The sequence below is a fragment of the Marinobacter albus genome, assembly GCF_030238305.1.
In the GTDB taxonomy this organism is placed as follows: domain Bacteria; phylum Pseudomonadota; class Gammaproteobacteria; order Pseudomonadales; family Oleiphilaceae; genus Marinobacter; species Marinobacter albus.
In genome coordinates, this window is sequence record NZ_JASSQD010000005.1 from 57,066 (window position 1) to 104,704 (window position 47,639).

44 protein-coding genes and 2 tRNA genes (1 of these 46 only partly in view) are annotated in these 47,639 nt (G+C 58.4%); 30 read left to right on the forward strand and 16 right to left on the reverse strand.

The features are described 5' to 3' along the window. The 4 genes in view from QQF73_RS18980 to QQF73_RS18995 are tightly spaced (at most 47 nt apart) and all read left to right on the forward strand, a layout consistent with a single transcriptional unit that may run on beyond the window. A protein-coding gene (locus QQF73_RS18980) for a CDP-alcohol phosphatidyltransferase family protein (RefSeq protein WP_219865277.1) crosses the window boundary here: on the forward strand, window positions 1–344 show its 3' portion. It extends 217 nt beyond the left edge of the window; the window shows 344 of its 561 coding nt (coding positions 218–561); the start codon falls outside the window, past its left edge; its stop codon occupies window positions 342–344. Continuing rightward, a complete protein-coding gene (hda, locus tag QQF73_RS18985; protein ID WP_285369105.1) occupies window positions 341–1,039 on the forward strand; it encodes a DnaA regulatory inactivator Hda in 699 nt (232 codons plus the stop codon). The genes QQF73_RS18980 and hda overlap by 4 nt, the downstream gene beginning before the upstream one ends. 47 nt (window positions 1,040–1,086) lie before the next feature. After that, window positions 1,087–1,884: a ParA family protein gene (locus tag QQF73_RS18990; RefSeq protein WP_219865279.1), complete on the forward strand. Its 798-nt coding sequence runs from the start codon at window positions 1,087–1,089 to the stop codon at window positions 1,882–1,884. 13 nt (window positions 1,885–1,897) lie between these two features. Next, window positions 1,898–2,233 carry a YqcC family protein gene (locus QQF73_RS18995; RefSeq protein WP_219865280.1) on the forward strand — a complete coding sequence of 112 codons (336 nt, stop codon included), beginning with the start codon at window positions 1,898–1,900 and terminating at the stop codon, window positions 2,231–2,233. Here QQF73_RS18995 and nadC read toward each other — a convergent pair whose 3' ends face one another. After that, window positions 2,234–3,073, reverse strand: a complete 840-nt coding sequence (nadC, locus tag QQF73_RS19000) for a carboxylating nicotinate-nucleotide diphosphorylase (RefSeq protein WP_285369106.1) — start codon at window positions 3,071–3,073, stop codon at window positions 2,234–2,236. It abuts the gene before it with no gap. 221 nt (window positions 3,074–3,294) lie between these two features. On the opposite strand from nadC, the gene QQF73_RS19005 reads away from it, so the two are divergent. From QQF73_RS19005 to QQF73_RS19020, 4 genes are all read left to right on the forward strand, one after another. Beyond that, entirely contained in the window at window positions 3,295–5,523 is a 2,229-nt protein-coding gene (locus QQF73_RS19005; RefSeq protein WP_285369107.1) for a DUF1631 domain-containing protein, read from the forward strand. 73 nt (window positions 5,524–5,596) lie between these two features. Then, on the forward strand, window positions 5,597–6,226 hold the full coding sequence (ampD, locus tag QQF73_RS19010; protein WP_219865283.1) for a 1,6-anhydro-N-acetylmuramyl-L-alanine amidase AmpD: 630 nt from the start codon (window positions 5,597–5,599) through the stop codon (window positions 6,224–6,226). Next, window positions 6,227–7,114, forward strand: a complete 888-nt coding sequence (locus QQF73_RS19015; RefSeq protein WP_285369108.1) for a regulatory signaling modulator protein AmpE — start codon at window positions 6,227–6,229, stop codon at window positions 7,112–7,114. Window positions 7,115–7,238: 124 nt separating this feature from the next. Continuing rightward, window positions 7,239–9,269 (forward strand): methyl-accepting chemotaxis protein, encoded by a 2,031-nt coding sequence (locus QQF73_RS19020; protein WP_285369109.1) that lies wholly within the window; start codon window positions 7,239–7,241, stop codon window positions 9,267–9,269. A 32-nt stretch (window positions 9,270–9,301) separates the two neighbouring features. Here QQF73_RS19020 and QQF73_RS19025 read toward each other — a convergent pair whose 3' ends face one another. From QQF73_RS19025 to QQF73_RS19045, 5 genes are all read right to left on the reverse strand, one after another. Continuing rightward, complete coding sequence (locus QQF73_RS19025) at window positions 9,302–9,859, reverse strand: cob(I)yrinic acid a,c-diamide adenosyltransferase (protein ID WP_219865286.1); 558 nt, start codon at window positions 9,857–9,859, stop codon at window positions 9,302–9,304. A 13-nt stretch (window positions 9,860–9,872) separates the two neighbouring features. Beyond that, window positions 9,873–10,766, reverse strand: coding sequence for a ketopantoate reductase family protein (locus QQF73_RS19030; RefSeq protein ID WP_219865287.1), 894 nt, complete (start codon window positions 10,764–10,766; stop codon window positions 9,873–9,875). A 4-nt stretch (window positions 10,767–10,770) separates the two neighbouring features. Further along, window positions 10,771–13,623, reverse strand: coding sequence for a valine--tRNA ligase (locus tag QQF73_RS19035; protein ID WP_285369110.1), 2,853 nt, complete (start codon window positions 13,621–13,623; stop codon window positions 10,771–10,773). Between the two features lie 85 nt (window positions 13,624–13,708). Continuing rightward, complete coding sequence (locus tag QQF73_RS19040) at window positions 13,709–14,221, reverse strand: DNA polymerase III subunit chi (RefSeq protein WP_285369111.1); 513 nt, start codon at window positions 14,219–14,221, stop codon at window positions 13,709–13,711. Next, the gene (locus QQF73_RS19045; RefSeq protein WP_285369112.1) at window positions 14,208–15,701 is read right to left on the reverse strand and encodes a leucyl aminopeptidase; all 1,494 of its coding nucleotides are present in this window, start codon (window positions 15,699–15,701) and stop codon (window positions 14,208–14,210) included. Before QQF73_RS19045 ends, QQF73_RS19040 begins: the two co-directional genes overlap by 14 nt. Before the next feature lie 227 nt (window positions 15,702–15,928). Between QQF73_RS19045 and lptF the strand changes: the two genes are divergently transcribed. Both lptF and lptG read left to right on the forward strand, forming a co-directional pair. Next, the gene (gene lptF, locus QQF73_RS19050) at window positions 15,929–17,032 is read left to right on the forward strand and encodes an LPS export ABC transporter permease LptF (protein WP_219865291.1); all 1,104 of its coding nucleotides are present in this window, start codon (window positions 15,929–15,931) and stop codon (window positions 17,030–17,032) included. Further along, window positions 17,025–18,086: an LPS export ABC transporter permease LptG gene (gene lptG, locus QQF73_RS19055; RefSeq protein ID WP_219865292.1), complete on the forward strand. Its 1,062-nt coding sequence runs from the start codon at window positions 17,025–17,027 to the stop codon at window positions 18,084–18,086. Before lptF ends, lptG begins: the two co-directional genes overlap by 8 nt. A 12-nt stretch (window positions 18,087–18,098) precedes the next feature. On the opposite strand, the gene QQF73_RS19060 is transcribed toward lptG, so the two are convergent. After that, on the reverse strand, window positions 18,099–18,632 hold the full coding sequence (locus tag QQF73_RS19060; RefSeq protein WP_219865293.1) for an RDD family protein: 534 nt from the start codon (window positions 18,630–18,632) through the stop codon (window positions 18,099–18,101). Window positions 18,633–18,772: 140 nt separating this feature from the next. Between QQF73_RS19060 and alaS the strand changes: the two genes are divergently transcribed. The 5 genes from alaS to QQF73_RS19085 all read left to right on the forward strand — a co-directional run bounded on the left by alaS (window position 18,773) and on the right by QQF73_RS19085 (window position 23,487). After that, window positions 18,773–21,403, forward strand: coding sequence for an alanine--tRNA ligase (gene alaS / locus QQF73_RS19065; protein ID WP_219865294.1), 2,631 nt, complete (start codon window positions 18,773–18,775; stop codon window positions 21,401–21,403). Window positions 21,404–21,509: 106 nt separating this feature from the next. Beyond that, a complete protein-coding gene (locus tag QQF73_RS19070) occupies window positions 21,510–22,748 on the forward strand; it encodes an aspartate kinase (protein ID WP_219865295.1) in 1,239 nt (412 codons plus the stop codon). Window positions 22,749–22,935: 187 nt separating this feature from the next. Next, the gene (gene csrA, locus QQF73_RS19075) at window positions 22,936–23,133 is read left to right on the forward strand and encodes a carbon storage regulator CsrA (protein ID WP_007155535.1); all 198 of its coding nucleotides are present in this window, start codon (window positions 22,936–22,938) and stop codon (window positions 23,131–23,133) included. 126 nt (window positions 23,134–23,259) lie between these two features. After that, a tRNA-Ser gene (locus QQF73_RS19080) sits at window positions 23,260–23,349 on the forward strand. Window positions 23,350–23,410: 61 nt separating this feature from the next. Continuing rightward, window positions 23,411–23,487, forward strand: a tRNA-Arg gene (locus QQF73_RS19085). Between the two features lie 56 nt (window positions 23,488–23,543). Here the strand turns inward: QQF73_RS19085 and QQF73_RS19090 are convergent. Continuing rightward, a complete protein-coding gene (locus tag QQF73_RS19090; protein WP_285369113.1) occupies window positions 23,544–24,050 on the reverse strand; it encodes a CHRD domain-containing protein in 507 nt (168 codons plus the stop codon). Between the two features lie 240 nt (window positions 24,051–24,290). On the opposite strand from QQF73_RS19090, the gene QQF73_RS19095 reads away from it, so the two are divergent. Beyond that, on the forward strand, window positions 24,291–24,482 hold the full coding sequence (locus tag QQF73_RS19095; protein WP_219865301.1) for a hypothetical protein: 192 nt from the start codon (window positions 24,291–24,293) through the stop codon (window positions 24,480–24,482). Window positions 24,483–24,560: 78 nt separating this feature from the next. Here QQF73_RS19095 and QQF73_RS19100 read toward each other — a convergent pair whose 3' ends face one another. Further along, window positions 24,561–25,097, reverse strand: a complete 537-nt coding sequence (locus tag QQF73_RS19100) for a DUF2058 domain-containing protein (RefSeq protein ID WP_219865302.1) — start codon at window positions 25,095–25,097, stop codon at window positions 24,561–24,563. 108 nt (window positions 25,098–25,205) lie between these two features. Here QQF73_RS19100 and dbpA point away from each other — a divergent pair, with 108 nt between their 5' ends. The 4 genes from dbpA (at window position 25,206) to QQF73_RS19120 (ending at window position 30,228) form a co-directional block, all read left to right on the forward strand. Continuing rightward, complete coding sequence (dbpA, locus tag QQF73_RS19105; RefSeq protein ID WP_285369114.1) at window positions 25,206–26,579, forward strand: ATP-dependent RNA helicase DbpA; 1,374 nt, start codon at window positions 25,206–25,208, stop codon at window positions 26,577–26,579. A gap of 225 nt (window positions 26,580–26,804) precedes the next feature. Then, entirely contained in the window at window positions 26,805–27,056 is a 252-nt protein-coding gene (locus QQF73_RS19110) for an OadG family protein (protein ID WP_285369115.1), read from the forward strand. A gap of 39 nt (window positions 27,057–27,095) precedes the next feature. Next, entirely contained in the window at window positions 27,096–28,892 is a 1,797-nt protein-coding gene (gene oadA, locus QQF73_RS19115; protein WP_285369116.1) for a sodium-extruding oxaloacetate decarboxylase subunit alpha, read from the forward strand. Window positions 28,893–28,905: 13 nt separating this feature from the next. Then, complete coding sequence (locus tag QQF73_RS19120) at window positions 28,906–30,228, forward strand: sodium ion-translocating decarboxylase subunit beta (protein ID WP_219865306.1); 1,323 nt, start codon at window positions 28,906–28,908, stop codon at window positions 30,226–30,228. A 51-nt stretch (window positions 30,229–30,279) separates the two neighbouring features. Here QQF73_RS19120 and QQF73_RS19125 read toward each other — a convergent pair whose 3' ends face one another. The 5 genes from QQF73_RS19125 to QQF73_RS19145 all read right to left on the reverse strand — a co-directional run bounded on the left by QQF73_RS19125 (window position 30,280) and on the right by QQF73_RS19145 (window position 38,706). Next, on the reverse strand, window positions 30,280–33,399 hold the full coding sequence (locus tag QQF73_RS19125) for an error-prone DNA polymerase (RefSeq protein WP_285369117.1): 3,120 nt from the start codon (window positions 33,397–33,399) through the stop codon (window positions 30,280–30,282). Next, window positions 33,399–34,817, reverse strand: coding sequence for a Y-family DNA polymerase (locus tag QQF73_RS19130; protein WP_219865308.1), 1,419 nt, complete (start codon window positions 34,815–34,817; stop codon window positions 33,399–33,401). The genes QQF73_RS19125 and QQF73_RS19130 overlap by 1 nt, the downstream gene beginning before the upstream one ends. Window positions 34,818–34,824: 7 nt before the next feature. Then, on the reverse strand, window positions 34,825–35,514 hold the full coding sequence (gene imuA, locus QQF73_RS19135) for a translesion DNA synthesis-associated protein ImuA (RefSeq protein ID WP_219865309.1): 690 nt from the start codon (window positions 35,512–35,514) through the stop codon (window positions 34,825–34,827). Between the two features lie 161 nt (window positions 35,515–35,675). Then, complete coding sequence (gene cysK / locus QQF73_RS19140; RefSeq protein WP_285369118.1) at window positions 35,676–37,163, reverse strand: cysteine synthase A; 1,488 nt, start codon at window positions 37,161–37,163, stop codon at window positions 35,676–35,678. Between the two features lie 79 nt (window positions 37,164–37,242). Further along, on the reverse strand, window positions 37,243–38,706 hold the full coding sequence (locus tag QQF73_RS19145; protein WP_219865311.1) for a pyridoxal phosphate-dependent decarboxylase family protein: 1,464 nt from the start codon (window positions 38,704–38,706) through the stop codon (window positions 37,243–37,245). Between the two features lie 171 nt (window positions 38,707–38,877). Here QQF73_RS19145 and QQF73_RS19150 point away from each other — a divergent pair, with 171 nt between their 5' ends. Both QQF73_RS19150 and QQF73_RS19155 read left to right on the forward strand, forming a co-directional pair. After that, window positions 38,878–40,503 (forward strand): winged helix-turn-helix domain-containing tetratricopeptide repeat protein, encoded by a 1,626-nt coding sequence (locus QQF73_RS19150; RefSeq protein ID WP_285369119.1) that lies wholly within the window; start codon window positions 38,878–38,880, stop codon window positions 40,501–40,503. Between the two features lie 105 nt (window positions 40,504–40,608). Beyond that, window positions 40,609–40,956 (forward strand): 4a-hydroxytetrahydrobiopterin dehydratase, encoded by a 348-nt coding sequence (locus QQF73_RS19155; protein ID WP_285369120.1) that lies wholly within the window; start codon window positions 40,609–40,611, stop codon window positions 40,954–40,956. 149 nt (window positions 40,957–41,105) lie between these two features. Here the strand turns inward: QQF73_RS19155 and QQF73_RS19300 are convergent, their stop codons facing one another. Together QQF73_RS19300 and QQF73_RS19160 are read right to left on the reverse strand one after the other, a co-directional pair. Continuing rightward, the gene (locus QQF73_RS19300; RefSeq protein ID WP_425607967.1) at window positions 41,106–41,222 is read right to left on the reverse strand and encodes a hypothetical protein; all 117 of its coding nucleotides are present in this window, start codon (window positions 41,220–41,222) and stop codon (window positions 41,106–41,108) included. 23 nt (window positions 41,223–41,245) lie between these two features. Next, the gene (locus QQF73_RS19160) at window positions 41,246–41,629 is read right to left on the reverse strand and encodes a site-specific integrase (RefSeq protein ID WP_285369121.1); all 384 of its coding nucleotides are present in this window, start codon (window positions 41,627–41,629) and stop codon (window positions 41,246–41,248) included. 198 nt (window positions 41,630–41,827) lie between these two features. On the opposite strand from QQF73_RS19160, the gene QQF73_RS19165 reads away from it, so the two are divergent. The 8 genes from QQF73_RS19165 to QQF73_RS19200 all read left to right on the forward strand — a co-directional run bounded on the left by QQF73_RS19165 (window position 41,828) and on the right by QQF73_RS19200 (window position 47,490). After that, entirely contained in the window at window positions 41,828–42,271 is a 444-nt protein-coding gene (locus tag QQF73_RS19165; RefSeq protein ID WP_285369122.1) for a hypothetical protein, read from the forward strand. Between the two features lie 6 nt (window positions 42,272–42,277). After that, complete coding sequence (locus tag QQF73_RS19170; RefSeq protein WP_285369123.1) at window positions 42,278–42,820, forward strand: FxLYD domain-containing protein; 543 nt, start codon at window positions 42,278–42,280, stop codon at window positions 42,818–42,820. A 103-nt stretch (window positions 42,821–42,923) separates the two neighbouring features. Continuing rightward, on the forward strand, window positions 42,924–43,238 hold the full coding sequence (locus QQF73_RS19175) for a hypothetical protein (RefSeq protein WP_285369124.1): 315 nt from the start codon (window positions 42,924–42,926) through the stop codon (window positions 43,236–43,238). Between the two features lie 911 nt (window positions 43,239–44,149). Then, a complete protein-coding gene (locus QQF73_RS19180; protein ID WP_285369125.1) occupies window positions 44,150–45,370 on the forward strand; it encodes a HEPN-associated N-terminal domain-containing protein in 1,221 nt (406 codons plus the stop codon). A gap of 82 nt (window positions 45,371–45,452) precedes the next feature. Further along, window positions 45,453–46,031 carry a hypothetical protein gene (locus tag QQF73_RS19185; protein WP_285369126.1) on the forward strand — a complete coding sequence of 193 codons (579 nt, stop codon included), beginning with the start codon at window positions 45,453–45,455 and terminating at the stop codon, window positions 46,029–46,031. 105 nt (window positions 46,032–46,136) lie between these two features. Then, window positions 46,137–46,574, forward strand: a complete 438-nt coding sequence (locus QQF73_RS19190; RefSeq protein WP_285369127.1) for a DUF4304 domain-containing protein — start codon at window positions 46,137–46,139, stop codon at window positions 46,572–46,574. Between the two features lie 75 nt (window positions 46,575–46,649). Then, the gene (locus QQF73_RS19195) at window positions 46,650–47,114 is read left to right on the forward strand and encodes a DUF6882 domain-containing protein (RefSeq protein ID WP_285369128.1); all 465 of its coding nucleotides are present in this window, start codon (window positions 46,650–46,652) and stop codon (window positions 47,112–47,114) included. 88 nt (window positions 47,115–47,202) lie between these two features. Further along, a complete protein-coding gene (locus QQF73_RS19200) occupies window positions 47,203–47,490 on the forward strand; it encodes a hypothetical protein (protein ID WP_285369129.1) in 288 nt (95 codons plus the stop codon). The last annotated feature ends 149 nt before the right edge of the window (window positions 47,491–47,639 follow it).

A 47,639-nucleotide genomic window follows, 5' to 3' on the forward strand; every position in this document is an offset into this window, starting at 1 on the left:
AGGCCCTGCTGCTGACGGCTTATCTGATGCTCACGCTGACCGGAGTGTTTCCGGTGTGGCTTTTTGTTCTCGTTCTCGGCCGCGATCTCCTGATTGTGGTGGGCGCCCTGGCTTATCACTACGGTATCGGACGCTTTGACATGCAGCCCAGCCTCCCGGGCAAGCTCAACACCTTTATCCAGATTCTTGTGGTTCTTGCGGTCATTGTTCTGCTGGCTGGCTTGCCCATGCAGCCCTGGGTGCTTGAAGCCGGCATCATGCTGGTCGCCGTGTCGGCCATCTTCAGCGGCTTGCACTACGTGCTGATCTGGGGTGTGCGGGCGTGGAGGGCCAAGCGGTCGTGAAAGCATCGCAACTTCCCCTGGGTATCAAGCTTCGTGACGATGCCCGTTTCGATAATTTCCACGGTGACCGCAACGCCAGCGCAGCATCGCGCCTGAAGGCCATCTGCGAGCAGCCGGAAGGCATCCCGGTTGTGGTGATTTGCGGGGATTCCGATACCGGCAAGAGTCATCTGCTTCAGGCCATCTGTCACGACGCGGAAAGCCGGAGCCGTGCCGCGGTTTGTATCAGCATCGCCGAACTGGAACCCTTTGGGCCGGAAGCGCTGACGGGGCTGGAGGGGGCGGATGTGATCTGCCTTGATGATGTGGACCGCATCACCGGGCAGGGCGCCTGGGAGGAGGCGGTGTTTCACCTTTATAACCGCGTCCAGGACCGGGGTGGTCTGCTGGTCGTGAGTCTGTCCGAAGTCCCCTCGGCAGCATCGTTCACACTGCCCGATCTGGTGTCACGGCTCACCCATGGTCTGACCGTTCAGCTGGGTATCTACCGCGACGACGACCGCCTCCGCATCCTGATGGCCCGTGCCGAACAGCGCGGCCTGGTAATTGGTGACGACGTTGCCGGATTCATCATGCGGCGCGCCCCGCGCCGATTGGGAGATTTATTGGCAATTCTCGACACTCTGGATGAAAATTCGCTTCAGGCTCAGCGACGGCTGACGATTCCGTTTGTGAAGACCGTGATGGGTTGGTAAACGGAAGATCGGCCCCAAAACTAGAAAGTGCGTAAGGGAGAGACGACATGAGACGGGTTGTATTCAATCAGAAAGGCGGCGTAGGCAAATCCAGTATTACCTGCAACCTGGCGGCAATCAGTGCGGCCCGTGGCAAGAGGACGCTGGTGGTGGACCTGGATCCACAGGGCAACTCGACCCACTACCTGCTGGGCAAGCCTGCGGGGGAGCTCCGGGATACGGTGGCGGACATGCTGGAGCAGACGGTCGCCTTCACCGTCTTCAATCGCCGCCCGGATGAATTTGTCCATGCCTCTCCCTTCGACAACCTCTTCGTGATGCCATCCAGTCCGGAACTGGACTTTCTGGAGCGCAAGCTGGAGGCCAAGCACAAGATTTACAAGTTGCGCGAGGCCCTGAAAAAACTCGGTGAGACCTTCGATGCGATCTACATTGATACGGCTCCGGCACTGAACTTTTATACCCGCTCCGCGCTGATTGCGGCCCAGCGGTGTCTGATTCCCTTTGATTGCGATGATTTCTCCCGCCAGGCTCTGTACAACATCCTGAATGAGATTCGTGATCTGCAGGAAGACCACAACGAGGATCTGGTGGTCGAGGGTATTGTTGCCAACCAGTTTCAGCCACGCGCCAGCCTGCCAAAGCAACTGGTCCGGGAACTGATGGAAGAGGGACTGCCAGTGCTGCCGGTGCGGCTGTCGAGTTCCGTCAAGATGAAAGAATCGCACCAGAGCCGGCAGCCGCTCATTCACATGGCACCCAAGCACACCCTGACTCGTCAGTACGAAGATCTGTTCCGCGTACTGCACGGTGAGACGGTGGAGCTGGAGCCCTTGGCGGATTAAAAAAAGGTTTGTTATGAGTGATTCCAGTGATCAGGTAGGCCAGGTTGCCGACAGTCTGCTCCGAATCGAGATGGAGCTGCGCCAGCTGGGGCTGTGGGACGAGGAGCCACCATCTCCGGAGGCGATGCAAAGCACCCAGCCCTTCTGCATCGACACGCTGGAATTTACCCAGTGGATCCAGTTCGTGTTTGTCGAGCGGATGAAAGTGATCATCCAAAATGACCATCCACTGCCGGCTGTATCGGGCATCGCCCCTATGGCCGAAGAGCATTTTCGGGGGCGGCCCGAATCGGGTGAGAGCCTGGTCCGGGAGCTGGAAGAGATTGACCGGTTGTTGTCCGGGAGCTGATCAGTCCAGTCGCATGGACAGATCAATGGCTTTGAGGTCCTTGGTCAGCGCGCCGATCGAGATGTAGTCGACGCCGGTTTCCGCTACCGGAACCAGTGTCTTTTCGTTGATGCCGCCGGAGGCTTCGAGGCGAGCCCGACCGCTGGTCAGGGCAACGGCGGCTCGCATGTCTTCCAGAGAAAACTCGTCCAGCATGATAATGTCGGCCCCGGCTGAGAGCGCCTGCTGCAGCTCATCCATGGACTCGGTTTCCACTTCCACCGGCCGGCCCGGGGCAATTCGCCGGGCTTCGCTGATGGCCTGACCGATGGAGCCGCAGGCCGAGATGTGGTTTTCCTTGATCAGAAACGCGTCCCAGAGGCCAATGCGGTGGTTGTGGCAGCCACCACAGGTAACTGCGTACTTCAGCGCCAGTCGCAGGCCCGGAAGAGTTTTTCGGGTGTCGAGCAGGTGCACGCCCGTGTGAGCAACTTTTTCCGCGTACCCGGCGCAGACGGTTGCGACGCCTGATAGCGTCTGCAGCCAGTTCAGTGCCGCCCGCTCCGCCGTCAGAAGGCTGCGTGCGGGTCCCTGCATGCGAAACAGGGTTTGGTCCGGAGACGCTGTGTCACCGTCGTTGACCTGCCAGTCGAGCACAACCGTCGGGTCGACCTGGCGGAAAACCTCGTTGACCCAGTCGCGACCGGCAATGATTGCGTGTTCACGGGTGATAACCCGGCCAGAAGCGAGCTTGTCTGCGGGAATCAGCTGCGCTGTGATGTCGCCGTCGCCAATATCCTCACGCAGGCTCAGGGCAACATTTTCAACTCGGGCTTGGCGTAGGAGTTCTGCAGGGATCATGGCTTCGGGTCCGGTCAAATCAGGATGTAACGTGAATAACGGGGAATTCTATAGGCCCGGCATGGATTCGCCAAACGGTATGCACCGAACCGTTAAACTGTGATTGGCGTCCTATCTACACAAAAGGTGACAAAATCTGACACAAGCTGACGTAAACAGCTCGTATTATTAGAGAATCAGGGAAGTCCCCGGCATTCCGCGATCACACCCGGAGCAGCTTAATGGCGCGCGATAACAACATTGTCAGTTTTTCTGGCCAGAAGCCGCTGCAGAGGTTTTCCCTGCCTCAGGCATTGGTGCGTTTGCGTGACGCATCGGGTCAGTCCATGAAAACGGTACTGGCAAATTTCTTTGATCGTTCGGACGATGCTCTCTTTGAACTGGCCGATCGCGCCAGTAACACACTGGACCAGGCTGCCTATTTCGATGCCATGCGGGAGCTCCGGTTGCGACGCAAGGCCATGGTCGTTTCCATGCTCCAATATATGAGCCAGGCATTCAACGATATTGGCAAATTCCGGCCCCGTGAATCGGCCGGCATTCTTGACGAGGTGGAGGGAGATTCCCTCAGCCTTGTGGATCACTCCCAGCTCGAACAGCAGGTTGCGATCGAAAACCTGATCAACAAGCTGAGGAACCGGTATTCCGATCAGATCCGATTGTTGACTGTGAGGGTCAGCCACGTAGTCCCGTCCATCGAACTGGCAGGCAGCCAAATGCCCCTCAGCCCCGAAGTCCTGTGTGGTGGGGTAGCGGAAGCCTGTGCGGATCTTGATATCGATATTCGTGCCAAACTGGTTGTTCTCAAGCTGTTCGATCGTCTGCTGGCCGACACACTGGGAGATTTCTACCAGCAAGCCAACCAGACGTTGGTCGCCGAGGGCGTTCTGCCCGATATGAAGCGACCACCGGCGGAGCGCTCAGGTGGAGCGAAAGCCCCCTCACGCACAGGGCCAAAGAACGGTGGCGCAAAATCGTCAGGCTCTGACTCAGGAGGCGAAGGCCAGGGATCACAGGCGACCTTTTCCGAGCTGAGCGCCCTGCTGCATCAGAGTAACGAAGAGTCGGTTTCTGGCCGGGCGGTTTCCGCTGAAGGCCATCTGGATACTGACAGGCTGATGGCGCGGTTGAGCGAAATCCAGGCGGCATCCGGGAAATGGGGTGCGGACGAGATCATCACGCTGAATGATCAGCTCAAACCGGTGCTCAAGATAGAGCAGGGCAAGTTCGCCAACGTCGGCCAGGTTGATAACGACGTGATTAACCTGGTTGGCATGCTGTTCGACTTCATACTCGAGGACCGGCAGCTGCACCCTGTGATGAAGTCGTTGATCAGTCGCCTTCAGATCCCGGTGCTCAAGGTCGCCCTGAGCGACAAGAACTTTTTCAATCGGGGCGGCCATCCGGTCCGCAAACTGCTTAATGAGCTTGCACTCTCCGCGATCGGCTGGACCGAGAAGCGCGCCGATCAGAGGGACCCGCTGCGAGACAAGATCGAGTCGGTGGTTGAACGGGTTCTGAATGAGTTCACCGACAACGTCGGGTTGTTCGATGAACTGCTGAATGACTTCAGCCACTTCATGGATCTTGATCGTCGCCGTCGGGAGCTGGTCGAGCAACGCTTGCGCGATGCAGAAGAAGGTCGGGCGAGGCAGGAGCGGGCGTCCGAGGCGGTCGACGGCATGATTCGCGATCTGGTCATCAATCGGGAGATTCCGGCGCCAGTCGCGCAACTCTTGCAGGAAGCCTGGCGAAAGTACCTGCAATGGGTGGTGATCCGGGAAGGGGAGGACAGCCGCAGGTGGGCCGACGCCCGGGATCTTACCGAGCGACTGGTGTGGAGTGTCGATCCGACACCGGTGTCGGATTCGACACGCAGTGACCTGCTGCGGGCGATTCCCTCCATTGTCGACGATCTGCGCAAAGCCTTGCAGGAGATTTCCTGGGATCCGTTTGCGACGGACGCGATCATCCGTGATCTGGAGCTGGCTCACGTTGACGTTTTCCAGCGCCTGGTGACGGCCCCCGCTCGTTCCGAGCCACCGGTTGAGGCGCCGCCCGAAGCCTCCTCCGAGTCCGGGATGGAGAACGTTCCGGTTGACGCCCACGGTGCAACGGAGTCCGTTGCCGAGATGGCACGCGCCGACACGGATTCGACGGACGCAATTGCGCAGGAGTGGCTCGACCGGGCCGATTCATTGCGGGTTGGCTCCTGGATTGAGATGTCGAAAGACGGCAGCAAAGTACGCTGCAAGCTGGCAGCGTTTATCAAGGCCACCGGCAAGTACATCTTTGTTAACCGAAGCGGTGCGAAGGTTGCTGAATATCATCGCCAGGACCTGGCTTCCGCCATGGCTTCCGGTGAAATCGGAATGCTTGACGATGGCCTGATCTTCGACCGGGCGCTGGAGTCGATCATTGATAATCTGCGCAGCAGTCGCAAGGACTGAATTCGTAGCAAGACCGGCGACTTTGTGCTTCAATCAGGGCATTCTGTAATGCCCTGATACTTTTGGATTTACCTTGCCTCAATCAGACAAAGCTCCAGTCTCGCAGGTCGTTTCCCCCAGCGACGTAACTGCGCTTCGTGAAACCGGGAAGTTACCCGCCGCACGCTGGTGTCCCTCGCCCAATTTCGGTCCCCGCCCGGAGGGGGCATCGATCACTCTGCTGGTGGTTCACAACATCAGCCTGCCCCCCGGCCAGTTTGGCGGGCCGGAGATCGAGAATTTTTTCTGCAATCGCCTGGATCACTCGGCGCATCCGTATTTCGAAACCATTGCCGGAATGCAGGTGTCGGCCCACGCCCTGGTTCGCCGGGATGGCTCGCTGGTCCAGTTTGTCAGCCTCCTCGACCGGGCCTGGCATGCCGGTCGTTCCTGCTTCCAGGGCGAAGAGGAGTGCAATGATTTCTCCATTGGTATCGAACTGGAGGGCACCGACGATATTCCGTACTCGGAAGCTCAGTATTACTGCCTGGCCCAGATCGCACGCCTGATCATGCTGGCCTGGCCGGACGTAACGCCCGACCGGCTGACCGGACATTGTGACATTGCCCCGGGCCGGAAAACCGATCCCGGTCCGGTATTTGACTGGCAACACTTTCGCACCCTGCTGGCGGAAGTTGCTACCAACGACAAGGGGCGGGGCTGAATGGTTCTGATCGTATTTCTGCTGGCCTACATTGTTCGGCGCCGACTCGATACCCACAACAGTCTTTCCGGAGACAAGCTCTGGCGGCACTGGTTTCATCAGGCCGTAAAAGTCGAGGCGGGCCATGAGTCGGGCATCGCCGGTGGCTTGGCTCTGGTGGTCCTTCCAGCCCTGATTCTCGGGCTCGGAATGTATCTTCTGGATGCCGTCGGCTGGCGGGTTGTGGGTTACCCTATTGAATGGCTGATCCTGATTTTGATGATGGGGGCGCCTGGTTGGCGCCCAATACTGCAGAGCTATTCGGTGTCCTGGCAGCGCGGGGATATGCAGGCGGCCTGGCTCATCGTGGAAGACCGCTTACCGCCCGAGGAGCGGGGGGCGGCATCGTCCCCGGACGTGATGCATCTGACGCTGTCAAAGGCCTTCCTGGTCGGCGTTTTCCAGCGATTTTTCCTGGTTGGATTCTGGTATGTCGTGGGTGGTATTGGTCTGGCCGTGCTGGCCCGGGGCCTGGTGGCGCTTTCAGAACAGTGGCCCCAGGCTGCCGCACGCACCCGTTTCCAGCGGCTGGCTGAGTGGATGGCCTGGCTTCCGGTTCGATTGCTGTCGGTGACCTTCGGAATTGCCGGCGATCTGGCCGGCTGGCTGCGGGAGTTTCCCGCCAGTGTGGGTGGGGTGTCCAAGAAGACGGCCGACGTTCTCATGATTTCCGCCAACGGGTCGTTAACCGGATATGCGCTGGATCCCGAGAGGTTCTCCCGAATTCACCCCGACGAGTGGGTGGATTTTGGCGGGCGTAGCCTGGGAGCAATACTAGACCTTCTTAACCGGAGCATGCTGGTGTGGATATGCGGGCTGGCGCTGCTGGTTATCTTCGGAGTTCTCTGATCCGGCCCGGCTGAAAGCAACTTTTTAACAACAATTAGCGCTCAAGTTTCCGGGACTTCGGGCGACAATAAATATAAGAAAAGAACGATTGTTCAGTTGTTGAAGTTCCAGCGAGAGGGAAACCGTGAAACAACTCATTAATCCTGCCGTTGCACTGATGAACAGGCTGCCCATGGTCTACAAGTTCAGCCTGATCAGCATACTCTTCCTGTTGCCGATTGGCGGGCTCTCCTGGCTGGTGATGTCTCAACTCAATCAGTCGGTCCAGACCATGACCCGGGGGGTAGAAGGGCTGCAGCAGCTCAGGAATGTCGAACACCTGCTCTCGTCCTCCATGACCTACCGGGACTATCGTGCCGCAGGTGTGCTCAAGAACGAAGAAGGTTTGCTTGCTGCATCCGAAGATGCGGCGGAGCAGATTGATTCGCTGCTGGAGAGCCTGATGGCGGAGGAACGCTCCTTTGATGCCTCGGGGTCCTGGGCGGATCAGGTAGCTGCCATACAGGCGGAGTGGCAAACGCTGCGGGCCGACGACAATTACCAGGGTGCCATCGATCCCCAGTTCAAGTATTACCAGGAGTTCGTGCAGAAGGTGATGGCGCTCTTGCCCGCCACCATCGAAATATCCGGTCTTGGTCAGGATGCGTCGCGAGAAAACCAGTTGCTGCTCGGGCTGGTGCGGGAAGCCTTGCCCGAGGCCCGTGGTGTGATAGGTCAGGCCCGCGCCTTTGGCACGTTCGCGCTTGTCGAAGGCCAGGTGGGTTATGCCCTGAGCGAGGGGCTCAATGGAATTTATGACCGGTTGACCAACCGCAGTTCCCTGTTGGCACCGGCGTTGTCGGTGGCGGCCGAAGCGTCCGATCAGCTCTCGAGCGAAGCCGGCAATACGATCGACCGCGTGAACGAGAGTCTGGTGCTGGTGCGCGATGCGCTGGACCTCAATGTGATCACGCCGATGCGACTGGAAATGCCGTGGCGGGAATACGACGCGCTGATTCGCGCGCAGCTTGAAAGCTATGACGAGCTGACCGGAGCCATTTTCGATGTCGTTGAGGGCAACCTGTCGACCCGCCTCGAGAATCAGGTCAACCAGCGACGCCTCATTGTCGTCGCGCTGTTGGCCATTCTGCTGGTGGTCGTCTACCTGTACATCGGCTTCTTCATGTCGGTTCGTACCGCCATCAACCGTTTCACCGACGCGGCCCGGAATGTGGCGGCGGGTGACATGACAACCCACATCAATCTGCAGAACCGCGATGAGTTGGGGGAATTAACCAGCGAATTCAATAACATGACTGATCGAATTGCCGAGCTGATCCGGTCCGTCAGCAGCACTACTGCAGACGTGGACCAGCAGGCGGCCCGGGTCAAGGACACGGCCGCGGCGAACAGCGAGGCGGTCGCTCGTCAGATGGAAGAAAGCGGCCAGATTAACGAAGCCATGAACCAGATGGTGGAGGCCGTTAACGAGGTTACCGAAAGTGCGCATCGTGTGGCTGACAGTGCCGGTACCGCCGAAAGTGATACCGAAACCGGTCGGCAGGTTGTCGCCGATACCGTTGGAACCATCAACCAGCTGGCCGCAGAAATCTCGGGTGCCGTCGATGTGATCAACCGGGTCAGTCAGGACAGCGATAACATCAGTCAGGTCCTGGTCGAGATCAAGGCCATTGCTGAACAGACCAACCTGCTCGCACTGAACGCGGCCATTGAGGCGGCAAGGGCTGGCGAGCAGGGCCGGGGGTTCGCGGTGGTTGCCGACGAAGTACGTTCGCTGTCCCAGCGCACCCACAAATCGACGGAAGAAATCGAGGGCATGATTTCCCGGTTGCAGAGTGGGGTGAAGGATGCCGTATCGGCGATGACCAACAGCCGGAATGTTACCGAAACCACCGTGACCAAATCCGGGCAGGTGACGGAGGCGCTCGACCGAATCGCCCGGGGCATTTCGATCATTGTGGATATGAGTCATCAGATTGCCCAGGCCGCGGAAGAGCAATCTGCCGTGGCCCGGGATGTGAACACCAGCGTTGCGCAGATTGGCGATCTTGGGCAAACCACCGCCGCGAACGCCGAGGAAACCCTGGAATCATCCCGGGAAATGTCCGACCTCACCGCGTCGCTTCAGCGCTTGGTGGAGGCCTTCAAGGTGTGAGGCCTTCGTTCACCAAAACACAGATCCGGCCTTCAGAGGCCGGATTTTTTTTGCTCCCACAAGATTTCCTCGCCACCGTCTCGGCGGGCCAGTACCCGGGCGATCACAAACAGCAGGTCTGACAGCCGGTTCAGGTAATGCCGGGACGCCGTATTGATGGAATCCTCGTGCCCAAGCGCCACCACGATGCGCTCGGCCCTTCGGCACACGGCCCGGGCCAGGTGGCACTGGGCTGCGGCGGGGGTGCCGCCCGGAAGAATGAAGTTCTTCAGGGGGGGAATCCCTTCGTTGTGGTGGTCGAGGGTTTGTTCCAGCCACTCAATGTGGACATCACCAATCACTTTGCTGCCGGGAATGGCGAATTCGCCCCCCAGGTCGAAGAGGTGGTGCTGGATGCGGCGCAGGCTCTCCACCAGGGGATCATCGTTGTCCAGGGTTTCGATCAGTAGGCCGATGTGGCAGTTCAGCTCGTCGGCCGTGCCCATGGCCTCAACGCGTTGTGCGTTCTTGGCGATACGGTTGCCATCGGCCAGGCCCGTTGAGCCATCGTCCCCGGTTCGGGTGTAAATTTTGGAAAGGCGATTGCCCATCGGCATGCTCCTGTTAGCGTGGTGACAGTTGTTTTACCCGTTCTGTCAGCATTTGGTTCACCGGCGTGGGGATTGCCAGTGACTGACCCAGGCGGACCAGGTAGCCGTTGATGTAATCAATCTCGGTCGGGCGCCCCTGCAGCATATCACTGCGCATGGACGAGGTATTGTCGGCAGTCGCCCTCGCCACGGCTTCGATCCGCGTTCTCAGGGCCGGCGCGTCACTGCCCCCCTGGCCGCTGGCCGCCATCAGTTGGGCTATTTCCGTGCACAGGTCATCAATATGAGCCTGGAAAAAGTCCGCAGTCACTATGTCGCCGTTGGGGCAGTCCAGAATCGCTGTGAACGGGTTGATGCCGGCGTTAATCACCAGCTTTTGCCAGAGGCGGCCGAGGATGTGGTGTTCTGCATGGACGGTCATTGCGCTGGTCGCCAAGCGTTCGACCACGGGAGCAACGTGAGACTGGCCAGCGTCGGTCAGAGCGCCGACCCAGGTCTCTCCGGCTCCGGCGTGAATCACCGAGTCCGGTGACGGCCGGTTCGCGCCCTCGGTGGTACTGGCGGCCAGAATGGGGCGCCCCGGCCAGCGTTCCGCGACCGCCTGTTGGCTGCCAAGACCGTTCTGAAACAGCACAATCGGTACCATAACGGGCAGGGCCGCGGCCATGCCTTCAATGGCTTGCATAGTATCCCCGGCCTTGGTCGTGACCAGAATCAGGTCGGGCCTGTCCGTCGAGGCTAGCCAGGGTATCGCAACCGGGCGTTCCGTTCCGTCCAGAGCCTGGAAGCGGTAAGTCACAGACTCGGTTGGCGTCTGCCCGGGTCGGGGGATGAAGGCGGTGTCATGGGCAGGAAGCGAGGCGGCCCAAAGCCGCCCCAACGAACCTGCTCCAAGAATGGCAATCATGCCGTTACATGGCCTCGATGTCGGCCCGCTGGTCGCTGAGTCGGGACAGACTGCCCTGGGCATCCCGAAGCTTCTCCTGCTCCTTTTCCACGACCTCGGCGGGGGCCTTGGCGGTGAATTTCTCATTGCCCAATTTGCCTTCAAGGCGGCCGATCTCTTTTTGCAGACGCTCAAGTTCCTTGTCCAGACGCTTGAGTTCTGCGTCCTTGTCGATCAGGCCGGCCATCGGCACCAGCACTTCCATCTCGCCCACCAGTTGGGTCGCTGACATCGGTGCCTTGTCGCCGTCAAACCAGTCCAGGCTTTCCAGCTTGGCCAGGGATGCGAGGAACTGGCGGTTGTCGTCCATGCGGCGCTTGTCGTCCGCGTCCTTGCCGCGCAGCAGAACCGGAATTTTCTTGGCCGGGGAGATGTTCATTTCACCGCGGATGTTCCTTACCGCAACGATCACGCCCTTGAGCCACTCGATGTCAGCGGCAACCGCCGCATCCTGCTTGTTGCTGTCCGGCTGGGGGTAGGGCTGCAGCATGATGCTGTCGCCCGACTTACCGGCCAGCGGTGCGATACGCTGCCAGATTTCCTCGGTGATGAACGGCATGATCGGATGAGCGACCCGCAGTACGGCTTCGAGCACGCGAACCAGCGTGCGGCGGGTGCCGCGCTTGGCTTCGGCGCTGGCGTTTTCGTCATTCAGGACCGGCTTGGACAGTTCCAGGTACCAGTCGCAGTACTCGTTCCAGATGAACTCGTAGAGCGCGTAGGCGGCGAGGTCGAAGCGGTACTGGTCAAGGTGACGAACCACGTCCTGCTCGCAGTTCTGTAGCTCGCTGATGATCCAGCGGTCGGCCAGGGACAATTCCACGGGCTCGTCGTTCACGCCGCAGTCTTCGCCTTCGGTGTTCATCAACACATAGCGGGCAGCGTTCCAGAGCTTATTGCAGAAGTTCCGGTAACCTTCCAGGCGCTTCATGTCCCAGTTAATGTCCCGCCCGGTGGTGGCCATGGCTGCCAGGGTGAAACGCAGGGCATCGGTGCCGTGGGCGGCGATACCTTCGGGGAATTCCTTCTTGGTGCGCTTCCCGATTTTCTCGGCCAGCTTCGGCTGCATCAGGTTGCCGGTGCGCTTTTCCAGCAGATCGTCTAGACCGATGCCGTCGATCATATCCAGCGGGTCGATGACGTTGCCCTTGGATTTGGACATCTTGTCGCCGTGCTCGTCCCGGATCAGCCCGGTGACGTAGACGGTGTGGAAGGGTACCTGGGGTGTGCCGTCTTCGTTTTTCATGAAGTGCATGGTCATCATGATCATCCGGGCCACCCAGAAGAAGATGATGTCGAAACCGGTGACCAGCACGTCGGTGGGGTGGAAGGTCTTGAGGCGTTCGGTGATTTCCGGCCAGCCCAGGGTGCCGAAGGTCCAGAGCGCCGAGCTGAACCAGGTGTCCAGCACATCGTCATCCTGGGACAGTTCAAGGTCAGCGGCGAGGTTGTGCTTCTGGCGCACTTCTTCTTCGCTGCGACCGACATAAATATTGCCCTCGGCATCGTACCAGGCGGGAATTCGATGCCCCCACCAGAGCTGACGTGAAATACACCAGTCCTGGATATCACGCATCCAGGAGAAATACATGTTCTCGTACTGCTTGGGCACGAACTGGATGCGACCGTCTTCCACCGCTTCGATCGCCGGCTTGGCCAGGGTCTTGGCGTCGGCGAACCACTGGTCGGTCAGCATCGGCTCGATGATCAGGCCGGAGCGGTCACCCCGGGGAACACTCAGGACGTGGTCTTCCACGCTCTCGAGCAGGCCATTGACCTTCATGTCAGTGACGATCTGGTCCCGGGCCTTTTCCCGGGTCAGGCCGGCGTATGCCGCCGGAATCTTGCCGTCGATCTCGGAGTTTTCAGTGCCGTCGGCGTTGAACACTTCGGCCACGCTCCGGATGTTCGCGTCCTGAGTCATGACGTTGATCATGGGCAGGTCGTTGCGTTTGCCAACGGCGTAGTCGTTGAAGTCGTGCGCCGGGGTGATCTTCACGCAGCCGGAACCCTTTTCCGGGTCGGCGTGGTGGTCGGCCACGATCGGGATGCGGCGGTTGACCAGCGGCAGGATCACGAACTTGCCAATCAGGTGCTGGTAGCGTTCATCGTCCGGGTGGACGGCTACGGCGGTATCACCCAGCAGCGTTTCGGGTCGGGTGGTGGCGACCACCAGGTAGCGTTTGCCGTCCTGGGTCTGCTCGCCGTCCGCCAGCGGGTAGCGCAGGTGCCAGAAGAAACCTTTTTCTTCCTTGTTCTCCACCTCAAGGTCGGAGATGGCAGTGTGCAGTTTCGGATCCCAGTTCACCAGGCGCTTACCGCGATACACCAGTCCTTCGTCGTACAGGCGGATAAAGACTTCCTGAACGGCCTTGTAGAAACCGTCGTCCATGGTGAAACGTTCGTGGTCCCAGTCCACGGAATTGCCCAGGCGACGCATCTGGCGGGTGATGGTGCCGCCGGAGTGCTCTTTCCAGTCCCAGATGCGCTTGATGAACTCGTCACGGCCGAGGTCGTGGCGGGTTTTCCCTTCTTCTGCGCCGACCTTGCGTTCAACCACCATCTGGGTGGCGATGCCGGCGTGGTCGGTGCCGACCTGCCAGAGAGTATTGTGGCCCTGCATACGCTTGTAGCGGGTGAGCGTGTCCATGATGGTGTGCTGGAACGCATGGCCCATGTGCAGGCTGCCGGTAACGTTGGGCGGCGGGATGGCGATGCTGTAGGACTGGCCTTCACCGGAGGGCCGGAAATACCCTTTGGATTCCCAGTTCTCGTACCACTGGCGCTCGATGTTTTCTGGCTGGTAGGTTTTTTCCATGGGTTTCTGCTGGTGACCGTTGGTTGATTCGCAAGGGGAAATTAAGACGCCCGATTATACATGGTCGCTCGTGCTGCGGCGAACCTCAGCGCTTTCTCTGGTCGTGAACCCGGGCCTCGATTCCGAGCGCCCTCAGTTGCCGGAAATGGGACCGGGCCTGGTCCAGGACGGACGGATCGTTGTGGGCAACCAGGGCCAGCCGCTTGAACCGGTCCGCATCAGCCGGCAGCGTGCTGGAGAGGATGATGACGGTATCCCAGTCCCCGGCGCCCGGCGGGCAGAGCAGAATGCCGACGGGGTCGGTGCAGGTGGTGGCGGAGTCCGGCACCACGCTGTGGGGAATAAACGCGTCGGGGCTGAAATTCCACAGCAGGTCATCCAGTTCCTGGGCGTGCTGCATGGTGTCGCAGACAATGCAGGCCCGATCACCCTGTTGCCAGGCCTTGTCCACCAGTTTCGCGGCGTGGAGGTTGCGGGCCGCGGGCGTACTCTGGGCGAGGATGTGGAACCAGTAGCGCTGATCGGGGCTGTCTTGTCCGGCAGCACCGGCAGCTGGGCTGCCGGCCTCCGGACGATCGTCGGGGTTACTTGCCGGCATGGGACATCAGGTAGTCAACCAGCAAGGGAACCGGGCGACCGGATGCGCCTTTGGCCTTGCCGGATTGCCAGGCCGTGCCTGCAATGTCCAGATGCGCCCAGCGGTACTCCTTGGCGAAGCGGGACAGGAAGCAGGCCGCAGTAATGGTGCCCGCCGAACGGTCGCCGATGTTCTGCATGTCGGCAAAGTTACTGTCGAGCTGGCTCTGGTAATCGTCCCACAGGGGCAAGCGCCAGGCGCGGTCATCCGCCCGTTCACCCGCCGCCAGAAGTTCGTTGGCGAGTTCATCGTTGTTGGCAAGCAGGCCGGTTGCGTGGTGGCCGAGGGCAACGATGCAGGCGCCGGTCAGCGTGGCCATGTCGATCACTGCCGCCGGGTCAAACTTCTTCACGTAGGTGAGCGCATCGCACAACACCAGTCGGCCCTCGGCGTCGGTATTGAGGATCTCGACGGTCTGGCCGGACAGGGTGGTCACGATGTCGCCGGGCCGGCAGGCACCGCCGTCCGGCATGTTCTCGGCCGCGGCAATGACTGCCACCACATTGATCTTGGGTTTGGTTTCCGCCAATACCTGCATGGCGCCGAATACGCTGGCCGAGCCGCCCATGTCGTATTTCATCTCATCCATGCCGGCACCCGGCTTGAGACTGATGCCGCCGGTGTCAAAGGTGATGCCCTTGCCAACCAGGACCTGGGGCTTGTCTTTCGGGTTGCCGCCGCGGTACTCCATCACGATCAGGCGCGGTGGCTGAGTGCTGCCTTTGCCAACGGCCAGGATGGTGTTCATGCCCATCTTTTCCATCTGCTTTTCATCAAACACTTCGGTCTTGATGCAGTCGTGGTCCTTCGCCAGTTTCTTGGCCTGTTGGGCCAGCCATTCCGGATGACAGATGTTGGGTGGGGTGTTGCCCAGATCGCGGGTGAAATTCATGCCGCGGCCGGTCGCCAGGCCGAGATTGAAGGCATCCTTCAGCGCCTTGCCGCTTGCGGAAGCGGTGACCAGGACCTTGTTCAGCTTGCGGGCAGTCGGCTTCTCGCTCTTGTAGTCGGTGAACGTGTAGAGCTGCTCCTCCAGGGTGCGGCCGATCAGGTTCAGCCGGGCTTCCCCGGAACTCACCGCATCCGCGCCGGTCACGGCCGTGTCGGCCAGGGTAACCAGGGCTAATTTCGACGGACCATCTTTCAGAGCACCGACCAACGCGATCAGGGCCTTGCGGTAAGCTGCCGGGGTGCGCTCGCTGTCTTTGCCAGTACCGACGACCAGCAGCCGGCTCCAGGGCTGGTCGCTGAGCGGAACAGAGCGCGTGGTGGCGTTCTTACCACTGATATCACCGTTTTTCTGGAGTGTCTTGATCAGCCCGCCGAGCGCGTCGTCCGCCTGAGTCGTGGACTCCGGCCAGGTGCCTTTCTCGGGAAGACCGATGACAAGGCAGTCGGCTTTTGTACTGACAATGGCTTTACTGCTCAGGCTGAAATTCATGGCAACTCCTGTTGATTGTTCTGAAGAACTGTCCGCGGTGGGCGGAGGGGATTTCCGATCTAGTCTAGCATTGGGGTTGGCAGGGAGTTTATCAACCGGCAGGCCTGCCTGTGCAGTCTGGCCTGACCGTAAACGTTCCACTCTGTCATTCGGCCCAAAGGTTACATAGAATACGCGCAGTTATCTGTTTCCTCCATGATTTTACCGGCACTGGCAGAGAGACCCATTTGAGCATTATTTTCCGTTATCTAGTTCGCCAGGTGATGATCAGCATGGTTGCCGTCTCCGGCATTCTGTTGCTGGTGTTTATGAGTGGCCGATTCCTCAAATATCTGGGCAGCGCGGCAGAAGGCGAGATTGCCGCAGACGTGTTGTTCTCGATCATGGCGTTTCGTTTTCCGGGTTTTCTGGAGTTGATCCTGCCGCTGGGGCTGTTCATCGGCATTCTGCTGGCTTATGGGCGGATGTATCTGGAAAGCGAGATGACGGTGTTGTTTGCCTGCGGCGTGAGTGACCGGCAGCTGCTGGCGAAAACGCTGCTGGGCAGCCTGCCGGTGATGGTTGTTGTTGGCGCAATGAGCCTGTACGTATCGCCCTGGGGCATGAAGCAGGTAGAGCGGATTTTCAATGAGCAGCGCCAGGCCACCGAGTTCGAAATGCTGGTGCCGGGACGCTTCCAGGACTTCAGCGCCGGCGGCCGGGTGACGTACACCGAGGGCCTGAGTGATGACAAGCGCGAGTTGCGGGGCGTGTTCATCGCCGAATACGGCAAGAATGGCGAGGGCGTAACGATCTTTACCGCCGAGTCGGGGTCGCAGCTGATCGACCGTGAGACCGGCAGCCGGTTCCTGATTCTGGAAGATGGTGGGCGTTTTGACGGCACTCCCGGTCGGCTCGAGTACAACGTGACTGGTTTTGATGCCTATGGGCTGAAGATCAAAAGCGGTGAAAAGGGTACCCGTGAACTGGAGGAAGGGATCAGTACCCTGGCCCTGATGGAGTCCGACAATCCCGAGGATCGCGCACTGCTGCACTGGCGTTTCTCGTTGCCTTTGATCGTGCCGATCGTGACTCTGCTGGCGGTTCGGTTGAGCCGGGTGAATCCCCGCCAGGGTCGATTCTTTCACCTGCTGCCGGCGATGTTGGTCTACATCACCTACCTGGGGCTGCTGATTGTCGCCCGCGATGCCCTGGCGAACGGCAAGGTGCCCGAATGGATCGGCATGCTCTGGGTGCATGGGCTGTTTCTCGCCTTTGGCCTCTGGTTGCAGTTCGGTCCGGCCTGGTTGTACCGCCGCCGCGCCTTAAGGGAGGCCCGCGCCCATGCGTAGGATTGACGGTTATGTCATGCGCACCGTCGGTGGCGCGATGTTCCTGGTCATGGTGGTGGTGCTCTCGCTTGACCTGATCTTTGGATTTATCGCGGAACTTGAAGACACCCGCAATAACTACCAGACACTTGAGGCGCTCTGGTACGTTGCCCTGACGCTCCCGCGTCGCATCTACGATTACCTGCCTCTGGGCGCCTTTATGGGCTGCCTGGTCGGTCTGGGCTCGATGGCGAGTTCCTCCGAGCTCACAGTGATCCGGGCCGCCGGGGTGTCGCTCAAGCGAATCGTCTGGTCTGCCATGAAACCGGCCCTGGTGGTTGTGGTACTGGGCGTTCTGATCGGCGAGTACGTCGCCCCGCCGGCCGAGAGGCTGGCCCAGAGTGAAAAGGCGGTTGCCCTGGGTGCGGGAAGCAACGTTGCCTCGGCAACCGGGGTCTGGCACCGGGAAGGGGATGTGTTTATTCACCTCAACGCGGTTCAGCCCAACGGGGTGCTGCACGGGGTGTCGCTGTTCCGGTTTAACGAGGAGCGCGAACTTCAGTCATCGAGTTTCGCCAGGCGGGCAATTTTCCAGGGCGATCACTGGAGCCTGGAAAACGTCCGCACGACCCGAATCGAGGAAACGGGAACCAGGCTGGTCCGGCACCCGTCACTTCGTTGGGAGACGGGCCTGTCGCCGAGTGTGCTCAGCGTGCTGATCGTGAAACCGGAGAACTTGTCGATGTCCGGTCTCTACACCTACGCCAGGTATCTGGAGGACCAGGATCTGAACGCCTCACGCTACTGGCTGGCGTTCTGGAAAAAGACCCTGATGCCACTCGGTACGGCGGTCATGGTGCTCGTTGCCATTTCCTTTATCTTCGGGCCACTGCGGTCGGTGACCATGGGGTTCCGGGTGTTTACCGGTTTGCTGGTGGGCCTGCTGTTCAAATACATGCAGGATCTGCTGGGCCCAATGAGCCTGGTGTACGGCTTCAATCCGATGCTGGCGGTGCTTGTCCCGATTGCGGTCAATGCCGTGGTTGGTGCGATCCTGATGCGCCGGGCCGGGTAGCGGCCCTGGCGGTCAGCGGGTTTCCTTGGGGACCTGAACCACCACGCTGTTTGACATCCGGTCGGTAGCGGACAGTCCGTTAATGGGCAGGAACAGCGCGATGATGGCTGGCAGAGAAACAAACAGAGTCGCCGAGCCCACGTAATAACCTGCCAGCAGGGCGAGAAAGAAGACGGCCGCGGCGGTCACGTAGCGCCGCAGGGCCTGGCTCCAGCTTACCGACGTGCCATCCAGATTTTCGATCCGGATCCGCCAGACCTGCATGCCAAGCGTCTGGCCGATGCGGGTCCAGAAGTAGGCGAAGAACAGATAAAGCACCAGGAACAGCACGAAGGTCAGGCCCGGATCTCCCGAGAGCTGGCCGGCTTCCGCCATTTCCTCGAAGCGATCCCAGCCGGTGATCCAGCCGCCGATCACGGTGTAGACCCAGGTGGCTACGAGCAAAACGGCAATGCTGATCAGCCCGTCGTAGATAATGGCAAGCGCGCGCTTTACAAAAGTGGCTGGGGGTAAGAGTTCCTCGGCGTCATGGAAGCGTCGGGGCATGGGTTCTCCTGTGATGTTTCACGTTTTTCCTGTTCTCGGCGTGTGCTAGAGTAGCGGATTTGCACACGCATGTAAGTATTCGTATTCAATCGCGGACCCGCCGGTTTCACGGCGAGTTTCTGGAAAGGTATCAAAGGGCTATGAAAACCGCAGAGTTGCGACAGGCGTTTCTCGATTATTTCAGACAGCAAGGCCATACCATTGTGTCGAGCAGTTCACTGGTACCGGCGGATGATCCGACGCTGCTGTTCACCAATGCGGGAATGAACCAGTTCAAGGATGTGTTTCTTGGGCGGGAAGAGCGCGACTACACCCGGGCGACCACCTCCCAGAAATGCGTCCGTGCAGGCGGCAAGCACAACGACCTCGAAAACGTGGGTTACACCGCGCGCCACCATACTTTCTTCGAGATGCTCGGCAACTTCAGTTTCGGCGATTACTTCAAGCGCGAGGCCATCAATTACGCCTGGACCTTCCTGACCGGTGATGAGTGGCTCAAGCTGCCGACCGAAAAGCTTTGGGTGACGGTCTACGCCGACGATGACGAAGCCTACGACATCTGGAACAAGGAAATAGGCGTGCCCGCCGATCGCATTGTACGCATTGGCGATAACAAGGGTGCCCGCTACGCGTCCGACAACTTCTGGCAGATGGGCGATACCGGCCCCTGTGGCCCCTGCACGGAAATCTTCTACGATCACGGTCCCGATGTGGCCGGTGGCCCTCCCGGAAGTCCCGAGGAAGACGGCGACCGGTACATCGAGATCTGGAACGTCGTGTTCATGCAGTACAACCGGACCGCCGACGGCGAGATGATGAAGCTGCCCAAGCCCTCGGTGGACACCGGAATGGGCCTGGAGCGGATCACTGCGGTTCTGCAGGGCGTTCACAGCAACTACGAAATCGATCTGTTCCAGGACCTGCTGCGGGCCGCATCCGACGTGCTCGGCGGTGTGCCCGCGACGGAGGCCAGCCTGCGTGTGGTGGCTGACCACATCCGTTCCTGCGCTTTCCTGATCTCCGATGGCGTGATGCCTTCCAACGAAGGTCGTGGCTTCGTGCTGCGCCGCATCATTCGCCGGGCTGCCCGTCACGGCAACAAGCTGGGTGCAACCCAGCCGTTCTTCCACAAACTGGCGGGGGCTCTGGCCGATCTGATGGGCGAGGCCTATCCGCAGCTGGTGAGCAGCCGCAAGCAGATTGAAAAGGTATTGCTGCAGGAAGAAGAGCAGTTCGCCAAGACCCTGGACAAGGGCCTGCGCCTGTTGGAGCAGGACATCGCCGAGCTGGAAGGTGACGTGATTCCGGGCGAAACCATCTTCACACTGTATGACACTTACGGCTTCCCGGTTGATCTGACCAACGACATCGCCCGCGAACGCGGACTGGCACTGGACTACGACGGCTACGAGCAAGCCATGGAGCGCCAGCGCGATCGTGCCCGTGCGGCCAGCAAGTTTGGTATCGATTACAACGCCGCGGGCCTCAACATTGAAGGCAAGACCGAGTTTACCGGATACGACCATATCGACGGCCACGAGCGCATTCGTACCGTGATTGTCGGCGGCGAGGAGAAAAGCGCCGAAGCCGGCGATGAGGCGGTTGTGGTTCTGGAGCGCACTCCGTTCTACGCCGAGTCTGGCGGCCAGGTCGGCGATACCGGCCTGCTGACCTGGAGCGGCGGCCGCTTCAAGGTGACTGATACGCGCAAGGAAGGGGATAACCACCTGCACGTGGGTACCCTGATTGAAGGTGAGCTGTTCCCGGGCCTGGAAGTGGATGCCCGGATCGACCACGCCCGTCGCGAGCGCACCAAGCGCAACCATTCTGCCACGCACCTCCTGCACGCGGCATTGCGCAAGATCCTGGGCGATCATGTTACCCAGAAGGGGTCGCTGGTCGATCCTGACAAACTGCGTTTCGATTTCTCGCATTTTGAGCCGGTTACGCCGGAGCAACTGAAGGAAATCGAACGCCAGGTTAACGAGCAGATCCTCGACAACACGCCCGTTGAAACCGAAATCACCGACATGGAAAAGGCCCAGGAGAAGGGGGCCATGGCGCTGTTTGGTGAAAAGTACGGGGATACGGTGCGCGTGCTCAGCATGGGTACAGACAGCTACTCGGTGGAACTGTGTGGCGGTACTCACGTTGCCCGAACCGGGGATATCGGCCTGTTCCGCATTACTTCGGAAAGTGGCATCTCCGCCGGGGTGCGCCGAATTGAGGCGGTCACAGGTTTTGGCGCGCTGGAGTGGGTGGACAGCACCGAGCGCACTCTGCGCAATACCGCAGGCCTCGTTCGGGCTACCCGGGACACCGTGGTCGAAAAGGTCCAGCAGACGCTGGATCGCAACCGCCAGTTGGAAAAAGAAGTGGATGCACTCAAGGCCAAGCTGGCGAGCTCCGCCGGAACCGACCTGGCCGGATCAGCGGTGGATGTCGCAGGTCTGAAGGTTGTTGCCTCCGAGCTTGAGGGCGCCGATCGCAAAGCCCTGATGGAAACCGCCGACCAGCTCAAGAACAAGCTGGGCGAAGGAGTGGTTGTCCTCGCCAGTGTTGAAGATGGCAAGGTGACGCTGGTGGCCGGTGTGACCAAGTCCGCCACGGGCAGGATCAAGGCCGGCGATCTCATGAAGCATCTGGCGGCACAGGTTGACGGCAAAGGCGGCGGCCGGCCGGATATGGCTCAGGGTGGCGGTAACGATCCGAGCAAGCTGGCCGATGCACTCGCAGGCATTCCTGCCTGGGTTGAAGAAAATATTGGTTAAGCAACTGTTTGTGAGGACGGGCAGGGGTTTATAATCCCGCTCGTTTTCTCATACGACTGGCGAGGCGGTGCTTCGCTGTGAGTCCCCGTTTTGGATATTGGAAAAAATGGCGCTGTTGGTTCAGAAATTTGGTGGCACCTCGGTTGGCACAACCGAGCGAATTGAAGCGGTTGCCGACAAGGTTTCCCGGTTCCGCAAGGAAGGTCATGATGTAGTGGTGGTGGTTTCAGCCATGAGTGGCGAAACCAACCGCCTGATTGCTCTGGCCTCGAACATTATGGAAGAGCCGACGCCCCGTGAAATGGACGTTCTGGTCTCCACTGGCGAGCAGGTCACCATTGCGCTGTTGTCCATGGCGCTGCAGAAACGGGGCTGTGATGCCCGGTCCTACACCGGCTCCCAGGTGCGGATTGTGACTGACAGCACGCACACCAAGGCGCGCATCAAACAGATCGATGAGCAGCGCATGCGGGAAGACCTCGATGCGGGCCGGGTTGTGGTTGTGGCCGGTTTTCAGGGCATTGATGAATGCGGCAACATAACCACGTTGGGGCGGGGTGGTTCGGACACCACGGCCGTTGCTCTGGCCGCTGCCCTCAAGGCGGACGAGTGCCAGATCTACACCGATGTTGACGGTGTCTACACAACTGATCCCCGCGTTGTCGACAGTGCCCGGCGCCTGGACCGGATTACCTTTGAAGAAATGATCGAAATGGCGAGTCTGGGCTCCAAGGTTCTCCAGATCCGTTCGGTAGAATTTGCAGGCAAATACAACGTTCCATTACGGGTTCTTTCCAGCTTCCAGGAAGGTGAAGGTACCCTGATCACTCTTGAGGATGAAAACGCCATGGAGCAACCGGTTGTTTCCGGCATCGCTTTTAACCGCGACGAAGCAAAACTGACCATCGTCGGCGTTCCCGACACGCCGGGAAGTGCATTGCGCATTCTGAAACCGGTAAGCGATGCTAATATTGAAGTAGATATGATCGTTCAGAACGTGGGCGAGGATAACAAGACCGCGTTCACGTTCACCGTGCACCGCAACGATTTCAAGCGCGCGAAGGAAGTTCTGCAGCGGGTTTCGGATGAACTGGGTGCCCGTGAAGTGGGTGGCGACAGCAAGATTGCCAAGGTAAGTATCGTCGGCGTAGGCATGCGGTCCCACGCCGGTGTTGCCACCCGAATGTTTGAGGCGTTGTCCCATGAGGGCATCAATATTCAGATGATCTCCACATCGGAAATCAAGATTTCCGTGGTGATTGATGAAAAATATCTCGAGCTGGCGGTTCGCGCACTGCATAGTGAGTTTGAACTGGACAAGCCCGCGGTAGAAGAAGAGGTCTGAGCAAGCAGATATCAGGTCGATCTGTAGGACCTCCTTGAATAAGGGAACCATTTATTGAGCCTATGACAAAACGGAACCGTATAAGGGGATGTGCGTCTTTTGATCGGTCAGTGGTCCCGCTATAAATGCGATAGTAAATAACAAATCATTTGTCGGAACAGGTAGCTCTGGATAGGGAGTAAGGGATATGTTGATTTTGACTCGCCGCGTTGGCGAAACTCTGATGGTGGGTGATGAAATCACCGTAACCGTACTCGGAGTGAAGGGGAACCAGGTGCGAATTGGCGTGAATGCCCCGAAGGAAGTAGCGGTTCACCGTGAAGAAATCTACCAGCGTATTCAGTCGGAGAAGGGCTCTGAAGAGCCGGAACCGGGCAATAGCTGAGAGATAAAAAGCCGTTCAAGGGAGACCTGAACGGCTTTTTTATTTGCCAGGGAAATCGGGATGGAAAAATCGCCTGTCAACCCTATGAAAACAGAAAAATTATGGTAGTATACGCCCCGTTCTCAAGGAGAGGTGGGTGAGTGGCTGAAACCAGTTCCCTGCTAAGGAACCGTACGAGCAATCGTACCGAGGGTTCGAATCCCTCCCTCTCCGCCATTTTCCATCCGGAAAACGAGAGCAGGTTGAAGTGGCATTCAACCAGGCAAGTGATTGATGCGCGGCTGTAGCTCAGCTGGATAGAGTACCTGGCTACGAACCAGGCGGTCGGAGGTTCGAATCCTCCCAGCCGCGCCATACGAAATAAAAAACCCCGCCAATGAGCGGGGTTTTTTATTGCCTGAAGATCCGGCTTACAGCTTCATGCCATGGGGCCCCATCAGTTGGCCACGAAGCGCACCATCCGGGTGCTCGGGGTTATGGATGTTGATGTAGAAATCGGCCGGATTCTCGAGAATCCGCTTCACGATGCCTTGTTCCCCAGTCGGGAATTTGCCTTTCTCGCCTTCGGTAAGGCAGTCCGCGGCATCGCCATCCTCAGGTCCGGCCAGGGCAGCCACGGGGGCGCCATTCATGCCTTTCCCGGCTTCATGGATATGAGCCGCCATGCCTTCTTTCACCGCAACAGTCTGAATGCCTTCAACCTGAATGACGTAACAGAGCGTTGTGGGATCGCCATCTATGCCAAATACATGGGCATGGCCCTTGCCGTTGCTGTCGCCCTTCGTATCAACCAGCGCTTTGGCGCTCAGTTGTGTGCTCAGAACGTGGTTGGTATGTCCTGCATGGGCTGCGGAGGCGAGCCCCAGGGCGGACACAATGGCGGCGACGAACAATGACGGCTTGATCTTATGGTTCATGGTATTTCCCCGAGATAGTGTGTGATCACAGATTTTGCGAGTTATTGCCCAGGTAATTCGTTTCGAGGCGCGAAATAGTTGCACTTGGCTGGAAATAAAGCGGGTGACGGCAGACTTGCGTTCTCCGGATGTCGGGATATTTGTCGCGGATCAAGTATGGTGTGGTTAAAAATTGAACATATCTGGTGGTGGTGACTATTCTTGATAATGGAGGGTCGTACGTTTAAAGGAGTTGGTCTTATGAATAAAACGATCAATGGAGCTTATGACAATCATGATCAGGCCAAGAACACCTGGGATGATCTGATCGCGTCCGGTATTCCAAGAGACAATATCTTTATTGATGAGGAAGCCGGGGTGGTAAAAGTGAGTGTTCCTGCGGAAACCGAGAAGGAAATTCTGGAAATTTTTGAGCGCCACAAGCTTCACTGAGTGGGCTGTTTGGGGCGTTCTTCAGTACAGAGTCAGGCGGGGTGGAACAGAGTTCCACCCCGCCTGAGGGATAACTCCTCACCACATGAGGTCGTCCGGGATCTCGTAACCGGCGTAAGGATCGTCTTCGCCAGCATCGTCGGTTTTGCGATCGTGAAGGACCACGACGGCATTCTCATCCCGTTCCATGATCTTCCTGGCAACACCCTCCGCGAGAATCTCATAGCTGTCATTCACAAACACGATGGCCAGACGGCCCCGGGAAAGCTGATCCACCATGGTGTCGTCGACAAAAATCTTCTTGATCTTCTTGTCATGGACGAACTGATAGGAGGTCTCGCCCCGGCTCCGATCCAGCCGGTTGGTTTCGACCAGTTGGCGAATCTGGGCCTGAATCGCTTTTTTCTCGGCTTCTTGCTGACGCTGGCGATTAAGCTCCCGGTCCCGCTCGGCCTTTTCTTCACGGGCTTGACGCGCACGCACTTCGGCTTCGTTTTCCTGTACGACACCCTTGGGTTGGGATTTGCGCTTTTTTCGCTTTTCAGTGCGGATGGCCTTGGCTTTTTTCTCGTCAGCCAGGCCGGCTTTCAGTAGCTGATCCTGTAGGGACGCCATTAGTAACTCCGTTAATTGGTGGCAAACTCTGGTATCCTGATGCGCTAGTATACGCCCTCATTATTTTGCCTCCATCACCCGTGTTCGCCGATTTCAGGATTTTCTTGTATGCCTTCCTTTAAAACGTTTGGTCTTTCCTCTGCCATGACCTCCAATCTTGAGCAGCTGGGGTTTGAGCAACCCACTGAAATTCAGGCAAAAGCCTTGCCTCATTGTCTGGCGCGCCGGGATGTGATCGCCATGGCCCAGACCGGCAGTGGCAAGACGGCGGCCTTCGGGATTGGGCTGATAGAGCACCTGAACACCCGGCTGTTTGCGGTTCAGGGACTGGTGCTTTGTCCGACGCGAGAGTTGGCGGATCAGGTGGCCAAGGCGCTTCGGGAGCTGGCCCGAGCCCGGGACAACGTTAAGATCCTGACCCTTTGCGGCGGGGTGGCAATCGGTCCCCAGATCGGGTCCCTTAGCCATGGTGCCCACATCGTGGTGGGCACGCCGGGCCGGATCCAGGATCATCTCAGAAAAGGCACGCTCGATTTGGGTCGGGTGAATACCGTCGTGTTGGACGAGGCAGACCGGATGCTCGATATGGGGTTCGAGGAAGCCGTTGAGGATATTCTGGGCCAGACCCCGGAATCACGTCAGACCCTCATGTTTTCGGCGACCTGGCCCGACGCCATCCGCAAACTCAGCACCCGTTACCAGCGTGAGCCGGAGGATGTCCGGGCCGAGGCCGCTCAGGGCAACCCGGATATCCACGAGCTGTTCTATGAAATTGCGCCGGGCGCCGCCCACGAAGCGGTGATGGCGATGTTGTCCGAGCGTCAGCCGTCGTCGTGCATCGTATTCTGTACCACCAAGCAACAGTGCGATGAGCTGGCGGACGATCTGCGCCAGAATGGATTTTCCGCCCTGGCTTTGCACGGCGACCTTGAGCAGCGCGAGCGTGACAGTGTGCTGGTTCGTTTCGGTAACCAGAGTTGCTCGGTACTGGTGGCGACGGATGTGGCCGCCAGGGGGCTGGACATCAAGGCCCTGCCGTTGGTGATTAATGCTGAGCCAGCGCGAGATCCGGAGGTTCACACCCACCGGGTAGGGCGTACCGGTCGTGCGGGCGAGCAGGGGCTGGCGGTTACTTTTTGCACGCCGGCAAAGGGGCACAAAATCAGCCGGCTGGAATCGGACCGCGGGCGTACTGTGGATTGGGGCGATACAGAGGCCTTGATGGCAGTGCCCAGAAAGCCACTTGAGCCTGCCATGAAAACCTTATGCATCGCTGGCGGTCGAAAGGAGAAGATCCGTCCGGGGGATGTTTTGGGGGCGCTTACCGGTGAAGCCGGGATTCCGGGAACAGCGGTCGGGAAAATCGACCTCTTCGACTTTCAGTGTTTCGTGGCAATTGACAAAAGTCATGCCGCCAAGGCGCTCAAGCGATTAGAGAGTGGCCGCATCAAAGGGCGAAAAATACGCGTCCGATATGCGTGATATGGGCCTCCGGCGCCGCTGCAGCCGACTTGTCATAGCGGGACAAGCCACTCGGAAACTTCGTATAGCAATTTGCATTTAGGTTGCTCACGGCAGGCTAAAACGGTAAATTACGCAGGATTTTGCCTCCCGAATTGCTTCGGCGGGACCTTAGACCTTAGTCCAACTGGTCCGGCCAGGCAAATCGGGGAAATCAACAAACCAATAAACAGGTAGCTATTCGATATGGATGACCTGATGTCACAAGCCGTGGATCTGATGATCGCGGGTATGGGATTTGTGTTTGCGTTCCTGGTGGTACTGGTATTCGCAACCCTGCTCATGTCCACATTGATCTCTCGGTTTGCGCCGCCCGAGCCGGTAACCCCGGCAAAAACGCCACGTGCCAAGCCCAAAGCGCCTGCGTCGGTTGACCCCGATACCGCCGAGGCCATCAAGAAGGCAATTGCACAATTCCGGTCGCGCCACAAGAAGTGACCCGGTAGAGATAGAACCTTTAAACAGAAGGCTGACACGATGACTGACACAAAGAAACCGCTGGGGATTACGGACGTTATCCTGCGTGACGCCCACCAGTCCCTGCTTGCCACCCGTATGCGGCTTGATGACATGCTGCCTATTGCCGAGAAACTCGACAAGGTCGGTTTCTGGTCTCTGGAATCCTGGGGTGGAGCCACCTTCGACTCCTGCATCCGTTACCTGGGCGAAGACCCCTGGGAGCGCATCCGCGAACTGAAAAAAGCCATGCCCAACACTCAGCAACAGATGCTTCTGCGTGGCCAGAACCTGTTGGGTTACCGTCATTATGCGGATGATGTGGTGGACCGTTTCTGTGAGCGCGCCGCCGAGAATGGCGTGGATGTATTCCGTATTTTCGATGCGATGAACGATCCTCGTAACCTAGACCGCGCCATCAAGGCCGTTCGTAAGACCGGCAAGCATGCCCAGGGCACAATCGCCTACACCACCAGCCCGGTTCATACCATTGATATGTGGGTAGAACTGGCGAAGGAAGTCGCCGACATGGGCGCGGACTCCATCGCGATCAAGGACATGGCGGGTATCCTGAAGCCATATGTGGCCTTTGATCTGGTCAGCCGCCTGAAGAAAGAGCTGGATATCCCCATCCACATGCAGTGCCACGCCACTACCGGGATGTCTACCGCCACCGCCATCAAAGCCGCGGAAGCCGGTATCGATAACGTGGATACCGCCATCTCTTCAATGAGTATGACCTATGGTCACTCGCCCACCGAGGCGGTGGTTGCCATCCTCGAAGGCACAGACCGTGACACCGGCCTGGACCTGAACCTGCTTGAAGAGATTGCCAGCTACTTCCGCCAGGTACGTAAGAAGTACGCGAAGTTTGAGGGCAGCCTGCGTGGCACTGATTCCCGCATCCTGATTGCCCAGGTGCCGGGCGGCATGCTGACCAACATGGAAAACCAGCTGCGTGAGCAGAATGCGAGCGACAAGTTTGACGAGGTTCTCGCTGAAATTCCCAAGGTCCGCGAAGACCTGGGCTTCATCCCGCTGGTAACTCCGACCTCCCAGATCGTGGGTACCCAGGCGGTACTGAACGTTCTGACCGGAGAGCGCTACAAGTCCATCTCTAAAGAAACTTCTGCAATCCTTAAGGGCGAGTACGGTGCTGCACCGGCGCCGATGAACAAGGAATTGCAGGAGCGTGTCCTGGATGGCAAGGAAGTGATGACCTGTCGCCCAGCGGATGTGCTTGAACCAGAAATGGACAAGCTTACCGACGAGCTGAAGCAACTGGCGGACGAGAAGGGCATCAAGCTGGCGGAAAACACCGTAGATGATGTTCTTACCTATGCGCTGTTCCCGCAGATTGGCCTGAAGTTCCTGGAAAACCGTGGCAACCCGGACGCGTTCGAGCCGGTGCCGACCGCAGACGACGCGGCGCCCGCCAAGAAAGCCGATGGCCCCGAAACGTACACCGTTGAAGTTAACGGCAAGAAATTTGTTGTGGCGGTGTCCGAGGGCGGTGAGATCACCCAGGTTCAGGGTGAGGGTGGCGCCGCTTCCGCACCGGCCGCGTCTGCAGCTGGGTCTGCACCCGCGCCAGCTGCCGGTGAGGGTGAGCCCGTGGTAGCACCTCTGGGCGGCAACATCTTCAAGGTTCTGGTCTCTGCGGGCGACGCCGTGGAAGAAGGCGACGTGCTGATCATCCTGGAAGCCATGAAGATGGAAACCGAAATTCGCGCACCGAAGGCCGGTACCATCGGTGAAGTCTTCATCAAGGTCGGTGATGCCGTCTCCCCTGATGATGAAATGCTGACAATCGCATAAGGGCCAGCATTCCATGGAAAAATTACTGACGCTCTGGACAGGCAGTGGCCTGTTCAATATGACACCGGGCCAGGCGGTTATGATCGTCGTCGGCCTGCTGCTTCTGTACCTTGCGATTCGCAAGGGTTTCGAGCCGCTGCTGCTGGTACCGATTGGTTTCGGTGGCATTCTGGCGAATATTCCGGAGGCGGGCCTTGCCCTGACTGCGGCGGAAAACGCAATCCACTACGGCAAGCCGGAAGTGCTGGCGGCGCTGGCCAGCGCGCTGGATGTGTCCTACCAGGCCGGCCAGGCGGTAACGCCGGAAATCATGGATGCGTTCAAGCATGCCTATAAGGAAGCGACCTCTGCGCAGGTGGCCATGGCCAACGGCCTGGCTCAGGACTTCGGCTATGGTAACGGCATGCTGTACAACTTCTACCTGGTGGTGATCGGCAGTACCGTGGGCCCGCTGATCATCTTCATGGGTGTGGGCGCGATGACGGACTTTGGTCCGTTGCTGGCCAACCCGAAGACCATGCTGCTGGGCGCGGCCGCTCAGTTCGGCATCTTTGGTACGGTTCTGGGTGCGGCGCTGCTGGATTGGGCCGGCATCCTGGACTTCACCATTCTGGAAGCCGCTGCGGTGGGCATCATCGGTGGCGCGGACGGCCCGACCTCGATCTACGTATCGAGTGTTCTGGCACCGCACCTGCTGGGCGCGATTGCGGTCTCGGCTTACGCCTACATGGCGATGGTGCCGATGATTCAGCCGCCCATCATGAAGGCGCTGACTTCGCCGGAAGAGCGCAAGATCAAGATGTCCCAGCTGCGTCCGGTCAGCAAGAAAGAGAAGATCATCTTCCCGCTGGTGGTGCTGATCGCGGTGGTACTGTTCCTGCCCGACGCGGCGCCGCTGCTGGGTATGTTCTGCTTCGGTAACCTGATGCGTGAGTGTGGTGTGGTCGAGCGCCTCAACGACACTGCACAGAACGCACTTATCAACATCATGACCATTTTCCTGGGGCTGTCCGTTGGCTCCAAGCTGATGGCGGACAAGTTCCTGGACACCCAGACCCTGGGTATCCTGGCACTGGGTATCGGCGCCTTCGGCGTGGGTACTGCGTGTGGTGTTCTGATGGCGAAGCTGATGAACAAGGTCAGCAAGGAACAGATCAACCCGCTGATTGGTTCAGCCGGTGTCTCCGCGGTGCCAATGGCGGCGCGGGTCTCCAACAAGGTTGGTCTGGAGGCTAACCCGCAGAACTTCCTGCTGATGCACGCCATGGGTCCGAACGTGGCTGGTGTTATCGGCTCTGCGGTTGCAGCCGGTGTGATGATTAAGCTTCTGACCTGATCGTTGCCACTGACAAAAGACCCCGTCCGGCTTGAGCCTGGCGGGGTTTTTTTAATGAAAGTTTCGCGAGCTCACCGGCAGACTCTTGATCAGGTGACTGAGATCGGACAGCTTGCCGGCCATCACGTGCACAATCTCACCCTCCCGCTCCAATACCCCTTTCACGAGCAAAAGCCTGGCCGTCAGCAGCGGCTTGCGCTGTCGACGGGCGGTTTCCAGCCAGACCACGACGTTCACATTGCCGGTTTCGTCCTCGAGGGTCACGAAGGTAACGCCGGAGGCGGAGCCGGGGCGTTGGCGGCCGGTGACTAGGCCGGCGACCTGAACGGGGATGCCGGCTTTGGTGGTTTTCAACTGTTCGGCGCTCAGGCAGAACTGGAGGTGGCCTTGCTCCCGGAGCAGGGCCAGCGGGTGACGCTGGAGGGTCAGGCCCTGACTGGCGTAGTCGGCGAGAACGTTCTGGCCCTCGCTGGGCTCCGGTAGCTGTTCGCAATGATCGGGCTGGTAGCTGGCCGGAGCTTCTTCGGCAAACAGTTCGGTAGGCTGTTCGTGGCCCAGCAGCTGCCAGTAGGCCTGATGGCGGTTGGCGGTAAACGCGGGCATGGCGTTGGCGCCGGCGAGCAGTTCCATGTCCCGTTGCTGGAGGCCGGCGAGACTGCGCAGTTCGCTGGCCGAGCGGTAACCCGGCTCCGGCCGCTGCTGGCATAGCCGCTCGGCGCCAACGGATGACAGGCCCTGAATGAGCCGGAGGCCGAGGCGGAGGTGCTGGTCCGGGCCTTCGAGGGTGTGATCCCACTGGCTATGGTTTACATCCACCGGAAAGACGGTAACGCCGTGGCGGCGGGCGTCCTGGACCAGCTGCGACGGCGAGTAGAAGCCCATGGGTTGGCTGTTGAGCAGGGCGCAGTAGAAGGCAGCCGGATGGTGGCACTTGATCCAGGCGGAAACGTACACCAGCAGTGCAAAACTGGCGGCGTGGGATTCCGGGAAGCCGTAACCGCCAAACCCGCAGATCTGCTGGTACAGCCGTTCGGCAAAGTCGGCGTCGTGGCCCCGCTCCAGCATGCCGGTGACCAGTTTGTCCCGGAACGGGGTCAGGTCGCCGTGGGACTTCCAGGCGGCCATCGCACGACGTAGCTGGTCCGCCTCACCAGCGGAAAAGCCTGCCGCCACCATGGCGAGTTTGATCACCTGTTCCTGAAAAATCGGCACCCCCAGGGTGCGCTCGAGTACCTTGCGGATGGCGTCGTTGGGGTAGTCCACGGGTTCCAGGCCGTGCTTGCGTCGCAGGTACGGGTGCACCATGTCGCCCTGGATGGGGCCGGGGCGGACAATCGCCACCTCGATCACCAGGTCGTAATAGGTCTCCGGCTTGAGCCGGGGCAGCATATTGATCTGGGCACGGGATTCCACCTGGAACACACCGATACTGTCGCCTTTCTGCAGCATGGCGTAAGTGGCCCGGTCTTCCGGAGGAATGTCCTGCATCCGGAATGGCTGGCCCTTCTGTTCACTGATCAGTTCCAGTGCCCGGCGAATGGCCGAGAGCATGCCCAAGGCCAGCACGTCCACTTTCATCAGGCCCAGGCTTTCCAGATCGTCCTTGTCCCACTGGATCACGGTGCGGTCGGCCATGGCGGCGTTTTCCACGGGCACCAGTTCGGCCAGTGGCCCGGAACTGATGACAAAACCGCCCACATGCTGGGACAGATGCCTCGGGAAACCCAGCAGGGTGTTGACCAGGGTAAAGAACTGGTCCGCCACTTTCGGGTTTCGGGTCAGGCGCTTGTCGAGTATCTGCTGGCGCCAGCCGGTAGCCTTGTCGCGCCAGTCGATGCCTTCCAGCAATTGCTCCACCTGCGCCGGGTCAAAACCCAGGGCCTTGCCCACGTCGCGGATGGCACTGCGGGGGCGGTAGCGGATCACGGTGGCCGCCAGTGCCGCCCGCTCCCGGCTGTAACGCTGATAAATGTACTGGATGACCTCTTCCCGCCGCTGGTGTTCAAAATCCACATCGATGTCCGGGGGCTCATTGCGGTCTTTGGAGATGAAGCGTTCAAACAGCAACTCCACCCGGGCCGGGTTCACCTCGGTGATGCCCAGGCAGTAACAGACCGCCGAATTGGCGGCCGAGCCCCGGCCCTGGCAGAGAATGCCGCGGCTTCGGGCGAAGGCGACGATGTCGTGAATGGTGAGGAAATAGTGCTCGTATTTCATCTCCGAGATCAGCGCCAGCTCCTTGCGGATGAGGGACTGAACGGTCAGGGGTGTGCCGTCCGGGTAGCGGCGGCGTTCACCTTCGCGGGTCAGCCGTTTCAGGTAGGTCGCTGGCGTTTCTGCCTCCGGTACCAGGTCTGGCGGGTATTCGTAACGCAGGCTGCCGGGCTCGAAGATGCATTGACCGGCAATCCGGAGGGTTTCCCGGAGCCAGTTTTCCGGAAACAGGCGCTGCAGGACCGGCACCGGGCGTAGGTAGCGTTCGCCGTTCTGGAACAGACAGTGGCCGGCCTGTTCCAGGCTGGTGTGGTTGCGCAGGGCCGTGAGTACGTCCTGCAATGGCTGGCGTTCCCGGCTGTGCATGTGCACCTCGCCGGTGGCAGTGATTGGGCTGCGCAATTGGTCGGACAGCCAGCGGGCCCGGGCCAGTTGCTGTTCCTCGCTGGATTCCAGGGTGCGGGCAGCGGCAATCCAGAAGCGTGGCTCGAACAGCCGTTGCAGCCATTCACCGCCGGCCAGGGCCTGATCGGCGTCGGCTTCCGCCAGTGAAGGGGGGAGCCACAGGCACAGGCAGTCATCCAGCGGGTGGGTTTCCAGATCCCGGAATAGCAACTGGTACTGGCCTTTTTCGGCCCGGCGCCGGCCGGTGGTGATCAACTGGCACAGCTGGCCATAGCCCTTGCGGGTTCGGGCCAGGAGGATGAATCGGGGGGTGCTGGCCCCGGGGGGAGCATCGTCAAGTTCAAACCAGCTGCCGGTGATCAGTTTCACCGGGCTATCCTTCAGGGCCGCCCAGGCGCGGGGAATGCCGGCCACCGAGCAGGCGTCGGTGATGGCGATGGCGGTATAGCCCAGCTCGGCGGCCCGTTCGGCCAGTTCGTGGGGGTGGGAGGCGCCGGTCAGAAAGGTAAAGTTGCTGAAGCAGAACAGCTCGGCGTAGGACTGCTCGCACATCAGCCAAACCACCCGTGCACGAACCAGCCGTCCCGGACATCCCGGAACACCCAGGCCAACTGGCCATTGTTGAGTTGGGCGATGTAATAGTCCCGGTGCACCCGCTGGCCGTCCCACCAGCCGCCACTGATTCGTTCGGGCCCGGCAAACCATGCGCTTGGTGCCTCCGTGAGTGGTTGCGGCCCCTGCAGTAACCACAGAGGGCGGCGGGGCAGATGGCTGGCCGGTGTTACCTCCGGCCGGTTGTTACGCTGAACGGCGGAAGCGCTCCAGGCCCGTTCCGGACGATGGTCTGCTTGGGGTGAAAGCTGCTTGAGGGCATGATCCCCAAGCCGGGCCTGTAGCCGGCTCATCAGGGTATGCCAGGCTTCGTTCAGATCCTGGGTTTCGCCCAGCAGGTCTTGCCCGGTAGGCGCTTCCCGACCCAGAAAGCGCTGCACTGACAACAGGAGTGAGATGACTGGTGCCCTCAGGGGGTGCTGCTCGAAGCGCAGGCGAATCAGGTTCAGAAAGGCCTCGGCCCGGTGCTCCGGGCCGGAGGTCCGGATACGCAGTCGGGTGGGTTCTTCGTGCCGGTGATGGAGAATCAGCAATAGACTGTCGGTTTCCTGCTGGCGCCAGCACAGGTCTTCTTCCAGTTCCGACAGGATGCGCTGCAGCGGAAACAGCAAGCCCTGGGATTGCTCGATTTCCTGCACGAAATCCGCCTGCTGCCGGAAGTGGTGGGGCGGCTGCCAGGGGGATTGCGGGTCTGGCCGGGCGCCCTGGATTTTCTGGACCCAGGCGAGGGTTTCGGGGGACAGCCGTCGGGCCAGCTCTGCCGCCGGCAGGTCAAAGACTTCGCCCAGGGTGTTCAGTCCGAGTCGCTGCAGGCGGGTGCAGGTGCGGGCATCAAACTCCGCTGCCAGCAGCGGCATCTGGCTCAGGGTGCGCAGAATATGGCCGCTGTCTTCGGTGCATTCGCCCTTGCCGGTGCGGGCGATCAGCCGGGCCGCCGGTGGTGTGTGGCCAATGCCGGGCCAGGCCGTCAGCTGACGTTCATCCAGCGCTTGCTCCACGGTCTGCCAGACCGCAGGCAGGCCGCCATACAGCCGTTGCAGGCTGGCAATTTCCGCCATCAGGCCATCCGGTGGCACCAGCACAATGTGGTCGGCATAGCGGTATAGCCAACGGGCCTGGTCTTCCAGAATCCGGGCCTCCTGCTGCTGATCTGCCCGCACCATACCCAGTTCGGGCACCAGGCTTATGGCAGTTTTCAGGCGCATGCCGGCCTGTATGCCCTGGTCCCGGGCATCGGGGCAGGCCTGTATCACCTTTTGTCCGGAGCCTTCGACAATCACCAGTGCGCCCGCTTCTTCGCGAGTCCGGCGAATATGGTCCAGCAACAGGTGCGGGAAGTGCAGGTATAACCAGAGCATGGTGTGATTACCGGGTTGAAGTAGGCCAGGGGCCCTGAACCACGCGGGGTGCTTCGCGGAACGACAGATCTGCCCGGTGTGACATGGCCAGAGCGCAACGTTGGCCGGGCCAACTGCCACGGCGCTTCACGATATTGAGCTTTAGCGCCTGCTGCTCGCCGGGTTCCAGCTCGAGCCGCAGGGCGGCCGGGGAATTCTGTTCGACATAGCGGCGCTCACGGAAGAGCACGCACACGTTGCTGCCGGCCTCCGCGGCCAGCTGTAAACGCCGGACCTCGCGCGAAGCCAGTTTGCCCGGCCAGGCCATCACCAGGCCGGTGACCGGCGAGCGCAGGCAGTTTTCCAGGGTCCACAGGAAATCGCCGTCGTCATCGGTGTGGATCATGACCACCTGATCCAGGTTCACGCCTTCCCGGGCCAGCGCCGGGGCGTAGGGCGTGTGTGGCGGATTCAGCCAGAACACGGTCTTGCCGCTATGGGACAGCCGTTGCATCAGTGGCAACAAAAGATGCAGCTCGCCAATCCCGGGGCTATCCAGCAGACATTCACTCAGGGCGCCGCGCGGCCAGCCAAGGCCGCCGAGCTGGTTATCCAGGACCTGATAGCCGGTCGGTTCCGCCGGCTGGGAGGTTTGTACATGCCGGTGCCCCTGCCAGACACGGGCATCCTGCATCAGCGTTTTCAGAAGCTCGCTCATGGGAAAAATCTCAATATACTGTTTAAATATACAGTATTCTGAAAGCGGCTGGATTTCAAGGATGGTGTGCAGGGAGTGTTGAGGTTTTCACCAGGCATGGTCGGCCAGCAAAAAAAGGGGGCTTGAAGCGCCCCCTTTTGAACGATGGTGATAGCCCGCAATCAACGTGGATGCAGCCAGCCCGGAAGCATGCTGTAAGGGTCCACGTGAACTTCCGGGTTGAAGCCAATGTGCTGGCTCTGCAAACGGGGGAGCAGGGAGCCGTCCTTGATCTGGTCAAAGACATCGGTGCAGCCGCCAACAAACTCGCCGTTGATGAAAATCTGCGGCAGGGTGGTCCAGCCGGTTTTTTCTTTCAGTACCGCGCGAATCTGCCCGCCCCGGTTGCCCTGTTGGTAGGCCACCGAATCCAGATCGACCGATTTGTAGTCGATGCCGTACTTCTGGAACACCTTGCGCACCGACCAGCAGAACTCACACCATTCCAGCGCGAACATGATCACCAGGTGGTCCGGATCGCTGATCAGTGCTTCAACCTCTTCCACCGCTTCGGGATCCAGTTCGACCGGCTGGCTCGGAGCAGGCGGCGCCTGGGGCACGGTAATATCGAACCGGTAGTTGGGGGTGGAGCGTGACAGCGCCATTTCCTCTTGGGTCATCTCTATGGGCACATCCTCAAACAGCGGGGTGGTCAGGTAGCGTTCGCCAGTGTCTGGCAGCATGCACAGGATGTTGGCCCCTTCCGGAGCCTGCTCGGCCACCTTGAGGGCTCCCGCGAAGGTGGCCCCGGCGGAAATGCCGACAAAAATGCCTTCCCGGCGGGCCAGGTCCCGGGCGCACTGCAGGGCATCGTTACCACCAATCGGGATGAATTCATCGATGTTGTGGGCCTGCATCACCTCTTCCGCCAGTTTGGGCACAAAATCCGGTGACCAGCCCTGCATCAGGTGGGGGCGGAACATCGGGTGGCTTTCCGAGTGGTCGCCGCTGGCGTTCCGGGGCTGGGCAATGCCGCTGGCCAGGATCGCGGAGTTGTCTGGTTCGCAGACCACAATGCGGGTGTTGGGGCTCTTGCGTTTCAGCACCCGGGAAACCCCGTTGAGTGTGCCGCCGGTGCCAAAACCGGTCACCCAGTAATCGAGGCCGACGCCTTCAAAGTCCTCCAGGATTTCAACAGCGGTGGTGCGTTCGTGTACGGCGGCGTTAGCCGGGTTCTCGAATTGGCGGGGTTGCCACCAGCCGTGCTCACGGGCCAGCTCTTCCGCCTTGGCCACCATGCCGGAGCCTTTCAGTGAGGCCGGGGTGAGCACGACCTTCGCGCCCAGAAAACGCATCAGCTTGCGCCGCTCCACGCTGAAATTTTCGGCCATGGTGACCACCAGAGGGTAGCCCTTCTGGGCGCAGACCATAGCCAGGCCGATGCCGGTGTTACCGCTGGTGGCCTCAACGATGGTTTGGCCCGGCTTTAGTTCGCCCCGGCGCTCGGCATCTTCGATCACGCCCAGCGCCAGGCGATCCTTGACCGACCCCATGGGGTTGAAGGCCTCGATCTTGACGTAGAGATTGACCCCCTTGGGGCCGAGGTTGTTGATATGCACCGTCGGAGTGTGGCCGATGGTGTCCAGGATGCTGTGGTAAAGCGTACCCATGATTCTTCTCCTATTCTGCGTTCCAGAGAAGGAAGCCCTAACCCGTTTCGGGGTACGCCAGGGATCCTTATATTATAGTTCAGCCAGCGGCCTCATCATTCATTTGGGCCACCTCCTGGCCCACGCTCAGAACTTCGTCAACGAGTTCATCGGCTTCCTTCAAGGTTGTTCTGGCACCCACAAAACAGGGCCGGATCGCCAGCGTGCCATTCACCAGGGTTGTACTGGGGATAGCCCGCCCGCGCTGCACCATGCGCCGGTGGATGCGCCGGTTCAGGTCGTTCAGGTCGCCCCAGCGATCGCTCAGGTAGCGAAAACCGCAGATTGAGAGGGTGGGGGCCGACACAACCTCAAGATTCGGGTGCGCCCGGGCCCGGTCGGCGACGTGCCGGGCCAGGCTGTTGTGGCGGACGATCCGTTCCCGTAAACCGGTTACGCCGATCTCCCGAATCAGGGCCCAGACCACCGCACCGCGGGACGGGGCCGACAGCTCCACGCCCATGTCCGCATAGGGTATGCCCAGGTTGTCCATGGAGTGCGCCACGCCTTCGGTGGTGCAGGCGCCTTCCAGATAGGTGGCCGCCTCCTGGGTAAAGGCCCGGTTCAGCAACTCGCGATCTTTCACGTAGGTGGCTCCGATGCCGACCGGGGCACCCAGCCACTTATGGGGGTCCACAATGACGGAATCCGCCAGTTCCAGGCCCGCGTACAGGGGCTGAACCCGGGGATCGAGGATGCCGGGGAGGCCATAGGCGCCGTCCACATGAAACCAGATGCCGTAGGCGCTCGCGATTTTCCCAAGCTCCCGGAGCGGGTCAATGGCGCCGCGGTTGGTACTGCCGGCGTTGGCAATCACAGCCACCGGCAACAGGTTCGCCTCCCGATCTGCCATCAACTGTCGGCGCAGCGCCGAAGGGCACATCCGGCCCTGCTCGTCAGTGTCGATTTCACACAGCGAGCGCCGGCCCATGCCCAGCACGGCAGCGGCCCGCTGAACCGAGTGATGGCATTCGGCGGAGGCGTACAATCGGCAGGGGCGGGTGACCCCATCCCTGGCCGGATCAATGCCCACACCTTCAAAGGCTGCCTGCCGGGCTGCGCCCAGCGCCACCAGGTTGGCGACCGAACCGCCACTGCTGTAAAGCCCTTTCATCTCCTCCGGCAACCCGAACATCCGGGCCATCCAGTCCAGAGAGAGTTCCTCAAGGAAATTGAAGGCGGTGAGGCCCAGGCGCTGTGGCGCCGCAACCGAGCCGGCCAGGGTCGCCAGGGCACCAATCGTGGTGGCACCGGTGGTAATGAACGAGGTGCAGCCGGGGTTGGGGATGGGGGAACCATTGGGAATCACCCATTGGCCCAGTTCTGCCAGGACCGCATCGATGCCGATGCCGTTCTCAGGTATCGGTTGCCCCAAGGCCTGACGCCAGGCGTCCGCCTGCTGCATGGCATCCGGATGCTGAAAGGTCAGGAACTCGTCCAGCTGCCGGGCGAGCTGTGCGGAGAATTCTGTCAGGTGGCCGCATTCGGCTCTGTCTGCATTCATAATGGTGACCGCTCCACAAATTCTCAGGAGCCAGGCAATGCTCCTGCATTGGTAACCATTATGGGCTGCTGGCCGCGGCCAAGCTTGGCGGGAACTCGATTTAAATATGGAGAAACTGTGGAGATTGCCATACCATTTGAAAAATATGGACAGGCTTTCCCGGCTTGGCTTATGCGCTACCAATTTGACGATTTCGAACTCGACACGGACCGTTTCGAGCTATCCCGTGGCGGTGTTGCCCTGGCAACCGAACCGCAGGTGATAGAGTTGCTTGTACTGCTGGTTCGGAATCGCCATCGCATGCTCAGCAAGGAAGAGATCAACGAGAGCGTGTGGCGGGGGCGGATTGTGTCGGATTCCGCGCTCAGCAGCCGCATTAAGATCGCCCGCAAGCTGCTTGACGACGATGGCCGCACCCAGCGCTATATCCGCACGGTACACAAGAAAGGCTTCCGGTTTGTAGCGCCGGTTCAGGAACTGGATGCCGACGACACTCCAACTGCCAACGAGGCTCCCGGCCCCGAACCAGAGAACGCCGAACCTGACCCTGGTAATCCGGCCCCCGCGCCCGGCTCCCACAGTGCCAGACCTGCCGTGGCGGTTCTGCCGTTCACCAACCTGACCAACGACCCCGGTCAGGAGTATTTCTCCGATGGCATCACCACCGACATCATTTCCAACCTGTCCAAGCATCGGTGGCTGGATGTTGTGGCCCGTAACACCACCTTCGGCTTCAAGGGGCAGGCCACCAACCTGCAGGTGCTGGGGGAAACGCTGGGTGTGGATTACGTGGTTGAAGGCAGTGTGCAGCGTTCCGGCGACCGGGTGCGGGTGAATGTGCACCTGACCGACTGCCACTGCGGCCATACCCAGTGGGCCGACCGTTACGACCGCCAGATTGCGGACATCTTCGAACTCCAGGACGACATCACCGAGACCATTGCCGCGCGCCTGGAACCGGAAATCGGCTACGCCGAACGCAACAAGCTGGTCCACAATCGCCCGGCCAACCTACAGGCGTGGGACTGTTATCATCTCGGGGTCTACCATTTCTATCGCTTCACCGGCCCGGATAACCTCGAGGCGCAACGTATGCTGCGCCAAAGTCAGGAACTGGATCCCTTGTTTGGGGAAGCCTATGCCTGGTGGGCCTACGCGGTGATTCTGGGCATGGTGTACTGGGACACCAAGCCCACACAAGCCCTCCTGGACCAGGCACTGGGCGCCTGCGACCAGGCGCTGTCACTGGTGCCCAACAATGCCACCTTTCATGCCCTGAAGGCGCGGGTGTTACTGGCCCGGCGCGAGTACCGAAGTGCCATCAGCGAAAACCGGACCGCCATCGAACTGAACCCCACCTTTGCGGCGGCGTACTGCGGCCTGGGTGATTCGCTGGCTTACGAGGCCCGCTATGACGAGGCGCTGACGAACTTCCGCCGATCCATTGCCCTGAGTCCCAACGACCCGCAGATGTGGGCGTTTTTAACCTACGGTGCCCTCGCCATGATTTTCCAGGGTGATTATGAGACCGCCCTGGAGTGGACGGACCGGGCCGCGACCCTCCCGAATTGCCAATACTGGACCAGTGCCCACCGCGCAGTGGCCCTGGCCTATCTCAACCGAACATCCGCGGCGCACGACGCGACGGCGCGCCTGTTGCTGGAATTGCCCGGGTTCTCCGTAACCTTTGCCCGGGAAAAGCTGTTCTACCTGAGAGAGCAGGCACAGATCGACTGTTACCTGGAAGGGTTGCGCCGGGCAGGGGTGCCTGAAACGGCAACGATGCTTGCCAGTTAACCCGCATCCGTCCGGTTTTTCCTCACGCAACGTCGCACCCCGGTTGATAAAGCCAGACATGAAGCCCAGAGTAGACACGAATGGAACAGATTCAGGAGGTAACGGATGAGCGAGTTAACCCAGCAATCCTGTGAAGCCTGCCGGGCAGGCACCCCAACGGTTTCGGAGAGTGAAAAGCTAACCCTGAAAAAGGAAGTTCCCGACTGGGAAATCGTCGAAATCGATGGCGAGGAGCAGTTGCACAAGGTGTTCAAGCTCAAGAACTTTGCCCAGGCCCAGGCCTTTACCAACAAAGTGGCTGACCTGGCCGAGGCGGAAGACCACCATCCCGCCATTCTTCTGGAGTACGGTAAGGTAACCGTAAGCTGGTGGACCCACTCCATCGGCGGTTTGCACAAGAACGATTTCGTCATGGCGGCCAAGACCGATGCCGCCTTCAACGACATGCCATAACCTGCCCAGTGGCGGAACCCGCTTTCCGCCACTGCCTCCCACAACTGGGAGAATCATGGTTAAAGACCCTACCGACAGCCCTCTGACTCTCAGGTTGGGCCACGAAGAGCTGATATGTAAAAACGGATACCGGCCAGCAACCGGGAAAGCTAGAAGCCGTCGTCTACCGGGCTGCGAGCCACCAGTTGCTGCATCCCAAAATCCACATCCTTGACGCGAAGACGCAAGACCTCATTGATCCGAAGTCCTGAACCGTAAATCAGCATGGCTATCAGCCGGAATTCATCCTTCAGATTGCCAATAGCGGCCTGGCCTCCTCAGGGCTGAAAACCGTTGGCAGCTTACGTGGCTTGCGCGCGGCCTCATAATTCAGATTTTCGAGCGGGGCGCCGAGAAATTCTCGGTACAGGAAAACCAGAGCATTCAATGCCACTCTCTGCGTGCCCACACTGGCGTTTGCCTGCAGGACCAGATGCGAGAGGAATGCTTCCACTTCTGAGGCGCCCATCGTCTCCGGGTGTTTGCGATCATGAAAACGAATGAACCGTTTGATCCAGAACAGGTAGGTTTTCTCAGTTTTATAGGCAAGTCCGCGCATACGAATGAAGCCGCGTAGCCTGTCCAGAAACCTCACAGGAGCTGCTGGCAAGGGGGAGGGGACATCCATATCCATCACAAATCTCCGAAACTGTATTTATATACAGTATATTTAGCTTGCGCTGGCAGTCAACGGAAGCTGCGGGGTGGAGTTATACGAACTCGTTCGCAAAACTCCAGAAACCGTGCGAGAACGCAGTGTAAGTATCTGATATGGTTGAGCAGAGTTTGGGTTCTTTTGGAGTTATACGCCCCCCAGGGGCTGGAAAGACGCATGCTGGGGTGGGGGTATAACTCCGGCGGTAGCCGTGGGAATTCCTGTAATGCTTTGTTTTTATACAGGTTTTTCGTACAGGAAAACTCGTTTTTTTGGAATTATACGAATGCGTGTTATACGAACGTGTTCGTTGAATACGCTGTTAAAGGTAAAAATCAGATGTACGAGTGCCCGCACTGTGAGAAACAGACCATTAGGGCGAGCAGGAAGCTCATGGCAGGTAAAGCAACACCTGCAATTTGTCCGCAGTGCGGCGGAAAGTCCTATCCTGACATTAAATCGGCCATGACCGGGCTCGTGGTTCTTAACCTCGTAGGTCTCGGGATAGCGGTTCCAGCTGTGGTACTTGATGCTCTCTGGTTGTTGAGTGGTGTTTTCGTATTGGCGGTTGTTTCAGCCAAGATTTTTGTCCTCAATAAACCGATGACCAAGGTGGGATAGTTATGCATGGATTGGGCATCGAGACCTTTAACAAGGCGGTCAACCGGACGCCAAAAGCGTGGCGCTTTTGGTTCCCTCCGCTGGCGCTCCGGCGCCGGTTACCTCAGCGTTATGGAAGAGAGTGAGATGAAGCGGTTGGTTGTACAAAGTTTGACGAGTCTGTTGTCTGGGATGTTTCTCGCCTTGGGCGTTCTTCTCGTGGCGGCTTTTTTTGATGGAAATTACGAGAATCCTTACGATGGAAGGAAAGGTCGTGATTTGCCCGAGCAAGTTTCAATAGTCGAGTCCGCAGTTCTTCCAGGTCAGATCAACTACACCATAACCGGCAAGTTGTTTAATAGCAGCCAAATTGAATGGAATCATCTAAGCCTCAGAGCGACGATCTACGCGGGTAACGCCGTCGTTAACGAGTGTTCTGAATCTGTGGACGATGTTCCAAGAGATCAGGAGGTAAGTTTTCGTATCAAGTGCCTCGGAGTCTCGGGAGTAGATTTGCCGAAAAATTTAACCCACAAAATTGCTGTTACATACGGTAGTTACTATGAGTGACTCCATGGCCATCCATAACAAGTCGCTTAAGTATGTTTCGGCCTTCGGCCTCCACCGGACGGCCTTGCCAGGCCGCCGCTTAGCTCAGCGTTAGGTATATGGCATGAAGCTAGCGAAGAAGGTCGCACTGGTTTCAGTAATTCATTACGGCTTCACCATGGCCATTTTTTTCGGAGCGGTGTTCTCGCAAATCAGTGCTGCTCGCCATGGGTTGAATGAGGTCGGGCCGGTGGGCGAGCTTTTGCTAGTTACCGCACGGACACTTGTTGAACCAGTCGCGGGGGTAATGACTCCCCTGGTCGACGGGCAGGGCCATTGGATTTGGACAGTTCCCGCCCTCAATAGCTTGCTTTGGGGAGGCATTATTGTCCTGGTGTTTGTTGCCGTCCGGCATTGGTTTGGTCGCGCCAATACCTAACCAGTGCATTAAGTTTGTTCTGGCCCTATGGGCCTCCACCGGACGGCTTTCAGCCGCCGCTTATGCAGAGCGTTATGAGTAGGGAAGAATATGGAGCGGTGTTGGATTTGTAAAAGCCCAGCCAATACTGGAGAGCATCTGACCAAGGCTTCGGATTTTCAGCTTTTCTTCCCCAACGTGTCCCAGAAAAGTCCTGTTTATTTACATAACCATAATGAGACCAACCGGCTAATACGTAGTAAGAAATCTAAATTTCTAAAGTCAAAGGCTCTCATTTGTAATCGTTGTAACAGTAGCCTAAGTCAGCCCTGGGATTTCGCTTGGGAAAAATTATCAAAATTCATTTTTGACAATCAGAAAGAAATATCAAAAGTAGGGAAGATAAAGCTTAAAAAAGTGTTCCCGGGCCGCAGTCGAAGCTCAGCGATAGATGTTCAACTATATTTTTTGAAGCTTTTCGGGTGCCTAGTTTGTGAAACGGGCGCTACGGGTTTGCTTAACGATTTCTCTCAACACCTCCTTGACCGTAAAGCACATCCCAATGTGGAGCTATTTTTCTACCATACAAAGGATTGGTTTTCCGTGGGCATATCCGATCTGGAGGTGACTTACGATAAGGCTTTGGGGTGTGTTGCTCTAGCGCAGTGGATCTATTCGGTTGGCAACTTCTCTATCAAGGTATGTTATCTACACCCAGAAAATGAACACTTAGCTAGAAGGCGTGGTTGGCACCCCAAGCGAGACCATGGGGAAATTAAGGTTTTTGAACTATAAAACTCATCACCAGTGGCTGCAGCGGACCGCTTTTCCGGCGCGGTGCGCCTCCAAAACGGCCGCTGAGCCCAGGCGTTATGGAATGACCAAGCCATGCGGTTCATGAGTTCACTAAAAGTCTGTCATTACGGGGATTTATGGGGCGAGCTAAACACGAATGGATAGAGGCCCAGGAGCGCGGCTGGTCTGCTCCTGAGACCTTCGTTTGCTCTGACTGTGTGGGAGACGGATTCCTTGCCGAGGTCGTTGATGCGAACGCATGTGAGACTGATTGCTCCTACTGTGGCACCTCTTCGGCTGAAGCGATTGCAGCACCCCTCGATGAAATAATGGTTTATGTCTCTGCTGCTTTTTTTCAACATTATGCAGAGCCCGCTGTAGCTGGATTACCAAGGGATTCTGGTGACTGGGTAGGTGAAAACTTAATTACAGATACTGAGGATGCGTTCCTCAGTTTTGGTTGGCTATGCAACGATGATTTATTACAAGATGTTTGCCAGTCGTTCGTCAATGACTCTTGGGTTCAATGTGCAAATGGGCACTGGCTGGGGAGTCATGAACATGAGCGCCGCCATTACGCTTGGAGCGCGTTTGTTGAGAAAACGAAGCACAGGACTCGTTATTTCTTCTCCGATCCAAATAGCACAGATGCCATTGTTGAGGACGAATATACGCCGCAGCAGATTTTGAAAATAATCGGTCAAGACATCGAAAATTTTGGCCTCTTGAAGGAAGTCCCCGCTGGAACAGACCTGTTTAGAGTTCGTGAACATGCTTCCGAACGATGTTTTGAAACACTAGAGGAAATGGGGCCGCCTCCTCCTAATCTTGCGTCTGCGGGCCGCATGAATCCTCCAGGTATCAGTTATGGGTACTTTGCATTTCAAAAAAGTACCGCTGTACTGGAGGTCGTCGGTGTTCCCCCGACCAGATTAAGCATCGGGGCGTTCCAAACGACTAGACCATTGCTTGTCGTTGATCTTACTTTTATTCCACAACCACCATCGATTTTCGATACCGAAAACAAACTAACCAGGGATGCTCTCATCTTTATGAGGGAGTTTGTGGCAAGCATCTCAGAGCCAGTTTCCAAGGACGGTAAGCAACACATTGAGTATGTACCGTCCCAAATAGTTTCTGAGTATCTTGGCCAAGTCCTTCAGACCAGCGATGGCAGAGCAATAGATGCCGTGATCTATCGAAGCACATTAAATCCAGGTGGTATTAATGTGGTTGTCTTCCCTCCAAAAAAGGTATTTGAGGGTTGGGATTCGCTTATTCGGCTGGTGCAGATAGAGAAAAAGACCTTTTCAAACTGGAGAGCGTTTGACGAGTTCACGAGGGTAAATACGCCATAACAAACGGCTGCACAGCGACCAATTTTCCGCCGCTTCGCGGCTCCAAACCGGCGCGTGAGCCGGGCGTTAAGTGTGAGGAAGTATGAGCGAAGAATTTACTCGGCCTCGATATCTAGAGGTTTCAAATCATTTCTTCCATGATGCTCGGGATTTTTACATCCGATATAAGCATTGTATGGATAGCGATGGCCCTTTGTTTTATACGCCCCGATCAATGCGAACAAAAACTTTCATTGATCTGCGGATGGGCATTGAGTCGGTCTTGAAGTCCTTGATCTGCTATTTTGAGAATGCGGATAGGAAGGGTAAGACGCTCATAAATTGGATAGAGAAGTATGGTCATGACATTGGAAAGATGATGAGGAAGATTCGTCCTCATCTGCCAGAGGATATCGTTACGGAGTACGAAGGCGATATTCTCAAGTTGGATGGCTTACCAGTTGGACTACGCTACCGATTGGACACATGGGATTTCCGTGGAAACAGAGAAGATTATTACTACGATACGATAGGAAGTGATTACTGGCTAGATAGAATCCTAGAGGCGCTTTCGAAGCTGATTGATTTCGCCAATGAAAACCTAAAGCAGCATAGTCGAGTGGTGGGATCTTCTGAATTATTGGCGGAAATTATGGAGCCCAGATACGAGAAATACACTTAACCAATAGTTGCAGTTCGTTCCGGGCCAAACGGCCCTCCACCGGACAGCCTTGTCGCCGCTTCGCTCTGCCAAGGCTGCCGCTGAACAACGGCGTTAGGCGTCACTATGGCTAAACATCCGGCTAGAAGCGCCATGGAAGCTTCGTTGAGAACAATAGTTGTCCCCGAACTGCGCAGTCGAGGCTTTAAGGGTTCTTATCCGCATTTCCGCCGAATTTTGGAAAATCGAATCGATCTGCTGACCTTTCAGTTCTATTCCTCCGGCGGCAGTTTCGTAGTGGAAATCGGAACCTGTGGGCCAGAAGGAACTCGATTTAGCGGTCCTGATAAAGCTAAGGTGAGTGAAGTGCCCAAGCGCCTTAGGTTAGGGGCCGAGATCCCTGGGAGCGATCATTGGTTTAAGTTCGGTCTGCCAAACTATGAGCCGGGAAATGAGGTGGTTCATTCGAAATCACACTACGACACGATTTCGACGGAGGTCGCTAATCTCATCGAGGTGCAGGGTGAGGCTTTTTGGTCAGGTGCCGCCCAACAAGGCCATTAAGTCTGTTCCGGGCCTTTGGCCCTCCACCGGACGGCTTTCAGCCGCCGCTTATGGCAGCGTTATGAGTAGTTGCGAATGAACGATGACGAGTTCCAAGAATTTATTGACTCCTGTTTTGAAGAATTGGAAGAGAAGCAGGAAAGGCTAATTAGTGAATTTGGTTTTGGCTCTTTCGATAAGTTTCAGCATGATTTTGAGAAAGAAGAAATTTATCTCTTGAAAGATGGCCAAGTTAGGGTCAAAGCCAAATTAATTCCGATTGGCAGTTTCAATACGAAAAGCAGCACTTGGATGTGGGGCTGGGCCAATGAAGCGTTCCCAGCTCCGTTGCGGAAAAAAGCGGAAAAATTGAAGCAGCTTGAGGCTCTCACTGGCTTTGAAATGTTCGGAAATGAGGTGGCAGAGATAGACCCGGACATGGCATGGGAGATCGCTGGAATGGCACTCAATTTACTTGGCTCTGAGGGAGCGTATCGAGGCCCAGCCGGTAGTACGCAGTATTTTTATGCTCTGGAGCAGGTCGATAATGTCTACTCATAACAAGGCGCATCAGTTCGCGGCCGTTGGCCACCGGACCGCTTTCAGCGGCCGCTGTGCGCGGCGTTAAATGTCACAAGGAGTCTGGGTCATGGATTGGCTAATCTGGGTTTCGGTAGCCGCTCTTGCACTTGGGGTTTGGCACGAAATCAATCGATTCCCCGCCACCGGTAATTCCCTGCGAAAACTCCAAGAAGCTCTCGATGATCTTCAGTCGGAAAACGAGGACTTGAAGCAGCGTCTGTCGACCCTTGAAGACGACTATCAAGAGGTCTCGGAACAGCTAGATAGAATTCGTGATCCCGAGTATTGGCGGGCCATCGACGAAAATGATGGGGAGGTTCTTAATGAACTCGACAAGCAGCGTGGGAACATTTAACCAGTCATTTAAGTTCGTTCCCGGCCTTGCGGCCGTCCACCGGACGCCCTGGTCGGGCGCCGCTTAATATTGGCGTTAGGGCATCAAGGCATTAAGAATGAGAGTAAGAGTAGAAATTGGAAACCCAGAAACCGAAGAATGGGGCGAAT

What these genes read in the sequence shown, in the direction of transcription:
- QQF73_RS18990 (WP_219865279.1), top strand. Translation starts at nt 1,087, where the DNA reads ATGAGACGGGTTGTATTCAATCAGAAAGGCGGCGTAGGCAAATCCAGT.
- QQF73_RS18995 (WP_219865280.1), top strand. Translation starts at nt 1,898, where the DNA reads ATGAGTGATTCCAGTGATCAGGTAGGCCAGGTTGCCGACAGTCTGCTC.
- nadC (WP_285369106.1), bottom strand. Translation starts at nt 3,073, where the DNA reads ATGATCCCTGCAGAACTCCTACGCCAAGCCCGAGTTGAAAATGTTGCC.
- QQF73_RS19005 (WP_285369107.1), top strand. Translation starts at nt 3,295, where the DNA reads ATGGCGCGCGATAACAACATTGTCAGTTTTTCTGGCCAGAAGCCGCTG.
- QQF73_RS19015 (WP_285369108.1), top strand. Translation starts at nt 6,227, where the DNA reads ATGGTTCTGATCGTATTTCTGCTGGCCTACATTGTTCGGCGCCGACTC.
- QQF73_RS19025 (WP_219865286.1), bottom strand. Translation starts at nt 9,859, where the DNA reads ATGGGCAATCGCCTTTCCAAAATTTACACCCGAACCGGGGACGATGGC.
- QQF73_RS19030 (WP_219865287.1), bottom strand. Translation starts at nt 10,766, where the DNA reads ATGATTGCCATTCTTGGAGCAGGTTCGTTGGGGCGGCTTTGGGCCGCC.
- QQF73_RS19035 (WP_285369110.1), bottom strand. Translation starts at nt 13,623, where the DNA reads ATGGAAAAAACCTACCAGCCAGAAAACATCGAGCGCCAGTGGTACGAG.
- QQF73_RS19040 (WP_285369111.1), bottom strand. Translation starts at nt 14,221, where the DNA reads ATGCCGGCAAGTAACCCCGACGATCGTCCGGAGGCCGGCAGCCCAGCT.
- QQF73_RS19045 (WP_285369112.1), bottom strand. Translation starts at nt 15,701, where the DNA reads ATGAATTTCAGCCTGAGCAGTAAAGCCATTGTCAGTACAAAAGCCGAC.
- lptG (WP_219865292.1), top strand. Translation starts at nt 17,025, where the DNA reads ATGCGTAGGATTGACGGTTATGTCATGCGCACCGTCGGTGGCGCGATG.
- QQF73_RS19060 (WP_219865293.1), bottom strand. Translation starts at nt 18,632, where the DNA reads ATGCCCCGACGCTTCCATGACGCCGAGGAACTCTTACCCCCAGCCACT.
- alaS (WP_219865294.1), top strand. Translation starts at nt 18,773, where the DNA reads ATGAAAACCGCAGAGTTGCGACAGGCGTTTCTCGATTATTTCAGACAG.
- QQF73_RS19070 (WP_219865295.1), top strand. Translation starts at nt 21,510, where the DNA reads ATGGCGCTGTTGGTTCAGAAATTTGGTGGCACCTCGGTTGGCACAACC.
- csrA (WP_007155535.1), top strand. Translation starts at nt 22,936, where the DNA reads ATGTTGATTTTGACTCGCCGCGTTGGCGAAACTCTGATGGTGGGTGAT.
- QQF73_RS19090 (WP_285369113.1), bottom strand. Translation starts at nt 24,050, where the DNA reads ATGAACCATAAGATCAAGCCGTCATTGTTCGTCGCCGCCATTGTGTCC.
- QQF73_RS19095 (WP_219865301.1), top strand. Translation starts at nt 24,291, where the DNA reads ATGAATAAAACGATCAATGGAGCTTATGACAATCATGATCAGGCCAAG.
- QQF73_RS19100 (WP_219865302.1), bottom strand. Translation starts at nt 25,097, where the DNA reads ATGGCGTCCCTACAGGATCAGCTACTGAAAGCCGGCCTGGCTGACGAG.
- dbpA (WP_285369114.1), top strand. Translation starts at nt 25,206, where the DNA reads ATGCCTTCCTTTAAAACGTTTGGTCTTTCCTCTGCCATGACCTCCAAT.
- QQF73_RS19110 (WP_285369115.1), top strand. Translation starts at nt 26,805, where the DNA reads ATGGATGACCTGATGTCACAAGCCGTGGATCTGATGATCGCGGGTATG.
- oadA (WP_285369116.1), top strand. Translation starts at nt 27,096, where the DNA reads ATGACTGACACAAAGAAACCGCTGGGGATTACGGACGTTATCCTGCGT.
- QQF73_RS19120 (WP_219865306.1), top strand. Translation starts at nt 28,906, where the DNA reads ATGGAAAAATTACTGACGCTCTGGACAGGCAGTGGCCTGTTCAATATG.
- QQF73_RS19125 (WP_285369117.1), bottom strand. Translation starts at nt 33,399, where the DNA reads ATGTGCGAGCAGTCCTACGCCGAGCTGTTCTGCTTCAGCAACTTTACC.
- QQF73_RS19130 (WP_219865308.1), bottom strand. Translation starts at nt 34,817, where the DNA reads ATGCTCTGGTTATACCTGCACTTCCCGCACCTGTTGCTGGACCATATT.
- imuA (WP_219865309.1), bottom strand. Translation starts at nt 35,514, where the DNA reads ATGAGCGAGCTTCTGAAAACGCTGATGCAGGATGCCCGTGTCTGGCAG.
- cysK (WP_285369118.1), bottom strand. Translation starts at nt 37,163, where the DNA reads ATGGGTACGCTTTACCACAGCATCCTGGACACCATCGGCCACACTCCG.
- QQF73_RS19145 (WP_219865311.1), bottom strand. Translation starts at nt 38,706, where the DNA reads ATGAATGCAGACAGAGCCGAATGCGGCCACCTGACAGAATTCTCCGCA.
- QQF73_RS19150 (WP_285369119.1), top strand. Translation starts at nt 38,878, where the DNA reads ATGCGCTACCAATTTGACGATTTCGAACTCGACACGGACCGTTTCGAG.
- QQF73_RS19155 (WP_285369120.1), top strand. Translation starts at nt 40,609, where the DNA reads ATGAGCGAGTTAACCCAGCAATCCTGTGAAGCCTGCCGGGCAGGCACC.
- QQF73_RS19300 (WP_425607967.1), bottom strand. Translation starts at nt 41,222, where the DNA reads ATGCTGATTTACGGTTCAGGACTTCGGATCAATGAGGTCTTGCGTCTT.
- QQF73_RS19160 (WP_285369121.1), bottom strand. Translation starts at nt 41,629, where the DNA reads ATGGATATGGATGTCCCCTCCCCCTTGCCAGCAGCTCCTGTGAGGTTT.
- QQF73_RS19165 (WP_285369122.1), top strand. Translation starts at nt 41,828, where the DNA reads ATGCTGGGGTGGGGGTATAACTCCGGCGGTAGCCGTGGGAATTCCTGT.
- QQF73_RS19170 (WP_285369123.1), top strand. Translation starts at nt 42,278, where the DNA reads ATGGATTGGGCATCGAGACCTTTAACAAGGCGGTCAACCGGACGCCAA.
- QQF73_RS19175 (WP_285369124.1), top strand. Translation starts at nt 42,924, where the DNA reads ATGAAGCTAGCGAAGAAGGTCGCACTGGTTTCAGTAATTCATTACGGC.
- QQF73_RS19180 (WP_285369125.1), top strand. Translation starts at nt 44,150, where the DNA reads ATGGGGCGAGCTAAACACGAATGGATAGAGGCCCAGGAGCGCGGCTGG.
- QQF73_RS19185 (WP_285369126.1), top strand. Translation starts at nt 45,453, where the DNA reads ATGAGCGAAGAATTTACTCGGCCTCGATATCTAGAGGTTTCAAATCAT.
- QQF73_RS19190 (WP_285369127.1), top strand. Translation starts at nt 46,137, where the DNA reads ATGGCTAAACATCCGGCTAGAAGCGCCATGGAAGCTTCGTTGAGAACA.
- QQF73_RS19195 (WP_285369128.1), top strand. Translation starts at nt 46,650, where the DNA reads ATGAACGATGACGAGTTCCAAGAATTTATTGACTCCTGTTTTGAAGAA.
- QQF73_RS19200 (WP_285369129.1), top strand. Translation starts at nt 47,203, where the DNA reads ATGGATTGGCTAATCTGGGTTTCGGTAGCCGCTCTTGCACTTGGGGTT.